This is a genomic window from Streptomyces sp. NPDC039424, from assembly GCF_055639495.1.
On sequence record NZ_JBVKAI010000003.1, the window covers coordinates 56339 to 106821 of the forward strand.

The window sequence follows — 50483 nt, forward strand, 5'->3', positions numbered from 1 at the left end:
GCCGTCCCCATGGCCGTCGTCCAGTTGGCGGGCGCACTGGTAGCGCTGGCCTGCTTCGTGGGAATGTGCCGTCCCTGGAACGCTCGTACGGAACGGGAGGGAGCGGGGAGCTGAGCGCACCGAGACTGCGTGTCGACAGCCCGGAACGGGCCGGGCTCGACGCCACGGAACTCGGCCACCTGGTCCGTGAGGTCCGCGACCTCACCACCGGGGAACGCCCCTGGGCGGCCGGCGTCGTCGTGCTGGCCGGACGCGGGCCGGTGATCGCCGTGCGGGAGGCGGCGGGCTGGGCGGTGCGGTACGCCTCCTACGACCCGCAGACCGACGCGGGCGTCGAACTGCCGCCCGCCGCCCGGGTGCCGATGACCCTCGACACCCCCTTCGACCTGGCCTCCCTCACCAAGTTGTTCACCTCGGTCGCCGCCGTGCAGCAGATCGAGCGCGGCACCCTCGGCATCGACGCCAGGGTCGGCGCCTACCTGCCCGAGTTCCACGCCGCCGCCGGGCACGGCATCACCGTACGGCAGTTGCTCACCCACACCTCCGGGCTGCGCCCCGAGCTGCCGCTGTACGACTGCGCCGACGACACCGAACGGCTGGCGCTGCTGCGGGCCGAGGCGCCGGCCGGGGAGCCCGGCGCGTACCTCTACTCGGACCTGAACATGCTGCTGCTCCAGTTCGTGCTGGAGCGGATCACCGGCCGCCCGCTCGACGTCCTCGTCCACGAGGGCATCACCCGGCCGCTGGGGATGACCGCGACCTGCTTCGGGCCGTGCCGGGGCGCGGCGGCCACCGAGGACCAGCGGCGGCCGTGGGCCAAGGCGGACCGGGGGATGCTGCGGGGCGTGGTCCACGACGAGAACGCCTGGGCGCTGGGCGGGGTGGCCGGCCACGCCGGTCTGTTCGGCACGGCCCAGGACCTCGCGGTGTTCTGCCGCACCCTCCTCGCGGGCGGCGCGTACGGCCCCGCCCGCATTCTCGGCCCCGACTTCGTGGAACTCCTGCTGACCCCGCCCGGCCTCGGCTTCGCCGTCGACCAGCCGTGGTTCATGGGCGAGCTCGCGGGCGGGGGAGCGGCGGGCCATACGGGCTTCACGGGGACGTCCCTGGTGCTGGACCCGGTGACGGACACGTTCCTGGTGCTGCTGGCCAACACCGTCCACCCCCGGCGACGGCCGCCGGACAGCGGGCCCAGGGCGGCGGCGGCGACCAGGGTGGCCCGGGCGGTCCGGGGCACCTGAGAGAATCGCGGGGTGAACGACCCCGTAGCCCCGGCCGACAGACTCCGCGCCGCCCTTTCCGGTCTGCTCGACGGACTCCCGCCCAGGCAGGCCGCCGGGGCCGTGGAACGGCTGATCGCCAACTACCGGGGCGAGACCCCGACCCACGCGCCGATCCTGCGGGACCGCGCGGACGTCGCCGCTTACGCCGCGTACCGGATGCCCGCCACCTTCGAGGCGGTGCGGTCGGCGCTGGCGGCGTTCGCGGACGCCGTGACCGGATGGGTGCCGGGCAGCCATGCCGACGTCGGCGGCGGGACCGGCGCGGCGACCTGGGCGGTCAGCGCCACCTGGGAGGGGACCCGGCCGGTCACCGTGCTGGACTGGGCCGAGCCCGCGCTGGCGCTCGGCAAGGAGCTCGCCGCCGCCCACCCGGCGCTGCGGGACGCCCGCTGGCAGCGCGCCCGGATCGGCGCGGCCCTCACCCTCGACCCCGTCGACCTGGTCACCGTCTCCTACGTCCTCAACGAGCTCTCCGAGGCCGACCGCGCCTCGCTCGTCGACGCCGCCGCGCACGCCGCCCGGGCCGTCGTGATCGTCGAGGCCGGCACCCCCGCCGGGTACGCCCGCGTCATCGAGGCCCGCGACCGCCTCATCGGGGCCGGCTTCCGGGTCGCCGCGCCCTGCCCGCACAGCGCCGCCTGCCCCATCGCCCCCGGCACCGACTGGTGCCACTTCTCGGCGCGGGTCAGCCGCTCCTCCCTGCACCGCCAGGTCAAGGGCGGCTCCCTGGCGTACGAGGACGAGAAGTTCAGCTACGTCGCCGCCACCCGCCTCCCCGCCTCCCCGGCGCCCGCCCGCGTGGTCCGGCGCCCGCAGATCCGCAAGGGCCAGGTGCTCCTGGACCTGTGCGAGACCGATGAGCGACTGCGCCGGACCACGGTGACCAAACGCCACGGCGACCTGTACAAGGCGGCCCGCGACGCGGACTGGGGCGACGCGTGGCCGCCGGCCGAGGAGCAGGGGCCTCTGTAGGTCCCGTCACGACGACCCGTCAGGTCCCGTCACGACGCCCCGTCGGTCGTACGTCCCTCCTGCTGTTTCTCCTGGAGCCTGCGCAGCAGCTCCCGCTTCTGGGCCTGGCGGTCGAGCCCGGTGCCCGTCCGGCCGCCGTGGCCGCCGCCGCGCAGCGCCTTGCGGCCGAGGTTCCGCCGCGCTCCGCCGACGCCCAGCATGTTTCCGGCTCCACCTCGGGTCATGGGGTTCTCCCTTCCCTGCGTACGACGAATACGCCGATATGACGCGACGAGACGGTTCGTCTCGCTCACGGGCTCCACTGTCCAGCGAGACGGTCCGTCTTGTCAACCTGATAAATTCGGCCCCATGGCCGCCGACAAGCCCCCCAAGCCCGCCCCCGACGCCGCCCGCCGCAGCGAGAGGTCCCGCCGCGCGATCTACGCCGCCGCCCTCACCCTCGTCGCGGAGGTCGGGTACCCGAAGACCACCGTGGAGGGCATCGCCGCCCGGGCCGGGGTCGGCAAGCAGACCATCTACCGCTGGTGGCCCTCCAAGGCGGACGTCCTGCTGGAGGCCTTCCTGGACCTGAGCGAACAGGCGGCCCGGCAGGCCGGGCAGGAGACGTACGCCCTCCCGGACACCGGTGACCTCGCCGCCGACCTCAAGGCGGTGCTGCGGGCCACGGTCGACGAACTGCTCGACCCCCGATTCGACGCCCCCGCCCGGGCCCTGGCCGCCGAGGGTGTGGTCAACGAGCAGCTCGGCCGCGAGTTCGTCGGCAAACTCCTCGAACCCCAGCTCCAGTTGTACGTCGACCGGTTGCGTTCCGCGCAGGACGCGGGGCACGTACGAGCCGGGATCGACCCGCGGATCGCCCTCGAACTGTTCGTCTCACCGCTCGCCCAGCGCTGGTTGCAGCGCACCGGGCCGCTCTCCCACGGCTATACCGACACCCTCGTCGACTACGCGCTGTACGGTCTCGCCCCGCGCTGACCGCATGGTCGGCCTTGCCCCGGATGCCCCCCGGAGTACGGGAAGGTGGGACGATAGGGCATGCTGTCCGCACAACAGCGAGGCGAGGGGATAGATGAGCGGGACGTTCGACGGCCGGTCGGGCCGGCAGGGCAGGCTCTCCCAGTGGCTGCGCGGACGCCGCCCGAAGGAGACCGCCGGCGACGGCGGCCGTGAGGACCTGCTGCTGGCCGCCGCGGGGGCGGGACTGCCGCTCGCGCCCGCCGCGCACCCCGCGCCCGGCTACCGCTGCTCCTGCGACCGCGTCGGCTGTCCCACCCCGGCCCGGCACCCGGTGTCCTTCGCCTGGCAGACCCAGTCGACCACCGACCGCGCCCAGATCGAGCGCTGGGCCCGGCACCAGCCGCAGGCCAACTTCGTCACCGCCACCGGCATGGTGCACGACGTCCTCGACGTGCCCCTGGAGGCCGGACGGGCGGCGCTGGAGCGGCTGCTCGGCTCCGGCGTCGAGGTCGGCCCGGTCGCCGAGAGCGACGACGGCCGTCTGCTGTTCTTCACCCTCACCCGGGGCACGCCCGAGGACGAGGACGAGTGGTGGCCCTGTGAACTGGACTGCCACCCCGAGACCATGGACGAGCATCCGGGCCTGCGCTGGCACTGCCGGGGCTCGTACGTGCTCGTCCCGCCGGCCCGGCTGCCCGGCGACGACCGGGCGGTGCGCTGGGTACGCGGCCCCGAACACCCGCTGCCCGACCCGCTGAGCCTGCTGGAGACCCTCACCGACGCCTGCGCCCGCCACGCCGGAGAGGAACCCGGCCACCCGGCGGGCGCCTGGCCCCTGCACCGCTGACCCGGAGCCCGGGACGCTACTCGCCCTGCGCCGCCGTCAGCCCCTGGATCCGGCCCAGCACCGACACCTTGCCGCCCGCCTTCGGGTCCAGGGCCACCTCGTTGGAGATGAACTCCAGCGTCAGTGACTGCTTGACCTCGCCCTTGGTCAGGGCCTGGACGTCCTCGCCCGGGGTGGGGACCGAGGTGCCCGCGGCGGCGGTCCGCTTCTCGTAGTGGTGGGTGGTGAAGAACACCAGCGCCCCGCCGTCCGCGGTGCGCAGGGCCAGCGGAGCGTAGTCGCCGGAGGTCAGCGGTTCGTCGATGTACTGCGTGACCAAGCCCGGCTTCTTGGCTCCCTTCGTGCGGTCCGTACGCCACCCGCTGGTGTGCGTGCCGTCCGCGAACGCCGTCCCGCCGCTCTTCAGATAGGTCGCGTACGCCTTGCTCAACTGCCGTGGCCCGACCGCCAGTCCGGCGGAGTTCACGGGGACGGCCTCGCCCCAGCCGTCCTTGTCCTTCCTGAACTCCGGCACGCTGTCCGGGGCCACCAGCGTCACGTAAGCCGCCTGCCACGGTTCGCTCAGGCCGTCCCGGGTGAAGACGAACAGCCAGCGCGCGGTACCGCCCTTGTTGGCGGCGGCGTCCACCACGAACCAGCGCGGCCAGCCCGCCTTCTTGACGATGGTGTACTTCGCGTCCGACAGCTTCAGCGGCGAGTGCCCCGCGTTGCCGCTCGGGCTGTTCACGTGCCCGGCCTTCAGCCGGGCCCCGTCGATGTCGGCGAACGCGCCGGTGACATGGTCCGCGTCCAGGGAACTGTCGTACGCCTTGTCGGCGTTGTTGTAGGCGTCCGTGAACTGCTTCAGCGCCTTCGCGGCCTCGGCGCGGGTCGTGGCGGGGAGCACCTCGCGCTCCCCGTGCACCACCATGCAGCCGCTCGCCGTCAGCGACAGAGCGGTCAGCGAGGCGGCTATGAGTGCGTTCCGGTCACGGCTGCGGAGCCTGCGAGGGCTGCGATCCCTGGTCATCAGGTACGTTCACCTTCCCCTTCCCGGAGGCGAACCCTACCGGGGAGAGGAACAACGCGAGCGTCGGGACCAGGTACAGCAGCCACACCGTGACCTGGATCACGGTCGGGTCGGGCTGGAAGTTCAGGACGCCCTTCAGCAGAGTGCCGTACCAGCTGTCCGGCGGGATCGTGTCGCTGATGTCGAAGGCCAGGTTCGACAGACCCGGGACGATGTCGGCCTCCTGCAGGTCATGGAAGCCGTACGCCAGCACGCCCGCCGCCACCACGACCAGCATGCCGCCGGTCCAGGTGAAGAACTTGGCGAGGTTGATCTTCAGGGCGCCCCGGTAGAACAGCCAGCCCAGCACGACCGCCGTCGCCAGTCCCAGCGCCACGCCGACCAGCGGGCGCGGGGTGCCGTCGGACGCCGCGTGCACCGAGGCCCACACGAACAGGGCGGTCTCCAGCCCCTCACGGCCCACGGCCAGGAACGCCGTCGCCACCAGCGCGCCCGTGCCCATCGACAGGGCCGCGTCCAGCTTGCCGTGCAGCTCCGACCGCAGATGCCGGGCGGTGCGCCGCATCCAGAAGACCATCCAGGTCACCAGGCCCACCGCGAGGATCGACAGCGAACCGCCGAGCGCCTCCTGCGCCTTGAACGTCAGCTCCTGGGAGCCGTATTCGAGGACACAGCCGAAGCCCATCGCGATGGCCACCGCGATGCCGATGCCGGTCCAGATCGGCTTCAGGGCGTCCCGGCGGCCGGTCTTGACCAGGTAGGCGATCAGGATGCAGACGACGAGGCTGGCTTCCAGGCCCTCGCGAAGACCGATCAGGTAGTTGGAGAACACGGGCTACGCCTCCTCGGAGAACAGCGCCCGGCCCCACCAGTCGTCCTTGTCACGGACGCCGGGCGGGGCCGCGAAGACCGCCGAACCCACGTGCTGGATGTACTCGTTGAGCGCGTCCTTCGCCGCCAGGTTGCGCTGGAGCGGGATGAACCCCTTGCGCACGTCACGCTGGTAGGCCAGGAAGAACAGGCCCGCGTCCAGGCGACCGAGGCCGTCGGTGCCGTCGGTGAAGGAGTAGCCCCGGCGCAGGATGGTGATCCCGTGGTTGGAGTCGGGGTGCGCCAGTCGCACATGCGCGTCCGGCTTCATCGCCTTCAGGAACGGCTTGTCGTGCTCCTTCGCCTTGCCGACCGGGGCACCCTCGCCCTTGTCGCGGCCGAAGACGTCCTCCTGCTCCTGCAGCGAGGTCCGGTCCCAGGTCTCGATGTTCATCCGGATCCGCCGGGCGACGAGGTACGACCCCCCGGTCATCCAGGCCGACTTCCCGTCGACGTCGTCGTCCCCGACCCACACGAACTTCTTCAGCCGGTCGGTCTCCGTCCCCGCGATGTTGCGGGTGCCGTCCTTGAACCCCATGAGGTTGCGCGGGGTCTGGGCGTCCGGGGTGGTCGAGGAGGTCTTGCCGAAGCCGAGCTGCGACCAGCGGATGGCGACCTTGCCGAAGCCGATCCTGGCCAGGTTGCGGATCGCGTGCACGGCGACCTGCGGGTCGTCCGCGCAGGCCTGGATGCACAGGTCGCCGCCGGTGCGGGACTTGTCGAGGTTGTCGCCCGGGAACGCGGGCAGGTCGACCAGCGCCGCCGGCCGCTTGTCCCGCAGGCCGAACTTCTCGAAGAACGACGGCCCGAAGCCGATGGTGAGCGTCAGCCGCGAGGGCTTCAGCCCCAGCGCCTCACCGGTGTCGTCCGGCGGCGCCTCGGCGAGCCCGCCGTACGCGCCCTCACCCACCGCCTTCCCGGCCGTCATCCGGCGCGCGGCGGCCGTCCAGTCCTTCAGCATCTGCACGAACTCGGCGCGGTCGTCGGTCTTCACGTCGAACGCGGCGAAGTGCAGCCGGTCCTGCACCGGCGTGGCGATGCCCGCCTGGTGCGAGCCGTGGAACTCCACCGCCGCGCCCGCCTCGGCCGCCGCCGGCTCCACGTCGTCGCCGGTCCTGGCCATCGCCACCGCGCCGCCGGCCGCGGCGGCCCCCAGTGCGAGTCCGGCACCGCCCCAGCCGATCAGGGCGCGGCGGGAAGGGCTGCTTCCTTGTGTCTCCGTCATGGTCTCCCGCCCCCTACTTCACGACCGCCGCGGCGAGCTTGGACAGCGGCTCGGCGAGCGCGTTCACCGCGTCGGACAGCTCCTTGCGGTCGTCGGCGCCGACCTTGTCGTACGAGACGAAGTCGTACGAGGTCTTGTCCGACCGGTACTTGTCGAGCAGCGTGTCGAGCGCGGCGAACTGCTTGTCCAGCTCCTTGGTGAGCGCCGGGGCGTTCTTCTGCGCGACCGGCTTGAGCAGCTCGTACGACTTCTGCGCGCCCTCGACGTTGGCCTTGAAGTCGACCAGGTCGGTGTGCGAGTAGCGCTCCTCCTCGCCGGTGACCTTGCCGGTGGCGACCTCGTCGAGCAGCTCCTTGGCGCCGTTGCCCATGGACGACGGGCTGATCTCGGCCTTGCCGACCCGCTTCTGCCAGTCCTTCAGGTCGGTCACCAGCTGGTCGGCGAGGGTCTTCTCCTCGGCGCCGATCTTCTTGTCCTTCCAGAGGGCCTTCTCCAGCCGGTGCCAGCCGGTCCACTTCTGGCCGCCCTCCAGGCCGTCCTCGCGGATGTCGACCTTCGGGTCGATGTCACCGAAGGACTCGGCGACCGGCTCGGTGCGCTCCCAGCCGAGACGGGAGGGGGCGTAGGCCTTCTTGGCGGCCTCGACGTCGCCGTCCTTGACCGCCTTCACGAAGGTCTCGACGAGCGGCAGCGTCGCGTCGGCCTGGTCCTGCGAGTACTGGCGGTAGGCGGCGACCGCCTTGTCCAGCCGCGGGTTGCGCTTGGCGGTCGAGCCGCCGGTGACGGTCAGCTTCTGCCGCACGCCGTGGCCCTTCATGCCCGGGCGGCAGGCGATCTCGTACGAGCCGGCCTTCACCTCGGCGGTCAGCGTGTACTTGGTGCCGGGGCCGACGTTCTCCTTCTCGGAGACGATCCGGCCGTCCGGGAACACGATCTCGACCTCGGTGGCCTTGGAGCCCTTGTTCTCGATCTTCAGCGTGACCTGGCCGGCCGGAACCGACTTGGTGGAGGTCTCGCACTTGGAGTCGGCGGCGGTGACCTGTATGGCGTCGTCGCCCTTGGCGTCGCTCTTCGCCGTGCAGGCCGTGAGGGCGGTCAGAGCAGCCGCGGTCGCGGCGGCGGTGACGGTGAGTCGGACGGCTCGCATGCATGCTCCAAGCGGGGACGGTGTGGTGAGGCTGGCCTAACTTACCTGAGGCTTACCTCAGTCATACCCACCCGGTCCGTGATTCAGCTCCCACGGAAAGATCACAGACACGGCTTGATCTCGACGGCTCAAAGTCGACACCAAGGGAAGGTCAAGGAGAGGTCAAGGGATCCGGCGTCCGGGAGACTGTCCGCATGAGGAGGGCGCGCAGGGAGGATTCCACGCACGGGCCACTGGTCCTGGACGTACGCGAGCGGTGCGGGCCGCCGCCGTTGCGCTTCGAGGCGGCGGACGGAGGCCGGATGCTCCTGCGGCAGAGCGGGCGGCCCGTACTCCTGGGGCGGGTGGACGGCCCGAACGAGGGCGTCTTCCTCCGCCACCTCGACGGGTACCGCTCCCCCCTGCCGCCCGTTCGCTCGGCCCTGATGCGCTCGGACGTCGACTGGGTCCACCAGTACGCCCGCCTGCTGGAGGAATCGCCGGACGGCCCGCTGCACGACGCGCGTTGGCTGCTGGCCGAACGGCAGGTCTTCCCGCCCTACGTGTGGAGCGGCGACCTCATGCGCGCGTGGCCGGAGTGCTACCTCGACTGGTGTGCGGGCGGCTGGGAGGGCGTCGTACCACTGCGACCGCTCTCGCCGCCGGACGCCCCCCGGGTGAAGGCCCACCGGAAGCACGCGCGCGACGGCACCCTGGCGCCCGTCCTCCTGTGGTGGGTCACACCGCTGGCCGGCTGGCTGCTGCTGGACGGCCACGACCGGGCGGTCGCGGCGCTGGCCGAGGGGGCGGACCCGGCGTGTGTGGTGCTGACCCGGGTCCGGGACGAGGAGGACTGGCGGCGCGAGGCGGAGAGCTGGATCGCGGAGCACGAGAGGCTGACGGCCCGGCTGCTGGAGCGGTCCGGCACGGAGCGGCAACGGCGCCGCGTGGTCCAGGGGCTCGACGACGCGCTCGCCGGCCTGCCGTACGAGAGCGCCCGTACGCGCTCCTGGCCGCTCCCCGGCGGCGCCCCCGCCTGGGACGGCCTCGCCGACCGGGTGATGTTTCAATTCCCGGGTGACTGACTACGACGTGCTGCGCGTGTTCTGCGCGGCCAACGGCGGATACGGCAACGAGCTCGGCGTCGTCCGCAACGGCTCGGTGATGCCCGAGCGGAGCGAACGGCAGGCGTTCGCGGCGAAGCTCGGCTTCAGCGAGACCGTGTTCGTGGACGACCCGGAGCGCGGGATCATCGACATCTACACGCCCACCCTGCGCCTGCCCTTCGCCGGTCACCCCTGCGTCGGCGCGGCCTGGCTGCTGGACGTGCCCGAACTGGTCACCCCGGCCGGAGTCGTCGGCGCCCGCCTGGACGGCGAGTTCAGCTGGATCGAGGCCCGCCCGGAGTGGGCGCCGCCGCGCACCCTGCGCCAGTACGCCACCGCCGCCGAGGTCGACGCGCTGCCCGTGCCCCCGCCCGGCGAATGGATCTACGCCTGGGCCTGGGAGGACGAGGCCGCCGGCCGGATCCGCGCCCGCGCCTTCCCCGGCCGCGACGACGGCATCGAGGAGGACGAGGCGACCGGCGCGGCGGCCCTGCTGCTCACCGACCGGCTGGGCCGCGCCCTGAACATCACCCAGGGCGCGGGCTCCCAGCTCCTGACGGCCCCCCAGCCGCACGGCTGGGTGGAGGTCGGCGGACGCGTGTATCTGGAACGCCAGCCCGAGCGTTAGGCCGGCCTGGGGCGGAGCGGGCGGAGCTACGGCAGCGTCAGGATCTCCGCCCCGGTCTCGGTCACCACCAGCGTGTGCTCGAACTGGGCCGTCCGCTTGCGGTCCTTGGTCACCACGGTCCAGCCGTCGTCCCACATGTCGTACTCGTGCGTGCCCAGCGTCAGCATCGGCTCGATGGTGAAGGTCATCCCCGGCTGCATGACCGTCGTGGCGTGCGGGCTGTCGTAGTGCGGGATGATCAGGCCGGAGTGGAACGACGAGTTGATGCCGTGGCCGGTGAAGTCCCGGACCACGCCGTATCCGAAGCGCTTGGCGTACGACTCGATGACCCGGCCGATGATGTTGATCTGACGGCCGGGCCTGACCGCCTTGATCGCGCGGTCGAGGGACTCCCGGGTCCGCTCCACCAGCAGCCGCGACTCCTCGTCCACGTCACCCACGAGGTACGTCGCGTTGTTGTCGCCGTGCACCCCGCCGATGTACGCCGTCACGTCCAGGTTGACGATGTCGCCGTCCCTGAGGACGGTCGAGTCCGGGATGCCGTGGCAGATGACCTCGTTGACACTGGTGCACAGGGACTTGGGGAAGCCGCGGTAGCCGAGCGTGGACGGGTAGGCGCCGTGGTCGCACATGTACGCGTGGGCGACCTTGTCCAGCTGGTCCGTGGTCACGCCCGGCGCGATGAGCTTCGCGGCCTCCTCCATGGCCCGCGCGGCGATGCGGCCGGCGATCCGCATCGCCTCCACGGTCTCGGGCGTCTGCACCTCGGGCCCGGTGTACGGCTTCGGCGCGGGCTTGCCGACGTACTCGGGGCGGCGGATGTTTCCGGGGACCGGACGGGTGGGGGACAGCTCCCCTGGTACGAGCAGCGACTGGCCAGACATGCCAGCGAGTCTAACCAGCGGGTGTGGGGGAACATGTCGGTGGCGAGAGGAGCTGGTCATGGCCCTGTTCAAGAAGCGCACGGCCGGGAAGCCCGGAGAGTGGTACTACTGCCTGGAGCACAAGAAGGTCGAGGAGGGCCCCGAGTGCCCCGCCAAGGACCGCTTCGGCCCGTACGCCACCCGCGCGGAGGCCGAACACGCGATGGCGACGGCCCGCGAGCGCAACCTCCAGTGGGAGAACGACCCCCGCTGGCACGACGCCCCGGCGAGCGGCACCGCTGAGGAGGACTGACCGGCCGCGCGACGCCCCGGTGGGTGGGAGTGGTGGCGGTCAGGTTTCCGCCGGGGCGGGGGTTTCGGTCGTGCGCCGTCGCCGCATGCGGACCGCGTGTTCGTTGGTGCGGGCGTCGTAGGTCATCAGGCCCGGCAGGCACAGGGCGAGCAGTCCCACCGCGCCGGCGCAGGCGAGGCCGCCGGACCAGACGGAGGCCCGGACGCCCGCCCATGCGGCGAGGCCGCCCGCCCGGACCTGGCCGAGCTGCGGCCCGACCGAGTACGACAGTAGTTCGATTCCGGCGAGCCGCCCGCGCAGCTCGTCCGGAATCGTCTGGTTCCACATGGCGGCCCGGAAGATCCCGCTGACCATGTCGAAGCCGCCGCCCAGGGTGAGGAACAGCAGCACCAGCCAGACGTTCCCCGAGGCACCGGCGGCGGCCACCGCGAGGCCCCACAGCGCGGCCGACAGCGCCACCATCAGCCCGTGCCGGTTAATCCGGGAGGTCCAGCCGCTGGTCAGGCTCACCAGCAGGGCGCCCGCCGGGACGGAGGCGTACATCAGACCCAGCGACCACTCGGCGTGCAGCTCGTCGGCGAGGAAGGGCAGGACGGCCAGCGGCATGGCCAGGAACATCGCCGCGATGTCCACGATGTACGTGCCGAGGAGCTCCTTGCGGCTCCAGGCGTACCGGGCGCCCTCCAGGACGGCCCGCAGGGACGGCTTGGCGGCCTCGTGGGAGGCGGGGGAGGGGGCGATGCGCACGACGTACGCCAGCGAAACCACGAAGGTCGCGAGGTCGGCCGCGTAGGCCCAGCCGAGCCCCGCGTACGCCACGACCACGCCCGCCACGGCCGGCCCCGCGACACCGCCGACCGTCCAGCGCAGCGAGTTGAGCGAGGCGGCGGCCGGCATGGCGTCGTGGGCGACGATCCGGGGCCACAGCGAGTCGAGGGCGGGCCGCTGCACGGAGACCAGCGAGGAGGAGAGGGCCGCGACGACGTACAGCGGCCAGACGGCGGGCCGCGGCAGCAGCGCGTCGACCAGCAGCACGGCGCTCAGCAGCCCCTGCCCGGCCTCGGTCCACAGGATCAGCTTCCGCTTGTCCAGCGCGTCCGCGAGCGCGCCCCCGTACAGCCCGAACACCACCAGCGGCACCAGCTCGACCGCACCGATCGCCCCGACCGCCGCCGCCGACCCGGTGAGCTCCTTCAGCTGCACCGGCAGCGCCACGAACGTGAGAAAGCTGCCGAAGTTGCTGATCAGCCCCGAGATCCACAGCTTGCGGAAGTCGGCGGAGGCCCGCCAGGGCGCGAGATCCGGGAGCAGGGCGCGCAGGCCCGTCGGGGGGGTGTCGGGGGAGTCGGTCACGAAGGCTCATGGTCGGGCGGGGGGAAGGGGCGCGGCAACCGCTTTTCGTCGGGCCTCACCACGGGGCGGGCGGTGGTGCCGTCAGCGCCTCCGCCAGGCGGGAGAGGCGGTCCCGGAATCCTCGCCGAGCCCGCGGGGAGCCTCCGTTCTCCCCGGCCGCCGCGCTGACGAGGTGCTGGACGCTGTCCAGGTCCAGTTCGGCCCCGTCCGGCACGGCCAGCGTCTCGTGTGCCATCGCCTCCAGCTCGCCCCCGCCGGAGCACAGCGCCAGCACGGTCACCCCGGCCCGCCGGGCACCGTGCACCCGCTCCAGCAGCGGCGCGGGCTCCCCGGGAGCCACGACCAGCAGTGTCTCGCCCCGTCGCGCCGCCTCGATCCGGCCGGGCCCGACGGCCAGGTGGGCCGGATCCGAGGGGCGCGCGTCGTGCCGTACCAGGGTGGGGGCCAGCTCGGGCGTGCCCGACCAGGCGGCCTCGTCCACCAGATGGGCCGCCAGGTGCCAGGGCTCGTACTCCTCGGTGCCCACCAGCAGCAGGCCCCCGCCGTGCGTCACCACCGACCCGCGCAGCACGCCCGCGAACCGCCGGGTGGCCTCCAGCCACTCGGTCCCGGCGAGCACTTCGCGCAGCAGCGCGACCCGTACGGCGTCCATACGGCCGCATACTGCCGCAACCGGTCACTCGTGATGCGGAGTTCACTCCGAATTAGCCCAACTCAGGGACAGTGTCCGGTCACTGGAGGTCCCCGTCCGTCCGAGGAGCCGCCCGATGACCGAAGCCACCGTCCCCTTCCGCGCGGGCCGCGAGGGTCACGCCAGTTACCGGATCCCGGCGGTGGTGGCCACCGGGTCGGGCCGGCTGCTGGCCTTCTGCGAGGGCCGGGTCGACTCCGCGCGGGACCACGGGCACATCCGGATCGTGCTGAAGCGGTCCGCCGACGGCGGGCGCACCTGGGGGCCGCTCCAGACCGTCGCCGACAACGGCGGCGACCTGGCGGGCAACCCGGCCCCCGTCGTCCTCGACACCGGCCGGATCCTGCTGGTCCACGTCCGCTCGGCCGCCACCGCCTCCGAGGACGCCCTCCTGCGCGGCAAGGTCAAGGACGCCGAAGGCCGCAGGGTGTGGGTGCAGCACAGCGACGACGAGGGCGCCACCTGGTCCGCCCCGCGCGAGATCACCCGGTGGGTGAAGCGGGCGGGCTGGCGCTGGTACGCCACCACCCCCGGCCACGCGATCCAGCTGAGCACCGGCCGCGTCGTCGTCCCCGGCAACCACACCCTGCCGCCCACCGGCACCGACACCGGCACGGAGGCGAAGTACAACAGCGGTCACTGTCTGCTCAGTGACGACCGGGGCGAGAGCTGGTACCTCGGCTACGTCGACGAGAACACCGACGGCTACGTCAACGTCAACGAGACCACCGCCGCCGAACTCCCCGACGGCCGCGTCTACTTCAACACCCGCAACGACTCCCCGTCGCCGGGCAACCGCGCCGACGCCCACTCCGAGGACGGCGGGCGGACCCTGCACACCCGCTTCCGCCCGCAGGCCGGACTGGAGGGCCCCGTCTGCCAGGGCAGCGTCCTGCAACTCCGCGACCCGGACGTGCTGCTCTTCTCCGGCCCCGCCTTCCCCGGCGGCCGGGCCCTGATGACCGTCCGCGCCTCCACCGACGGCGGCAAGACCTGGCGGCCCGTGTTCACCGTCGACGGCCTGCCCGCCGCCTACTCCGACCTGGTACGGATCGACGCCCGCACGGTCGGACTGCTCTACGAGACCGGTGACTTCGGCGCCTACCAGCGGATCGTCCTGCGCAGGGTGCCCGTGACGCGGCTCACCTGAACCGGTCGGGCAGCGGCGGCGGACGTAGAGTCGGCCCATGACCTCTACCGACAGCGCACAGAAGGCCCCCGCCAAGGACCCCTGGGACCTGCCCGACGTCTCCGGGCTGGTCGTCGGCGTGCTCGGCGGCACCGGGCCGCAGGGCAAGGGCCTCGCCTACCGGCTCGCCAGGGCCGGCCAGAAGGTGATCATCGGCTCGCGGGCCGCCGACCGCGCGCGGGCCGCCGCCGAGGAGCTCGGGCACGGCGTCGAGGGCGCCGACAACGCCGAGACCGCGCGGCGCAGCGACATCGTGATCGTCGCGGTGCCCTGGGAGGGGCACGGCAAGACCCTGGAGTCGCTGCGCGAGGAGCTGGCGGGCAAGCTCGTCGTGGACTGCGTCAACCCGCTCGGCTTCGACAAGAAGGGCGCCTACGCCCTGAAGCCGGAGGAGGGCAGCGCCGCCGAGCAGGCCGCCGCGCTGCTGCCGGACTCCCGGGTGACCGCCGCCTTCCACCACCTCTCGGCGGTGCTGCTGCAGGACCCGGAGATCGCGGAGATCGACACCGATGTGATGGTCCTCGGCGAGGAGCGGGCCGACGTGGAGATCGTCCAGGCGCTGGCCGGACGCATCCCCGGCATGCGCGGGATCTTCGCGGGGCGGCTGCGCAACGCTCACCAGGTGGAGTCACTGGTCGCGAACCTGATCTCCGTCAACCGCCGGTACAAGGCGCACGCGGGGCTGCGGGTCACGGACGTATGAGCCGATGGGGGACACTGGTGCCGTAGCAGTGTCCCCCGACAGGAGCCGACCGAAATGCCCCGCCTCGCCCTCTGCACCCTCGCCGTCTGCGTCCTCGCCGTGGCCGCGGCCGTCGTCTCCTTCGTCCAGGGCAGCTGGCTGGGCGTCGTATGGGTGCTGCTCGCCGGTCTGTCGTCCAACATGACCTGGTACTACCTGCGGCGGGGCCGGGCCGGCTACGCCCAGAAGCGGTAGAGGCTCCAGCCGTAGGAGGCGTCGTACTCACCGACCCCCAGCCCCCGCAGGGCCGCGTCGACCAGGTCGAAGAACACCTGGTTGACCGCCGGCAGCCACAGCAGCGCGAACACGAACAGCAGGCCGAACGGGGCGAACGGCTCCACCTGCCGCTTGACGTTGTACGACAGCCAGGGCTCGATGACGCCGTAGCCGTCCAGGCCGGGGACCGGCAGGAAGTTCAGGATCGCGGCCGACACCTGGAGCAGCGCGAGGAAGGCCAGCGCGAACCGGAAGTCGGCGGGCACCCCGTCCAGCGCGTCCAGCCAGAACGGGGCCGTGCACACCACCGCGAACAGCACGTTCGTCAGCGGGCCGGCCGCCGAGATCAGACTGTGCCGCCAGCGCCCCCGGATCCGGCCGCGCTCGATGAACACCGCGCCGCCCGGGAGCCCGATCCCGCCCATCATCACGAACACCACCGGCAGCACGACGCTGAGCAGGGCGTGCGTGTACTTCAGCGGGTTCAGCGTCAGATAGCCCTTCTCGCCGACCGATATGTCCCCGCTGTGCAGGGCGGTGCGCGCGTGCGCGTACTCGTGCAGGCACAGGGAGACGATCCAGGCGGCCGTCACGAACAGGAACACGGCGACGCCCGGCTGGTCGGCGAACCCCGTCCAGGTGGCCCATCCGGTGACCGCCGTGACGGCCAGGATCCCGACGAACACGGGACTGATCCGCCGGTCGCTGTGGCGGGTGGTGGCGGTGGTCATGCGGCGGACTCCTGGAGGCTGAGGGCTGGGGCTGGGGCTGGGGCTGCGGTACCGGGCACTGGGGAAAACGCTCGCGGTCGGGTGCCGGTTCCTAGGAGGGTGGGGGGATGGTCGTGAGGCGCGTGCTGTACGAGGGCTGGCAGATGGAGTGCTGCGGTACCCCGTTCTCCGTGGGGGACGAGGTGACCTGGCGAATGATTCCCCTGGAACCCGGGGACATGCGGACATGGGACTGGGACGAGAAGGAGTACGCCGGGCTGCTGCGGGTCGAGCACCACGGCGGCCGGTGGCCCGCGACCACGGGCCGGGTCCGCGCCATCCACCTCGTCCACCAGGTGTACGCGGAGACCGCCCCGGCCTCGAAGAGTTACGTACCGGTCCTCGGGCGGCGGTCGCTCGAGCCCGTCGACAGCTGCCCCAAGTGGTTCGACCGTACCGGACCCACCGGCGGTCCCGGCCCCCGGCACCGTCGCCACACGGACGGCGTCCTCGTCGCCCTCGACGTCCCCGGCGCCCCGCCGTCGGAACCCCGTGACCGGCGGTAGGTTCACCAGGGACAATGAAGCCCGTGCGCTATCGCATCCTCGGCACCACCCAGGCACTCCGCCCCGACGGTACGTCCGTTTCCGTGGGCGGAGCACGGCTGCGCGCGCTGTTGACCGTGCTCGCGCTCAGACCCGGGCGGACCGTGCCGGTGAGTGTGCTGGTCGACGAGGTGTGGGACGCGGACCCGCCGGCCGACGCGACCGGCGCGGTGCAGGCACTGGTCGGACGGCTGCGGCGGGCGCTCGGAGCGGACGCCGTCGGCTCGGCGGAGGGCGGCTACCGGCTCGCCGCCGCGCCCGACGACATCGACCTGCACCGCTTCGAACGCCTGACCGGTGAAGGGCTGCGCGCCCTGGCCGACGGCGACCCGGCCAAGGCGGCCACGCTCCTCGACGACGCCCTCGCGCTGTGGCGCGGCCCCGCCCTCGCCGACCTGCCCGACCGCACCGCCGAGGCCGCCCGCTGCGCCACCCGCCACCTCGACGCCCTGCGCGCCCGGCACACCGCAGCCCTCGCCCTCGGCGACGTGGACCGGGCACTGCCCGAGTTGACCGCCCTGTGCGACACCCACCCCCTGGACGAACCCCTCCAGGCCCTGCGCCTGCGCGCCCTGCGCGACGCGGGCCGCACGGCCGAGGCCCTGGCCGCCTACGAGGACGTACGACAGCTGCTGGCCGACCGGCTCGGCTCCGATCCGGGGCCCGAACTGCGCGCGCTGCACGCTGAGTTGCTCAGCCCTCAGCCGGGGCCTGCCCAGGTGCGCGCGCCCGGGGCGTTGCCGGTCCCGGGCAACCTGCCCGCCCGTCTCACCTCCTTCGTCGGCCGGGAGACCGACATCGAGGCCATCCGCGGGGACCTCGCCGCGGCCCGGCTGGTCACGCTGCTCGGGCCCGGCGGGGCCGGGAAGACCCGGCTGTCGCAGGAGGCCGCCCAAGCGGTACGGGACGCGACCCGGGACGGGGTGTGGCTGGCCGAACTGGCGCCCGTGACCGACCCCGAAGCCGTACCGGAGGCCGTGCTCACCGCGATCGGCGCCCGCGAGACCGTGCTGCACGGCGCCGGCGCCGAGAGCATGCGGGCCGTCGCCGACCGGTACGACGACCCCGTCGAGCGGCTCGTCGAGCACTGCGCCCGGCGCCGGATGCTGCTCGTCCTGGACAACTGCGAGCACGTGGTGGAGGAGGCGGCCCGCCTGGCGGAGCGGCTGCTGGCGCGCTGCCCGGAGGTGACGGTCCTGGCCACCAGCCGGGAACCGCTCGGCGTGCCGGGCGAACTGCTGCGGCCCGTGGAGCCGCTGCCCGAGCCGGTCGCACTGCGGCTGCTCGCCGACCGGGGGGCCGCCGCGCGGCCCGGTTTCCGCGTCGAGGACGATCCGGAGGCGTGCGCCGAGATCTGCCGCCGCCTCGACGGCCTGCCCCTCGCCATCGAACTCGCCGCCGCCCGGCTGCGGATGCTGACGCCCCGCCAGATCGTCGACCGGCTCGACGACCGCTTCCGGCTGCTCACCTCCGGCAGCCGCACCGTGCTGCCCCGCCAGCAGACCCTGCGGGCCGTCGTCGACTGGTCCTGGGACCTGCTCGCCGAGGACGAACGCGAGGTGCTGCGCTGCCTGTCGGTCTTCGCCGGCGGCTGCGACCTGGCCGCCGCCGAGGCCGTGTGCGGACCGGACGCCTTCGACGCGCTGGGCTCCCTGGTCGACAAGTCCCTCGTTGTCGCCGCCCCGGCATCCGACGGCGGGATGCGCTACCGGCTCCTGGAGACCGTCGCCGAGTACGCGGGCGAACGGCTCGACGAGACCGGCCGGCGAGGGGAGGCCGAGCGCGCCCACCTGACCTACTTCCGCGAACTGGCCCGCACCACCGACCCGTTGCTGCGCGGCCCCGAACAGCGCGCCGCCATCGGACGGTTGCAGCTGGAGTACGAGAACCTGCGCACCGCCCTGCGCCGCGCCGTCGCCGGGCAGGAGGAGCAGGAGGCGCTCTGCCTGGTCCTCTCGCTGGTCTGGTACTGGCAGATGCGCGACCTGCGCATCGAGGCCCGCAATCTGTGCCGCGAGGTCATGGCGCTCGGCCCCGACCCGTTCGCCGAGCCCGTCCGCCGTGCCGCACCGGTGTGGCAGCGCTGCACGGACGTCCCGCCCCCGTACACCGGCGAACTGCTCGACGAGGCCCGGCGCGGTGTGCACCTGGCCCATCTCGCCTGCATGGACACCGAGCTGGACGCCTGGCAGACCCTTGAGGCCCAGACGAACCTGCGCGTGATCGCCCAGGTGTACGAACCCGGCATGCCGCAGACCTGCCGTCCCCCGGGCATGCTGTGGTTCTTCGCCGTGCTGCTGACCGGGGGCATGGAGGAACTGCGCACCATCATCGACGCCTGCGTGCGGACCTCCCGGCAGACACCGGGCTTCGAGTGGGAACTGGCCTCCACCCTGCAGATGCGCGCCAACATCCTCGCCAACCGCAGCGAGTGGGCGGGGGACGCCACCCGCGACGCCGACGAGGCACTGGAGATATTCCAGCGCCTCGGCGATGTGTGGGGCGCCGCCGAGGCGCTTTCCGCGCGCGGCGAGTCCCACGAGCGCAAAGGCGCGTACGAGTCGGCCGCCGCCGACTTCCGGGCGGCCATCGAGCACGCCGAGCGCCTCGGCGCCCCCGCCCAGGCGGCGGTGCTCGGCGTCCGGCTGGCCGCCGTGCTCCTGGAGACGGGCGAGTCGGAGCACGGCGAGCGCATGCTGCGCGAGATCATCGCCCGCCAGGACGGCAGCACCAACGAGGCGATGCCCATGGCCCGTCTCTTCCTCTCCGGCTGGCTCTCGCTGACCGGCCGCGTCCCGGAGGCCCGTGAGCAGCTCCGCCTGCTCCGCCAGGAATTCGGGATCTCGCACTTCGTCGTCTTCGACGCCTTCATCCTCGGCCAGGAGGCCTGGGTGGACGCCGTCGACGGCCGCCCCGAGGACGCCCTGGACAAGATCCGGCAGGCGCTGGGCCGTGCCACCGACCCGCTGTCCCAGACCATCGCCCCGCATCTGCAGCCCCTGTACCTGACCATCGCCGCGACGGCCCTCGCCGAGGTCGACGGCGGCGCCCGCGCCCACGACGCCGCCCGCTGCCTGGCCGCCGCCGACGCGCTGCTGCCCTCCGCCCATGTCGCCGCGACCATCGAGCGCGAGGTCCGCGCCCGTACCGAGGCAGCCATCCGGACCGTACTCACCGACGAGGCATACGCCACCACCTACGCCGAGGGCGCCAACCTCTCCCTCGCGGAGGTCACCGCCCTGGTGTGAGGGGCGCGTAGGGGCCGTGCGCGTCGAGGTGCCGTCGTGGCGTCGCATGGCGGAGGGCGGCAACCTCTCCCTCGTGGAGGTCACCGCCCTGGTGTGAGGCGCCCGTATGGTCAGTTCTTGGTGCGGAACTTGTGGATCGCGACCGGCGCCATCAGCGCGGTGAGGCCCACGGACCAGATGACCGTCACCCACAGGTCGTGCGCGACCGGGCCGCCCTCCATCAGGCCGCGCGCGGTGTCGGCCAGCGCGGAGAGCGGGTTGTAGTCGGTGAAGTGCTGCAGCCAGCCCGGCATCGAGGCGGTCGGCGCGAAGATCGACGAGCCGAACTGCAGCGGCATCAGCACCAGGAAGCCCATGGCCTGCACGGACTGCGCGCTCTTCATCGTCACGCCGAGGGTCAGGAACACCCACATCAGGGCCGAGCCGAACATCGCGGACAGCCCCACGGAGGCGAGCATGCCGGTCCAGCGGTGGATGTCGTAGCCGACGAGGACGGCGACCACCATCAGCACCGCGGTCGCGAGCAGCATCCGCATCAGCTCCACCGCGATCTTGGCGAAGAGGACGGAGCCGCGCCCGATCGGCAGGGACCGGAAGCGGTCCATGACACCGGAGTTGAAGTCCTGGTTGAAGCCGGTGCCCACCCCCTGGGCCATGTTCATGCCCATCATGGCCATCAGACCGGGCACGACGTACTGGACGTACTGGTCCTGGCCGCCGCCCATGGACTGGCCGATCGAGCCGCCGAAGACGTACACGAACAGCAGTGTGAAGATCACCGGGAACAGGATGGCGTCGAACATCGACTCCGGGTCCTGCCGGATCCACAGCAGGTTGCGGCGGATGAGCGCACCGGTGTGGCGCAGGTGCGCGCGGGGCGAGATGGGGGTGTCGGCCTTGTGGGCGGCCGTCGTGAGGGTGGCGGCGCTCATACGGCGACCTCCTGGCGGGCGTCGGTGGGCGTGGTGTCCTGCGGGGCACTGGCGCGGTGGCCGGTGAGGGACAGGAACACCTCGTCCAGGCTGGGCAGTTCGGTGCTGATGGAGGTGATCGTGATGCCGCGCGCGGTGACCGCGCCGACCACGGCGGTCAGCTGCTCGTCGCTGAGGATCGGCACCAGCAGGGTGCCGCTGTCGGTGTCCACGGTGGTCGCGGCCAGTCCCGTGATGCCGAGCTCGTCGAGCATGTGGGCGAGCGGGCGCAGCTCCAGCGGGTCGACCGGGCGCACGCGCAGGGTGCGCCCGCCGACCTTGGACTTCAGCTCCTCGATACCGCCCTGGGCGATGACCTTGCCGCGGTCCACCACGGTCAGCTCCGAGGCCAGCTGCTCGGCCTCCTCCATGTACTGCGTGGTGAGCAGGACCGTGACCCCCTCCCCGACCATGGCCTTGACCTCGTCCCACACCTCGTTGCGGGTGCGCGGGTCCAGTCCGGTGGTCGGTTCGTCGAGGTAGAGCACGGCGGGCCGTCCGATCATCGACGCGGCCAGGTCGAGCCGCCGCCGCATACCGCCGGAGTACGTCCCCGCGGGCCTCCGCGAGGCCTCCGTCAGCGAGAACCGCTCCAGCAGCTCGTCGGCCCGGGTGCGGGCCTCCTTGCGGGGCAGGTCGAGCAGCCGTCCGATCAGGTACAGGTTCTCCCAGCCCGGGAGCTTCTCGTCCACCGAGGCGTACTGCCCGGTGAGCCCGATCACCCGGCGCAGCTGCCGGGGCTGCCGTACGACGTCGTAGCCGGCGACGGTCGCCTGTCCGGCGTCGGGGGTCAGCAGGGTGGACAGGATCCGTACGAGGGTGGTCTTCCCGGCCCCGTTCGGCCCGAGCACCCCCATCACGGAGCCCTCCCGCACGTCCAGGTCCACCCCGTCCAGTGCCTTGGTCTCGCCGTAGTGCTTGACCAGCCCCCGCACGGTGACGGCGTGGCCCGCGCCGGTGGGGTTGTTGTCGATTCGCGTCATGCCGATGACGGTGTCAGGCCCCACCGACAAACCACCTACAGCCCACCGACAGCCGTCGACAGCCCACCGACAGCCGCGACAGCGTGCCGACACCATCGAAGATCTCCCGACGAGCACCGCAACCATCAATCGAGGAACCACGACGGCGAGCGACCACCTCCGCGAGAGCGGCGCCGGTTTAGGCGCAAAAAAGGGGACGGCCCTGCTGACTGGGGGAAGATCAGCAGGGCCGTCCGTGGTGGTGCGGCAGTGGTCTAGTGCACGGAGTGCTCCTCCAGCGGGAACGTTCCGCCGACGACGTCCTCGGCGAAGGCCTTGGCCGCGTCGCCCATGACCTCACGCAGGTCGGCGTACTTCTTCACGAACTTCGGCACGCGACCGGAGGTCAGCCCGAGCATGTCGGTCCACACCAGCACCTGCGCGTCCGTCTCCGGGCCCGCGCCGATGCCGACGGTCGGGATGTGCAGCACGCGGGTCACCTCGGCGGCGAGCTCCGCGGGCACGAGCTCCAGCACCACCGCGAACGCCCCCGCGTCCTGCACGGCCTTGGCGTCGCGCAGCAGCTGCTGGGCCGCCTCCTCGCCGCGTCCCTGCACGCGGTAGCCCATGGCGTTGACGGACTGCGGGGTCAGGCCGATGTGGGCCATGACCGGGATGCCGGACTCCACCAGCAGCCGGATCTGCTCGTGCGAACGCTCGCCGCCCTCCAGCTTCACGGCACCGACGCCCGCCTCCTTCACCAGCCGGGTCGCCGAGCGCAGCGCCTGCACCGGGCCCTCCTGGTAGGAACCGAAGGGCAGGTCGCCGACGATCAGGGAGCGGTTCGTACCCCGTACGACGGCCGCCGACAGCATGGTCATCTCGTCGAGGGTGACGGGCACGGTCGACTCGTACCCCAGATGGCAGTTGCCCGCCGAGTCGCCGACCAGGATGACCGGGATGCCGGCCTCGTCGAAGACGGACGCGGTCATCGCGTCGTAGGCGGTGAGCATGGGCCACTTCTCGCCGCGTTCCTTGGCGAGAGTGATGTCGCGGACGGTGATGCGGCGGGTGCCCTTGCCCCCGTACAGCGCCTTGCTGCCGTCGGAGGGCTTCGTCTGGGCAGCCGAAAGCTGCGTCATTGCAACGGCTCCTTCAGTCATCTCGAGGCGCCCTGACGGCGTCCCCGGATCTCCTCCATGGTGGCACCTCGTGCCAGTCAGGGCCAGAGGGGACCCCCGTGATCCCTCGCGCACGGCTTGCGTCCATCTGAGCAAGGCCATCGGCAAGGGCCATCGGTAAGACCTTCGTAAAGGAATTCAGATACGAGACGGTGCCGTATTGGAATTGTCCTAGGCTCGGCCGCATGACTACTCCTGCCGTCCCCGCGCCCCGGATACCGGAAGAGGTCCACCGGCGCCGCTGGGCGATCCTCGGCGTGCTGATGCTGAGCCTGCTCATCGTGGTACTGGACAACTCGATCCTGAACGTCGCCGTCAAGACGATCTCCACCCCGGCGCCGACCGGCCTCGGCGCCACCCAGAGCGAGATCGAGTGGGCGATCAACTCCTACACCCTCGTCTTCGCGGGGCTGCTGTTCACCGCCGGTCTCATCGGCGACCGGCTCGGCCGCAAGAAGGTCCTGCTCGGCGGGCTCGTGGTGTTCGGCATCGGCTCGGCCCTGGCCGCCGAGTCCGGCTCGCCGGGCCAGCTCATCGCCTACCGCGCCCTGATGGCCCTCGGCGCCGCCTTCGTCATGCCCGCCACCCTCGCCGTACTGATGAACGTCTTCGAGCGCGAGGAGCAGCCCAAGGCCATCGGCATCTGGGCGGGCGGCGTCGGTCTCGCCATCGCCATCGGGCCGATCACCGGAGGCGCGCTGCTCGACCACTTCTGGTGGGGCTCGGTCTTCCTCATCAACGTGCCCATCGTGATCCTGGCGCTCGCGCTGATGGTGTGGCTGGTGCCCGACTCCCGCGACCCGCGCCCCGGCCGCCTGGACCCCATCGGCGTCGTGCTGTCCGTGGTCGGCCTGGTCCTGCTCGTCTACGGCATCATCAAGGGCGGCGAGCTGGCCGACTTCACGGACCCGACCGTGCTCGCCACCATCGCCGCGGGCCTCGTCGTCCTCGCCGCGTTCGTGGTCTTCGAGAAGCGCAGCGACCACCCGTCCCTGGACGTCACCTACTTCAGGAACAAGGTCTTCTCGGCCGCCATGAGCGCCATCGCGCTGGTGTTCTTCGCGCTGATGGGCGTGACGTTCTTCGGCGTCTTCTACACCCAGAGCGTGCGCGGCTACTCGCCGCTGGAGTCCGGCGTGCTGATGCTGCCGCTGGCCGCCGCGCAGATGGTCTTCGCGCCGCGCGCCCGGCTGGTGGTCGACCGGTTCGGCAACAAGGCCACCACCACCGCCGGTCTGCTGCTGATCGCCGTGACGCTGGCCGTCTTCGCCGTCTTCGAGGCGGACACGCCGATCTGGCTGCTGGAGGTCAACTTCTTCCTCATGGGCGCCGGTATGGCGCACATCATGACGCCGACGTCCGTCGTCATCATGCAGGCGCTGCCGCGCGAGAAGGCCGGCTCCGCCTCCGCCCTCAGCAACACCTTCCGCCAGGTCGGCGGCGCCCTCGGTATCGCCGTCCTCGGCTCGGTCCTGTCCACCTCCTATCGCAACGGCATCGAGGGCAAGCTCGGCCCGGTGCCTCCCGGTCTCAGGGACACCGCGGCCGAGTCCATCGAGGCGACCCTCGGTGTCGCCGCCAAGCTCGGCCCCCAGGGCAAGGTCCTCGTCGACCCTGCCAACGACGCCTTCCTGCACGCCATGCACGTCACCGCGCTGTGCGGCACCGGGGTCGCGCTCATCGGCGCGGTCGTCGTGGCCGTCTTCCTGCCGGGCAAGCCGCCGGCGCCGCAGGAGGGCAAGGAGGAACCCCAGTTGGTGGCGGCCGGAGAGTAACCGGCGGGGGACCGACAGGGAGTCGACAGGGGACCCATGGGGTCCGACGGGGATCGACGGGGGAGGTTCGAACAGCGGGGGAGCAGGCAGCTGCGCGACAATCGGCGCAGCAGGTGAAAGGACGGAATGACGTGAGCCTTGCCGACAGCCGGCCCCGGCCGTGTGCCCCCACCAGGGGCCGCCCCCGCAGCGAGGCCGTGGAACAGGCCATCATCGAGGGTGTGATGAGGCTGCTGGAGGAGGGCGTTTCACTGGCCGAACTCTCCATCGAGCGCATCGCCCGCACCGCCGGCGTCGGCAAGGCGACCATCTACCGGCGCTGGAGCGGCAAGGAGGAGCTGTTCGTCGACGTGATGCGGGCCGCCGAACCCCCCGACCCCGTCCTCCCCGGCACCTCGATGCGCGACGACCTCGTGGTGCTGCTGGAGTCGTTGCGGCAACGCGGCCTGGTCAGCCGTTCGTCGGCGATCCTGCACAACGTGTACGCCCAGATGAAGAGCAGCCCGAAGGTCTGGGCGGCGTACCACGCCGGCGTCATAACTCCCCGGCGCAACCTCGGCATGGAGGTCCTGCGCCGGGGGCAGCTCAACGGCGAACTCCGCACGGACATCGACCTCGAACTGGCCAACGACATGTTCGCCGGCCCCATGCTCACCCGTTCCCTCATGCGCCCCGACGCCGATCTGCCCGAGGGACTCTCGGAGCAGATCGTCGACACGGTCCTCGAAGGCCTACGGCCCGTCAGCTCCACGGAGGCGTAAGCGGAATGTGCGTGTTTCGTCACAGTCCGGGCCTGTCACCCGGGTAACCGGAACTCCCGGCGCCGACTTGTTCGTCCTCGTGCCCGTACGGCCGCCATGGGACGGCGGGAACGAGGCCGATCATCCCCTAGGGTCGGATAGCACGGGGGACGACGGTGTGCACGGCAGGCAGTGAGGCAGACGGTATGGCGCAGCAGGCGTACATGACGGAGACGGACAACGGAGGCTCGGGCCCCGAGCGCCGGGGACCCCGGCTTCGGCGCCTGGTGAAGCGGTTTCTGGACGACTGGCGCGGCGACCCACGCGTCTGGCGCCGGGGCGTCGTCCTCGCCGTGCTCGCGCTGCTGCTCGCGCTGGTGATGCTGGTCCACTCGCACATCCCCAACCGGGTGGGCAACCTGGGCAGCCTCACGGAGACCTTCCTGCCCTGGCTGGGGCTGGCCATCCCGGTACTGGTGGTCCTGGGGCTGGTACGGAAGTCGGCGACCGCGCTGATCGCGGTGCTGCTGCCCGCGATCGTGTGGCTGAACCTCTTCGGCGGGCTGCTCACCGACAAGTCGGGCGGCGGCGGTGACCTGGTGGTGGCCACGCACAACGTCAACGCCGACAACCCGGACCCGTCCGGCACCGCCCGGGACGTGGCCTCCTCCGGCGCGGACGTGCTGGCGCTGGAGGAGCTGAAGGCGTCCGCCGTCCCGGTGTACGAGAAGGCGCTGGCGCCGACGTACAAGTACCACTCGGTGCAGGGCACCGTCGGGCTGTGGAGCAAGTACCCGCTGGGCGGCGCCCGGGCCGTCGACATCAAGCTGGGCTGGACGCGGGCGATGCGCGCCACCGTGACCACGCCGCACGGTCCGGTCGCGGTGTACGTCGCCCACCTGCCCTCCGTGCGGGTGAAGATGGAGGCCGGGTTCACCGCCCGGCAGCGTGACAAGAGCGCCGACGCGCTGGGCGAGGCGATCGCCGACGAGACGCTGAAGCAGGTCGTGCTGCTCGGCGACCTGAACGGCACCATGAACGACCGCGCCCTGAACGCCGTCACCTCGCAGATGCGCTCCACACAGGGCGCGGCGGGCAGCGGCTTCGGCTTCAGCTGGCCGGCCTCGTTCCCGATGGCCCGGATCGACCAGATCATGGTGAAGGGCATCGAGCCGGACAGTTCCTGGACCCTGCCGAAGACCGGCAGCGACCACCTGCCGGTGGCGGCGCGTGTGAACGTCACCACATCGGCAACGGGCCCCTGACTCCCTGGAATACCGACCCCGAGAGCCTTTGTTCCGTACTTGAACATACTGAGAGAATCAGCAACTGTACGGAACCACCGCTCTGAAAGGTCCCTCCCTCATGCCCCTGGCCCTACTCGCCCTTGCCGTGGGCGCCTTCGGCATCGGTACGACCGAGTTCGTGATGATGGGCCTGCTGCCCGATGTCGCGGACGACCTGCACATCTCGATCCCCACCGCCGGACACCTCGTCTCGGCGTACGCGCTGGGCGTCGTCATCGGCGCCCCGCTGCTGGCCGCGCTCACCGCGCGGATGTCCCGGCGCACGGTTCTGATCGGCCTGATGGCCCTGTTCGTCGTGGGCAACGCGCTCTCCGCCTTCGCCCCCGGCTACGAGTCGCTGCTGGGCGCGCGCTTCCTGAGCGGTCTGCCGCACGGCGCCTTCTTCGGCGTCGGCGCGGTGGTCGCGACGACCATGGTGGCGCCGGAGCGCAAGGCCCGCTCCGTCTCCCTGATGTTCCTGGGCCTCACCGTCGCCAACGTCGCCGGCGTCCCGGTCGCCACCCTCATGGGCCAGCACCTGGGCTGGCGGGCCACGTTCCTCGGCGTCAGCGCGATCGGCCTGGCGGCGATAGCGTCCCTCTTCCTGCTCATCCCGCACGACCACACGCACGCCTCCTCCCCGACCGGCCTGCGCGGCGAACTGGCCGCCCTGCGCTCCCTGCCGGTCTGGCTGGCCCTCGGCACCACCGTGGCGGGCTTCGGCGCCCTCTTCTCGGCGTACAGCTACGTCACCCCGATGCTGACGGACTCCGCCGGATTCGCCGAGACCAACGTGACGCTGCTGCTCGCCCTGTTCGGCGTCGGCGCCACCGCCGGCAACCTGCTCGGCGGCCGTCTCGCCGACCACTCGCTGCGCGGCACCCTGTTCGGGGGCCTGAGCTCCCTGGCGGCGGTACTGCTGCTGTTCCCCGTCCTCATGCGCGCGGAGTGGAGCGCGGCGCTGGCGGTGGCTCTGCTCGGCATGGCCGCCTTCGTCACCGGCTCCCTCCTCCAGCTCATGGTCATGGAGAAGGCCTCGTCCGCCCCCTCCCTCGCCTCCTCCGCCAACCAGGCCGCCTTCAACCTGGCCAACGCCGGCGGCGCCTGGATCGGCGGCCTCGCCCTAGCGGCGGGCTTCGGCGCGACGTCTCCGGCGGTCGCGGGGTCGGCACTGGCGGTGCTCGGCCTGGGCGTGGCCGGCCTGGCGTACGTCGTGGACCGCCGCCAGGCCCCCGCGGGCGGACGGGAACGGCTGGTCGCCTCGCACGTCCCGCAGGACATGGAGGCGCTGCACCACTGACGTTCACCCGGGGTCCCTCTTCGGACGCGATGCGTGGGCGCCGAGGAGGAACGCTCCGCGGACGGCGACCAGGACCCGACCCGGACGGCACGCTAGTGCGATGCCCGCCGGGCTGGCGGTCGTGACCAGGCCACCGGCGATGGCGAAGCCGAAGCCGGTGCCGAGTCGGCGTGCGGTGGAGGTGATCGCTCCGGCCAAGCCGGCCCGGGCGGGAGGCGGTCGCCTCACCGCGCGCTCCGGCCAAGCCGGCCCGGGCGGGAGGCAGTCGCTCACCGCGCGCTCCGCTCAAGCCGGCCCGGGCGGGCAGCAGTCCGCTCTCCGCGGTGCCGATGAGCAGGTGGGCCGGCAGAAGCAGCGGCACGCTTGATCCTGCTGGACCGGCCGTTCTCACCCGGGGTCCCGCTTCGGCCGCGATGCGTGGGCGACGAGGAAGAGGGACATTCCGCAGGCGGCGACCAGGAGCCAGCCGGGACGGGACGCTTGTGCGATGCCCGCCGGGCCGGCGGTCGTGACCAGGCCGCCGGCGATGGCGATGCCGAGGGCGGAGCCGAGCTGGCGGGCGGTGGAGGTGATCGCTCCGGCCACGCCGGCCCGGGCGGGCGGCAGTCCGCTCACCGCGGTGTTGGTGATCGGGGCGTTGGCGAAGCCGAAGCCGGTGCCGATGAGCAGGTAGGCCAGCAGCAGCAGCGGCACGCTCGTGTGCTGGTCGAGCCCGGTGAGGCAGAGCCCGCCGGCCGTGATGAAGCCGCCGGCCAGGGCGAGCGGCAGCCGTGGCCCGAGGCGACCGACCAGATGCCCGGACAGGGGTGCGCAGACGATCGCCCCCACAGCCATGGGCAGGGTCGCCGTCCCGGCGGCCAGCGGCGTCCATCCCCGGGTGTGCTGCAGATAGAGGGTGTTGAGCAGCAGCGTCACGTTCAGTGCGACGAACACCGCCACGGCACCCAGCACCGCACCGCTGAACACCGGACGCCGGAAGAGCCGAGGATCCATCAGCGGCTCGCGTCGGCGTGACTCGACCCAGACGAACGCGGCCGTCGCCACGACGGCGACCCCGTACAGGGCCAGCGCCGAGGCCGATGTCCAGCCGATGCGCGGCCCTTCGATGAGGGTGCCGACCACGACCCCGATGACCACGGTCAGCAGGGCCTGACCCGGGAAGTCGAGCCGCCGCCCGCGCAGTCCTCGGGACTCCGGCACGAACACGGCGCTGAGCACGAGGGCGGCCACGACGACCGGCGCGTTGATCCAGAACACCGACCGCCAGCCGAACACGGCGACGAGGGCGCCGCCCGTGACGGGACCGGCGGCCATGCTGAGCCCGAAGACCGACGCCCAGACCCCGATGGCCTGCGCGCGCTCCTTCGGGTCGGGCATCGCGTTCACCACGATCGCGAGGGCCACGGGACTGAGCATCGAGGCACCGATTCCCTGCACCGCACGGGCCGCGATGAGCGCGCCCGCCGAAGGGGCGAGCGCGCAGACCAGCGAGGCCGCGCCGAACACGACCAGCCCCGACTGGAACACCCGTCTACGTCCGAACCGGTCCGCCAGCGCGCCGGAGGAGATCAGGAGACTGGCCAGCACGAGGGTGTACGCGTCGACGGTCCATTCGAGACCGCGCGTCCCGGCCCCCAGGCCGTGCCCGATGGCGGGCAGACCCACATTGACGATGGTGGTGTCCAGGCCCACCAGGAACATGCTCAGACAGCAGACGGCCAGCACCGTCCAGCGCCTGCGCACGCCCGAAGTGGGCTGCACAGGATGGGTCGTCGTGGTCATGGCCCGCCTCTCACGTCCGGAAGTAGCTGCCCGGCAAGACTCCGGCCGGACGACGACCGCCGCCCAGCACTTTTGCGGAGGCCGCAAAATGGGCTCCGTGGACGTGGAACTGGAACAGATACTCGAAGACATCGGGCCACGGCTGCGCACGCTGCGCCGGGACCGCGGACTCACGCTGGAGGCGCTCGCGGCCGCGACCGGGATCTCCGTGAGCACGCTGTCCCGTCTCGAATCAGGCAAACGGCGCCCGACGCTGGACCTGCTCATCCCCCTCGCGCGGGCGCACCGCGTCGCACTCGACCAGCTGGTGGCCGCGCCGGCCAGCGGTGACCCCCGGGTGCATCTCAAGCCCCTGAGCAGGGGGCACGGCAGCGTCCTCGTGCCCCTGACGCAGTATCCGGGCCGGGTGCAGGTGTTCAAGCAGGTGCTGGCACCTCGTGAGCCGAAGCTGGTGACCCACGACGGATACGAGTGGCTCTACGTCCTCGCGGGCGAGCTGCGCCTCATCCTCGGGGAGAACGAACTCACACTCCGCCCCGGTGAAGTGGCCGAGTTCGACACGGGCGAACCCCACTGGTTCGGCCCGGCCGGTACGACCGCCGTGGAGATCCTGCACCTGTTCGGACCACGCGGCGCCCAGGCGGTCGTCCGCGCGGGTCCGTCCGCGACGGTACAGGGGGCCTTCGGGGATGTCCCGGGGGACTGCTCGGGGTGATCACTGATGGCACCTGCTGTGGCCGTCATCGACGCCGCCTCAGCCTCCCGCCTCCGGGACGTCCAAGCGGGCGAGGTCTCGCAGCCAGGCCCGTGCCGAGCTGTCGGACGGTGCGCGCCAGTCACCGCGCGGCGAGAGCGAACCGCCGGCCGAGACCTTCGGCCCGTTCGGCATTGCCGAGCGCTTGAACTGCGCGAACGCGAAGAAGCGACGGCAGAAGACCTCCAGCCAGTGCCGGATCTCCGCCAGGTCGTACGCCACCCGCTTGGCCTCCGGGAAGTTCGGCGGCCAGGCTCCGGCGTCCGGGTCGTGCCAGGCGTGCCAGGCCAGGAAGGCGATCTTCGACGGCCGGAAGCCGTAGCGCAGCACATGGAAGAGCGTGAAGTCGTGCAGCGCGTACGGGCCGATCTTGGACTCGGTGGACTGCATCTCCTCGCCCGGTACGAGCTCCGGGCTGATCTCCGTGTCGAGGATCGCCGCGAGGGTCTTGCCGGTCTCCTCGTCGAACTGGTCGCTGCTGATGACCCAGCGGATCAGATGCTGGATCAGTGTCTTCGGCACGCCCGAGTTGACGTTGTAGTGGCTCATCTGGTCGCCCACGCCGTACGTGGACCAGCCGAGCGCCAGCTCCGACAGGTCACCGGTGCCCAGCACGATGCCCCCGCGCTGGTTGGCCAGCCGGAACAGGTAGTCGGTGCGCAGTCCGGCCTGCACGTTCTCGAAGGTGACGTCGTACACCGGCTCGCCGGACGCGAACGGGTGGCCCATCTCCTTCAGCATCAGCCGCGCGGTGGGGGTGATGTCCAGCTCGGCCGCGGTGACGCCGAGCGAGTTCATCAGCTTGTGGGCGTTGTCCTTGGTGTGGTCGCTGGTGGCGAAGCCGGGCAGCGTGAAGGCCAGGATGTCGCTGCGCGGGCGGCCCGCGCGGTCCATCGCGCGGGCGGCGACGATCAGCGCGTGCGTGGAGTCGAGGCCGCCGGACACCCCGATGACCACCTTCGGGCCGCCGATCGCCGCCAGTCGCTGCTGAAGGCCCGCGACCTGGATGTTGTACGCCTCGTAGCAGTCCAGGGCGAGGCGCTCGGCGTCGGCCGGCACGAACGGGAAGCGCTCCAGGCGACGGCGCAGCCCCAGGTCGGTGGGCGGCGGATCGAGCTCGAACGTGACCGTCCGGAAGTCACCGGTCCGCGCGCGGTGCGTACGGCGGTTGTCGTCGAACGTGCCCATCCGCTGCCGCTCCTGCCGCAGCAGGTCGAGGTCCACGTCGGCCACCGCGTGACTGTCGCCGAGCGGGAACCGCTCGGTCTCCGCCAGCAGCACGCCGTTCTCGTAGACCATGGCCTGGCCGTCCCAGGACAGGTCGGTGGTCGACTCGCCGAGGCCGGCCGCGGCGTAGACGTACGCGGCGAGGCAGCGGGAGGACGCCGAACGGCACAGCAGCTTGCGGTCCTCGGCCCGCCCGACCGTGATCGGGCTGCCCGAGAGATTGACCAGGACGGTCGCACCGGCGAGGGCCGCCTCGGCGCTCGGCGGCACCGGCACCCACATGTCCTCGCAGATCTCCGCGTGCAGCACGAGACCGGGGACGTCCCCGGCCTCGAACAGCAGATCGACGCCGAACGGCACGGTCTCGCCGCCGACGCGGATCGTGCCGCCGCGCTCGTCGGCGCCGTCGCCGATCTGCCGGCGCTCGTAGAACTCCCGGTAGTTCGGGGGGTACGACTTGGGCACGACACCGAGGACACGGCCGCGGTGCACGATCACCGCGCAGTTGTAGACCCGGTTGCGGTGGCGCAGCGGGGCACCGACGACCAGTACCGGCAGCAGCTGGGCCGACCCGGCCACCACCTCCTGCAGCGCCTCCTCGACCTGGTCGAGCAGCGCGTCCTGCAGCAGCAGGTCCTCGATCGAGTAGCCGCACAGCCCCATCTCCGAGAAGACGGCGACGGCCACCCCCTCCCCGTCGCACCGGCGCGCGTGGCGCAGGACCGCTTCGGCGTTGGCGTGCGGGTCCGCGATGACGGTGTGACCCGTACACGCGGCGACGCGTGCGAAGCCATGCTGATAGATCGACCAGAAGTTCAACTCAGGCACGGGCCCAGTGTAATCGTCAAAGCGACGCGATGGGTGGTGCGGGGTGTGCGCCGCCCCACGCGCGGCGAAGGGGCGCGGGGTGGACCCACCCCGCGCCCCCTCAGGGTGCCGTTGCCGGCGGTGCCTCAGTGGCGCTTGTACGACTCCACGTAGCCGCTCGCGGGCGTGCCCACGCCGGTCACGTCGTCGTAGCCCTTCACCGCGGACAGCGAGCTGTCCTTGCCCAGGCTGCGGACCGAGGTCAGCAGGCCGTCGGCGGCGTCGTAGCCGTTGGCGAAGTCCACGCGGGCGACCGCCAGACCCTTGCCGGTCGGGTTGTCGGTGACGTCGTGGTACGCCTTCGACCCGTACTTGGCGTAGATCGCCGGGTTGGCGAAGCCGAGCGCCTTGCCGCCGCGCGCCTCCTGGGCCAGGGCCTGGACGGCCGCGATCACCGGCGCGGCGAGCGAGGTGCCGCCGATGCGGTACTCGCTGTACTGCTGCGACCCGTCCGGGAAGGTCTGGGTCTGGCCGACCAGGAAGCCGGTGTTCGGGTCGGCGATCGCCGAGATGTCCGGGACGACGCGGTTGCCGGTGGCGCTGTTGGCCTTGGCGAGCGAGTCCGGGACGACGCCCTTCTGGTAGGCGGGCTCGGCCACGGTCTTGCTGGTGCCGCCGCCCGCACCCGAGGTGAAGGCGCCGGGGAAGCCGGTCCAGCTCTTGCCATCAGCCGACAGCGAGGCCTTCTCGGTGCCCCAGCCGGTCTCCCACAGGTACTTGTCGCCCTTGCCGACCGCCAGCGAGGTACCGCCGACCGCCGTCACCCAGGCCGAGTTGGCCGGGGTGTCGACCTGCTTCGTGCCGGTGTTGGCGACCTCGTCGCCGTTGTCGCCGGAGGAGAAGTAGAAGCCGATGCCCTCGACCGCGCCGAACTGGAAGACCTGGTCGTAGGCGGCGGCCAGGTCCGGCGTCTGGTTGGCCTCGATGTCGCCCCAGGAGTTGGAGACGATGTCGGCCAGGTGGTTGTCGACGATCTTGCTGAGCGAGTCGAGCAGGTCGTCGTCGTAGCAGGAGGCGCCGCCCACGTACGTGACGTCGGCGTCCGGCGCGACCGCGTGCACGGCCTCGACGTCGAGGGTCTCCTCGCCGTACCAGCCGGCCGCCCCGCACTCCTCGGTCTTCGTGTAGTTCTTCGGCAGCACCTGGTGCAGCTGGCCGGTCTTCCACGCCGCGTCACCGTGCTTCTTCGCATAGCTCTGCGCGTCGAAGGCGATGGTCGGCGAGGCGTAGGCGTCGGTGATGGCGATCCGGACACCCTTGCCGGTGTACGTGCCGGCACCGTAGGCGGCGCGCAGCTGCTTGCCGGTGTAGCCCTTGACGGCGTACGGGATCTTCGAGCCGTACGCGTCCGGCAGCGTGCTCGCGACGTTCGAGCCGTAGTACGAGGAGAACGGCCCGGAGTTCTTGAACACGGCGTCCGGCGGCGGCAGCTGGTCCTTGTGGCTCGCCTTGTGCGGCGCGTTGTCCAGGCCGGTGACGGTCAGGACGGCGCCGTTCAGGGCCTCCGGCACCGAGGCCGCCTTCGAGGGCGCGTGGTAGGTCTTGGCGCCCTTGGCGTAGTTGTGCAGCTGGGTGCCGAACGCCTTCTCGGCGGCGGCCACGTCACCGGTGACGGTGAGGTAGTGCCGCGTGGCGCCGGTGACCTTCAGCCCGGCCGACTTCAGCCAGGACGTGACGGCGGCCACCTGGGCCTTGGTGGCACCGAAGCGGGCCTGCGCCTTCTTGGCGCTCAGGAACTTGCCGTACTGCGGCGAGTTCGGGTCGGACACCGCCTTGGCGTAGGCCGCGAGGCCGGAGGCGTTCCGGCCGGCCAGGTAGACCCGGGCGGAGACCTGGGCGCTGTCCGAGGTGGCGCCCTGGTCCGCCTTGGCCGTGGCCCAGGCGGGCTTGGTGCCCGCCAGCGTGTCCCGGCCCGGGTTGTCCGCGGCGTGCGCCGCGGGCGTGCCGAGCGCCAGCGCGCCGGCGAGCATGGGCAGTGTCGCTGCCAGGCTCGCGGCGCGCAGGTTGGCGCGGTTGGATCTCATGTAACCCCCTGCGATGCGCCTCGCGATGGGAGGCGCATGTAGGCATGTGTGGTTGGTCACCGGTGATCCGCGCCGGGCCCGCGGCGGTTCGGCCCGTGGATCACAGGATGGGGGTCACTCTTTCGATGAACCGTTCATGCCAGGGGAACGCGAGAGTCAAGAGAAGCTCAAGGAACCCTCGGTCAGGGCGATTTGAGGCTTTCATCCTTGCGGGCGTATTAAGAACGCGCTTGCGCCCCACGCTCCTTGAGCATGTCCGCCATCAGCCGGATCTCCGACTGCTGCGCGTCGACCATGCCCTGAGCGAGCTTCTTCTCCACGCCGACGGTGCACTTCGCCACGCACCCCTCGGCCATGTGGATGCCGCCCTTGTGATGGGCCGTCATCAGCTGGAGGTAGAGGACCTCGGCCCGCCTGCCGCTGAGGCCCTCCAGCTTCTTCAGCTCCGTGTTGGTCGCCATGCCCGGCATCAGCGCGCCGTCCTTGCCGGAGGGCATGTCACCCATGCCCATCCAGGTCATCGGCGGCTCGGCCGACACCTTGGGCAGCCCCCACAGGTCGAGCCAGCCCAGCAGCATGCCCCGCTGGTTGGCCTGCGTCTGCGCGATGTCGTACGCGAGCCGCCGGACTTCCTCGTTCTTGGTGCGGTCGCGCACGATGTACGACATCTCGACGGCCTGCTGGTGATGGACCGCCATGTCCCGCGCGAAGCCGGCGTCCGCCGACTCCGCGCCCGGCGCCGGCGCCCCCGCGTCCCCGTCCTCCTGGGCCACCGCGTAGGTGATCGCGCCGCCCGCGACGAGCACCGCCGCCGCGGCCCCCGCGACCAGGCCGACGAGCCGCGTCACTTCATCGTCCCGCCGGTGCACGAGGCGCCCGGCTCGGGCGTCTGCTCGCCCTGGACGTACGTGGCGAAGAACTTGTCCACCTCCGGGTCGGAGGCGCTCTTCACGGCCACCTGGTGGCCCCACGCCGACAGCACCAGCGGCGCCGCCTGGTTCTCGTACGGGCTCATCAGCGTGTACGGCGTCTTCTTCACCTTGGCCGCGAGCGCGTCCACGTCCGCCTTCGCGGCCTTGGCGGTGTACGTCACCCAGACCGCGCCGTGCTCCAGCGAGTGCACGGCGTTCTCGTCCTTCACGGGCGAGGTGTAGACGTTGCCGTTGCAGTTCAGCCACACCGGGTTGTGGTTGCCGCCCACGGGCGGGTGCATCGGGTACTTCACGGGGGCGGTGACGTGGATCCGGGCCAGCTTGCCGGACCAGGTCCGCACGCCGTCCTTGCCCGTGGTGAAGTGGCCCGAGTCCCCGGAGCTCTTCGACGCCCCGCTCGCCGTGTCCTTGCCGTCCGAACCGTCCGACTGGGAGCGCACGAGCACGACGCCGCCGACCACGAGACCGGCGACGACCACCGCGCTCGCGGCGACGATGAGCACCCGCCTGCGCCGTTCGCGGGCCTGCTCGGCTCGCCGCAACTCCTCTATGCGCGCCTTGCGCGCCGCGCTGCCGCTGTTCTTGGCGGAACCCATGGGCGGTGTCCTTCTGGGGGAAAGGGAAGGGACGGGTGGGGCTCGCTGATCGTAGTGGGGGAAAGGTTTCCTCCCGTAGGGAGGGCGCCGGAACGGGCCGGCGGACGATAATTTGAACGCGGTATGCAAATTACCTACGCTGCCGGTATGCGGCTGTTGCGATCCACCGACCTGGCGCTGCGGGTGCTCATGCGGCTCGCCGTCGCGGGCGGGACCAGCCCCACGACCCGTGAGGTCGCGGGCGACATGGACGTGCCGTACACCCACACGGCGAAGGTCGTCGCCGAGCTCCAGCACATGGGCCTGGTCGACGCCCGCCGCGGCCGGGGCGGCGGGCTGGCGCTCAGCGAGAAGGGCCGTACGGCCTCGGTGGGCGCCGTGGTGCGGGCCTTCGAGGGCGACGGCGACGTGGTCGACTGCGAGGGACCCACGCCCTGCCCCCTGAACTCCGCCTGCCGCCTGCGCGGCGCCCTGCGGCGGGCCCAGGAGGCGTTCTACGCCACGCTGGACCCGCTCACGCTGGCGGACATGGTCACCGACCCGACCGGGCCGCTGCTGCTGGAGATCTCCAGGCCCCAGGCCTAGGCCTGGGCCAGCCACAGGTCGGGGCCGAACACCTCGTAGTGGATGTCGGCCGGGGCCACGCCCTTCTCGATCAGCTGGGCGCGCACGGCGCGCATGAAGGGGAGCGGGCCGCACAGATACGCGCGCGTGCCGTCCGCGACGGTGACGCCGCTCAGATCGACCAGCCCGGACCGGGCACCCGCCGGGGCCTGCTCCTCGTACCAGAAGTGCGCCGTCGCCTCCGGCAGCTTCGCCGTGTACGCCTCGTGGTCGGCGCGCAGGGCGTGGTCGGCGGGGGAGCGGTCGCCGTGGACGACGGTGACCGGGGCCCTGTGGCCGGTCCCGGCGAGCTGGGCCAGCATCGCGACCATGGGGGTCACCCCGATGCCGGCGGAGGCGAGCAGCAGGGGCGTGTCCGCGGCGTCGTCCAGGACGAGGTCACCGTACGGCTCGGACAGCTCCAGGACGTCACCTTCGCGCACGTGCGCGTGCAGGCGGTTGGAGACCTCGCCGTCGGGGGTCGCACCGCCGTGCACCCGCTTCACGCTGATCTGCCGCACCGTCGACCCCTGCGCCCCGGAGAGGCTGTACTGGCGGATCTGCCGGGCGCCGTCGGAAAGCCCGACGCGGACGGAGACGTACTGCCCCGCGCGGAAGTCCCGCACCGGCCCGCCGTCCACCGGGCGCAGCCGCAAGCTCACGACGTCGGCGGTCTCGGCGACCCGCTCGACGACCTCCCACTCCCGCCACCCGCGGCTGCCGCTCTCCTCGTACAGCCGCTTCTCGACGGCGATCAGCGCGTTGGCCATCAGCCAGTAGACCTCGTCCCAGGCGGCCGCGACCTCGGGCGTGACGGCCTCGCCGAGGACGTCGACGATGGCGGCGAAGAGGTGCTGGTGGACGACCTCGTACTGCTCGGGCGCGACGCCGAGGGAGGCGTGCTTGTGCGCGATACGGGCCAGCATCGCGTCCGGCCGCTGGTCCGGGTGGTCCACGAGGTGCGTGGCGAAGGCGGCGATGGAACCGGCGAGGGCCTGGCGCTGGGTGCCGGCGGCCTGGTTGCCGCGGTTGAACAGGTCGCGGAGCAGCTCGGGGTGCGCGGCGAAGAGCCCGGCGTAGAAACGCTCGGTGATCTCGCCGATGGCGGCGCCGACGACGGGGAGCGTGGCGCGGACGGTGGCTGCGGACTGCTCGGAGAGCATGGCGGACTCCTGATGGCTCTACGGACCCGGCACGGGCCCGGCACTGGTCAGAACGGTATTTAAAGTTGCATTTAAGATGCAACTTTAAGAAGCGTGGTGTCGCTCACGGAGGAAGCGGACCGGCCATTACGGATATCGGTGCGAGCAGGCAAGATGGGCGAAGAGCGGTACACCTGCCGTACGCGGGCCGTTCAGGTCGAGGACGGCCGGGCGATCAAGGTCCGCAACACGCGTGAAATGGTGTTGTGGTGGGATGCTCAGGTGCCCGACCGCTTCCGGTGTTACCGGAGACAGGCGGCCTGACCAGCAAGGATGGGGAAGCGGAAGATGGACAAGCAGCAGGAGTTCGTGCTCCGGACCTTGGAGGAGCGCGACATCCGGTTCGTACGCCTGTGGTTCACGGACGTGCTGGGCTTCCTCAAGTCCGTGGCCGTGGCCCCGGCCGAGCTTGAACAGGCCTTCGACGAGGGCATCGGCTTCGACGGCTCCGCCATCGAGGGCTTCGCCCGGGTATACGAGTCCGACATGATCGCCAAGCCGGACCCCTCCACCTTCCAGGTCCTGCCCTGGCGCGCCGAGGCCCCCGGCACCGCCCGCATGTTCTGCGACATCCTGATGCCGGACGGCTCCCCGTCCTTCGCCGACCCGCGCTACGTCCTCAAGCGCGCCCTGGCCCGCACCTCCGACCTGGGCTTCACCTTCTACACCCACCCGGAGATCGAGTTCTTCCTGCTGAAGGACCGCCCCCTCGACGGCTCACGCCCGACGCCCGCCGACAACTCCGGCTACTTCGACCACACCCCGCAGAACATCGGCATGGACTTCCGCCGCCAGGCGATCACCATGCTGGAGTCGATGGGCATCTCGGTCGAGTTCTCCCACCACGAGGGCGCCCCCGGCCAGCAGGAGATCGACCTGCGCTACGCCGACGCGCTCTCCACGGCGGACAACATCATGACCTTCCGCCTGGTCATGAAGCAGGTGGCGCTGGAGCAGGGCGTCCAGGCGACCTTCATGCCCAAGCCGTTCTCCGAGCACCCCGGTTCGGGCATGCACACGCACCTGTCCCTCTTCGAAGGTGACCGGAACGCGTTCTACGAGTCCGGCGCGGAGTACCAGCTCTCCAAGGTCGGCCGCTCCTTCATCGCGGGCCTGCTCAAGCACGCGGCGGAGATCTCCGCGGTCACCAACCAGTGGGTCAACTCCTACAAGCGCATCTGGGGCGGCTCCGAGCGCACCGCGGGCGCCGGCGGCGAGGCCCCCTCCTACATCTGCTGGGGCCACAACAACCGCTCCGCCCTGGTCCGCGTCCCGATGTACAAGCCCGGCAAGACCGGCTCCGCCCGCGTCGAGGTCCGCTCCCTCGACTCCGGCGCCAACCCGTACCTCGCCTACGCCCTCCTGCTGGCCTCCGGCCTCAAGGGCATCGAGGAGGGCTACGAACTCCCGCCCGGCGCCGAGGACGACGTCTGGGCCCTCTCCAACGCCGAGCGCCGCGCCATGGGCATCGAGCCCCTCCCGCAGAACCTCGGCGAGGCCCTGACCCTCATGGAGGGCAGCGACCTGGTCGCCGAGACCCTCGGCGAACACGTCTTCGACTTCTTCCTCCGCAACAAGCGCCAGGAGTGGGAGGAGTACCGCTCCGAGGTGACGGCGTTCGAGCTGCGGAAGAACCTGCCGGTGCTGTAGGCGCAGGTCAGCGGGGTTTCTTTCTCGGGTGTGCTCCGGGGTCAGCGGTGATCGACCACTGGCCCCGGAGCCGTATGGCCTCTCCGAGGCCGTCTGTGGCCGCCGCAGGGCCGCGCGGTGCGCAGGTCGCGCTGCCTCCCGCCAGAACCGCGCCTACCTTCGAAGCGGCGTTCTGCTCTCAGCCAAGCAGGTCGCGCCTGCGATGGCGTGGGCGACAGGATCGACAAATGCAGCCGATCTTCGTTCTCGTGCACAGCCCGTCCGTAGGCCCCTCGACCTGGCACCCCGTGGCCGAACACCTGACAGCGGCGGGACACCAGGTGCGGGTCCCCTCGTTGCTGCACATAGGAGCCGGCGCTCCGCCATTTTGGCCCCGCATCGCCGAGGCGGTCCGCGACGACCTCCAGCAGGTCCCGGTCGGCAGCCCTGTCACGTTGGTGGCACACAGCAACGCGGGCTTGTTCCTCCCGACGATCCGCTCGGGCCTCGACCATCCCGTGACCAGCTCGATCTTCGTCGACGCCGCGCTGCCGGCCAGGACCGGACCGACCCCGGTCGCCCCACCCGAGTTGCTGGAATTTCTCCGTCCGATGGCCGTGAACGGCAGACTGCCACGCTGGACCGACTGGTGGGACGAGGCGGACCTCGCCCCCATGTTCTCCGATCCGACAGTGCGGCAGACAGTCATCGAGGAGCAGCCGACGCTGCCGCTGTCCTATTACGAGCAGCGCATCCCGGTCCCCAGCGGCTGGGACGACCACCCCTGTTCCTACCTGCTGTTCGGCCCTCCGTATGACGACCTTGCCGCCGAGGCACGCGAACGCGGCTGGCGTGTGGCACACCTGCCCGGCGCGCACCTGCACCAGATCGTTGAAGCTGCTCGCACGGCCCGCCACCTCGTCGAACTCGCCGACACGGCCTGATCCACTTCCGATACACGCCCTGGCCGTCGTTGGGCCAGCCGTCGAAGGGTGGTGATTACGAGGCCCCGCACCGGCGGTGGCAGGCGCAGCGGCGCGCGAGGAGGATGCCGAGCGAGTGCGGCAGATGCGGCTGGTCCTGGCGCCGTCCACGCCTGAGATCCTGGGCGCCGCGCCGGCCGTACGGGCACGGTACGGATCGCTCGAGCACACCCACTTCCGGATCCTCCCGGACGATCTCTGACCCGGCGCTCCGCCGGGGGCGGTCTCGGGGTCAGTGGGGTGGGCGGGCCGGCTCGGGGGCGCGTCGTTGGGCCGGTGCGGAGGTTCGGCGCTTTGCCGGGGTCGGGGTCTCCTCCGGGCGCAGGCACTCGATCAGGTAGTCGCCGGTGTCCTCGTCGACCGTGACGCCGTGGGTCTCGCTGCGGAAGCCCGGGAAGCGGCGGTCGAAGGATTCCAGGGCGGTGAGGTAGCGCAGGAGCGGGCCGTCGCAGGTGCCGGTGCTCTCGCCGGGCATGAGGACCGGGATGCCCGGTGGGGTGACGGTGACCATGGCGGCGGCGACCCGGTCCGCCGCCTCGGTGAGGCGGACGCGTTCGGTGCCGCCGCGTACCAGGCGCTGGTAACACAGCTGGGGTGGGGCGACGGGCTCCGGCAGCCGCTGGAAGGCGGTGTCCAGCAGCTCCACCAGACGGACCGAGCGCAGATGGTCGTGCATCTCCTGGCACAGTTCGGGCAGGGTCAGGCCGGCGTAGCGCCGGGCGTGCCGGGCGGCGAGGGCGGGCAGTACGCGCTCCAGCGGGGCGGCGCCGTCGTACAGGGCCTTGAAGTCCATCAGGGCGTCCAGCAGGGTGCCCCACTTGCCCTTGGTGATGCCCATGGAGAACAGCAGCAGCGCGGTGTAGCTGTCGGTCTTCTCCACCACGATGTTCCGGGTGGCCAGATAGGCGGTGAGCACCCGGGCCGGGATGCCCCGGTCCGCCATCTCGCCGGTGGCGCTGATCCCCGGGCAGGTCAGGGTGACCTTGATCGGGTCCAGCATGCAGTGGCCCTCGCTCAGCCCGGGGAAGCCGTGCCAGTCGGCGCCCGGCCGGAGGGTCCAGCAGGACGGGTCGGTGCGCAGCAGGTCGGCCGGTGCCTCGTCGAAGGGCAGCGGCTCGCCGCTCGCCGGATCGGTCACCGTCTCGGGCTGCCACACACCGAAGAACCACGGCGGCCGGTCCCCGGCGGCCTCGATGCGCCGCCGGACCCGGACCATCTCCTGACGGAACCGGACCGCCTCGGTCACCGCCTCGTCGACCAGCCAGCGGCCCTGCGGCCCGTCCATCATGGCGGTGGCCACGTCCAGGGAGGCGATCATCGGATAGAGCGGGGACGTGGTGCCGTGCATCATCAGCACCTCGTTGAACCGGTCGTGCTCCACCGGCGCCCGGGGCGCGGGCCGGACGTGCACCATGGCGCTCTGCGAGAGCGCGGCCAGCAGCTTGTGCGTGGACTGGGTCGCGAAGACGGTGGGCCGGTACGACTCCGGGAAGGCGTCCTCGTCCACCGACATGCCGTAACGGCCCGCGTAGAGCGGGTGGAAGCGCGCGTACGCGAACCACGCCTCGTCGAAGTGCAGCCGCGGAGTGCTGGGCGCGAACGCCCTGGCTGTCGCCACCGCGTCGTAACACAGGCCGTCGTAGGTCGAGTTGGTGAAGACGGCGTACTGGGCGTGCGGCGACACGGCGTCCGGGGTGAGCGGGTGCGCGGCGATCCGGGCCGCCACCGCCTGGGCGTCGAGCTCCGCCGGGGGCAGCGGCCCGGCCAGGCCGTAGCCGTTGCGGGTGGGGACCAGATAGACCGGACGGGCACCGGAGACGACCAGACCGTGCAGCACCGACTTGTGGCAGTTGCGGTCCACCAGCGCGATCTCGTCGCGCGTGACGCTGAAGTGGCCGACCAGCCGGTTGCAGGTGGAGTCGCCGTGCAGCACGAAGTAGGTGAGGTCCGCTCCGAAGACCCGGGCCGCGTTCCGCTCGGCCTCGCCGATCGGGCCGGTGTGCTCGAACAGGGAGCCGAGTTCCTCGACCGAGATCGACAGGTCGCTGCGCAGCAGCCGCTCCCCGAAGTAGTCGTGGAAGGCCCGTCCCGCGGGCGACTTGAGGAAGGCGACGCCACCGGAGTGCGCCGGGGTGTGCCAGGAGTACTGGTGCGCGTCGTCGAACCGGCGCAGCGCCCGGAAGAACGGCGGCAGGACCGCCTCCCGGTAGGCGCGGGCGGCGGTGGTGACCCGGCCCGCGATGAAGCCGGGGGTGTCCTCCAGCGGCCAGAGGTAGCCGACCACCGACTCCGACACCCACAGCGGCAGGTCGCGCACGCCCTCCTCCGCCATGACCAGGAACACCGGCAGGTTCTGGAACCGGCGGCCGATCCGGCGCAGGACGGCGGCGCCACCCGCGTCCCCGTTGCCGTTCGCCCTCGCGGTGCCCGGCAGGTCCCAGGCCACCAGCGCCGCGGCCAGACCGGCCTCGGTGCGCAGGATCGCCTCCGCGTCGGCGGCGGTGACCGCCCAGCGGACCCCGAACCCGCCCGACTCGATGGCGTCCCGGATCTTCCGCAACTGCTCGGCGCCCGCCCCCTCGTCCCGGTGGTGCTCCCGTACCGCGACCAGGATCCTGTTCTCGGCCATGCCGCCCCCTTCGGCGGCCCGCGCCGCCTCGCCCCGAGTGTCCGGGCGGCCTGGTGACGGCGACGGCGGACCGGACGGCAAACCACCCCGGCGACGGAAAACCGCCGCCCACGCGTTGACCCGCGTGCGGCTAGCCGGCGGCTCCCGTGTAGGCGGGCGAGACCGCGGCCTCGCTGATCCGCCGGGGCCGTCCCGTGCCGTCCGCCGGGATCTCGTACAGGTCCGCCCCGTAGTCACCGGGCAGCGCGTACACGATCGTGTGGGTGTCCCGCCATACCGCCTGGTCGTCCACGCTGCGGGTCTCGGACAGCGGAGTCTCGCGCATCGTGCGGAGGTTCAGGACGTACAGGCGCCAGGGGGCGTCCTTCGGGAGGCCGGGGACGCGTTTCTTGTACGCGACGCGGGTGCCGTCGGGGGAGAGGGAGGGGCATTCGACGTTGGTGTGGAGGGTGGTGACCGTCCGTGTGCGCAGGTCGCCGCGGACCAGGTAGGTCTTGCCCTTCGTCGCGAGCGTGGCGTAGAAGGTGCGGTCGTCGGCCGCGAACGTCACTCCCCAGAAGTTGACGTCGGCCGCGTGGTAGACGCGTCCGTCCTTGCGGATGCGGAAGGACTCCAGGGTCGGGATCAGCCTGCCCGTGCGGGTGTCCACGATCGCCGCGCGGGTCGAGAAGTCGGTGCCCGCGTAGGAGTCGCCGCCCACGAACGCCGTCCAGGCGGCGAAGTGGCCGGTCGGGGAGACGCGGACGCGGGACGGGATGCCGGGGACGTCGTAGCGGGCCCTCTCGTGGAGGCTCGCGTCCAGGATCAGGGCCCGGTACGTGTCCGAGACCGGGCCGTGCACCGCCTGGAGGCAGACGCCGGTGCCGGCGGCGGCGTAGAAGCGCAGGCACTTGACGCCGGAGGCGGTGCGGGGGCCGGACGGGTCGGAGGCCCGGACCGTGGTCAGCTCGTCGCGGTGGGGGCCCCAGGCCATGTTGCGGAACACCATGCGGTCCGGCCGCGTGAGCGTCACCGTTCCGGAGACGACCTTCGGGCCGCCCGCCTGCGGGTGGTCGCGGCGGTCCGCTCGCGCCGACGCGTGCAGTACGGAGGCCGCGGCGACCCCGGCGAGCACGAACAGGGCCGAGAGGAGCACCAGGATGCGGTTCCGTACCGTCATGCCGTGCCTTTCGGGCGGAGGGTGAGGGAGAACGCCGCGCACACGGCCAGCAACGCCGTCGCCGCCGCCAGCGCCGTACGGTCGCCCCACAGCGTCCAGGCCGCGCCGAAAGCGAGTGAGCAGGCGAAACGGGTCAGCGCCTGCCCCGTCTGGACCAGGGCCAGGCCCGAGGAGCGCAGGGCCTGAGGCACGCTGTCCGAGGCCACCGCCATCAGCACCCCGTCGGTGGCCGCGTAGAAGGCGCCGTGCAGGGTGAGAACGACGTACGGCAGGGCGGTGCCGTGCCAGGAGCCGAGCAGCAGCGCGTACCCGAGGAGCAGCGCGCCGTGGCCCGCCAGGAAGACCGTCCAGCGGCCCACCCGGTCCGCCAGCCGGCCAAGCGGCACGGCCAGCAGCAGGAACGCCGCCGCGGTGCCCAGCGGAAGCAGGGCGAACCAGCGGTCGGGGACGCCGAGTCCGCGCTGCAGCAGCAGGTAGACGAAGGAGTCGCTGACCGTGGCCAGGCCCAGGAGCAGGGCGCACACCGTGACGCGGCGCAGGTCGCGGTGGCGCAGCAGGCCGAGGGCGGCGCGCGGGGTGGGGCGGGTGTCCGGGTCGCCGCGGTGGTCGTCCCGGCGGCTCGGTACGAAGAGCACCAGCACCAGGACGCCGAGCACGGCCACGCAGAAGCTCACCGTGAACACCGCGTCGTAGCCGTCCACCGTCGCCCGCAGGACCAGGAAAGCGGCCAGCGGGCCGAGCAGCGCGCCCGCCGTGTCCATCGCGCGGTGGACGCCGAAGGCCCGGCCCCGGGTCTCCGGCGTGCTGGAGAGGGAGATCAGCGCGTCCCGCGGGGCGGTGCGCAGGCCCTTGCCCGTGCGGTCGGCGGCGAGGACCAGGCCGATGGGGGTGAGGCTGTGGGCCAGCAGCAGCAATGGCTTGCACAGCGCCGAGATGCCGTAGCCGAACCCCGCCACCCACTTGTGGCGGCCCCCGCCCCGGTCGGCCAGGTGGCCCCCGGCCAGCCGGACGAGTGCCGAGAAGCCGTTGTAGACGCCGTCCAGGAGGCCGAAGCCCAGCGGCGACAGGCCGAGGCCCGTCACCAGGTACAGCGGCAGGACCGCCGTGACCATCTCGGACGACACGTCGGTGACCAGGCTGACCGTGCCCAGCGCGAGCACCGTGGGGGCGACCGCGGCACGGCGCCGCCCGGCCGGGGGCCGGACGGCACCGTTCGCGGACGCCGGTGCGCTCGGGGTACTCGCGCGGCTGTCCGCTACGTACACCTCAGGAGGTCCAGATCCCGGTGATGTCCTTGGCGGAGGCCGCGTTGCCCGCGTGCGCGGTCAGGCCCTGGGTGTCCTCCAGGGTGCGCAGCAGGTCGTAGTGGTTGTACGTGGTGGCGGACGACGAACCCGCCGTCACCGGCTGGCCGTACAGGACGGTCGGGATGCGGTTGCCGCTGAGCCGGTTGTCCTCGTCGAAGGTGACGACCAGGAGGCTGTTGTGGGTCTTGGCCCAGGTGGCGTAGGCGCCGAGCTTGTTCTTCAGCCAGGTGTCGCCGGTGGACACCGAGCAGTCGTGCATGTCGCTGCACAGGTTGGGGACGACGAAGGACAGCTGGGGGAGGGTGGAGTAGTCGGTCGGGAACTGGGCGAAGGTCTTGGCCGTCGAGGTCGGTACGTTGCTGAAGCCGAACCAGGGGTTGTGCTTGCGGGCGTAGTTGCCGCTGCTGCAGGTGGTGGAGCCCTGGCTGGGCAGGGTCTCGTTGTAGCTGGCCCAGGTGCGGCCGGCGGCGAGCTGCTCGGAGGCCAGGTTGGCGGCGGAGGAGAAGCCGGGGGTGTAGCAGCTGTCGTCGGTGATGCCCTGGGTGGAGCCGGAGAAGAGGGCGAAGTAGTTCGGCTGGCTGGGGTGGGTCAGGGCGTAGGACTGGGTGAGGTTGGCGCCGCCGGACTTGAGCGAGTTGATGTACGGGGCGCTGGAGGAGCCGATGACCTGGCTGTAGGCGTGGTTCTCGAAGACCACGACGACCACGTGGTCCGGGGTCGGCACGGTGCCCGCGGCGTGCGCGGACTCGCTGCCGAGCCCGGCCCACAGGCCGACCGCGGCAGCGGCGAGGGCCGTCGCGGACGCGACGACGGTGCGGGCACGGCGGTACACGGAACTGCCGGACACATCAACCTCCGGGGGGAAGGGCGGGGCTGGCGGTGCGGACAGAGCATGCGCACGCCAACATTCCCCCGCGTCACGGTGTTGAACCCGGCGGATGAAGAGCGGGTGAACTGCCGCCGCGCCGTTGCCGGGCGTACTGATCCACGGCCGGCGGGGTACTCACGGCGGATGGCGGAGATCCTGGTGGGGACGTGCTCGTGGACGGACCGGGCACTGGTGACGAGCGGGTGGTACCCGCGCGGGCGGCGCGACGCGGAGGGGCGGCTGCGGTACTACGCCGAGCGGTTCCCCGTCGTCGAGGCGGACTCGACCTACTACGCCCTGCCGAGCGCGCGCAACAGCCGGCTGTGGGCGGAGCGCACCCCGGACGGCTTCGTCTTCGACGTCAAGGCGTTCTCCCTGCTGACCGGCCATCCGACGCGCCCGGCGGCGCTGCCCGCCGACTTACGGCGCCCGCCCGGCGCCGACGCGGGGCTGCTCGACGAGGTGTGGGCCCGCTTCGCCGAGGCGCTGGAGCCGCTCAGGGAGGCGGGGCGGCTGGGCACCCTGCTGTTCCAGTTCCCGCCGTCGCTCACTCCCGGCCCCGAGGCCGAGGCGTTCCTGCGCCGGTGCCGGGAGCGGGCCCGCGGATGGCCGTTCGCCGTGGAGTTCCGGCACCCCGGCTGGTGGCGGCCCGACCGCGAGCCGTCGACGGCGGCGCTGCTCACCGACCTCGACGCGAGCGCGGTGGCCGTGGACACGGCGCAGGGCCTGCCCACGTCCATGCCACCCGTCACGCCGGTCACCTCATCCCGGCTCGCCGTCGTCCGCTTCCACGGGCGCAGTCCGCACTGGGGCACCGGGTCCAAGGAGGACCGCTTCCGCCACGCCTACACCGAGCGCGAGCTACGGGAGTGGCTGCCCCGGATCCGCTTCCTGGCCGAACGCACCGGCCGGCTGCACCTCCTGTTCAACAACTGCTGCGCCGACGCGGCGGTCCGCGCCGCGGAGACCCTGCGGGGCCTGCTCACCGAGGCGCGTCTGCCTCATCAGGTGCGGGGGGTGGTCGCACCGGTGGCGGGGGGTGAGGCGGGAGCCTGACGCCACCGGCTGGCTGACCCCTCGGCCGTCATGGGCGGGGTGAAGATGCGGTTCATGTCGGATGTGGCGATATTGGGCCGTACGTAACCCAGGTCCGAGACAGCGCAGCGGGACCGGGCGCGGTGCCGAGCAGGGGACCACGCATGGGGCCGAGCACTCCGAGGAGGATGTCCATGCGTGGAGTAGCGCACGCCCGGTGGGCCGTGAGCGCGGTGGCGGTGGCGGTCGCACTCGCGGCGACGGCCTACGGTGGCGGGCGGGACGGCACCGGCGGCAGCGAAGGCTCCGGAATCCTCAGCGCCTCGTGGGGCGACCCGCAGAAACCGCTCGAGCCGGCGAACACCGGCGAGACGCTGGGTGGCACGGTCCTGGACCTGATCTTCCGCAACCTGAAGCGGTACGACGCGAAGACCGGCGAGGTCGAGAACATGCTCGCCGAGAAGATCGAGACCGCCGACTCGCAGCAGTTCACGATCACCGTCAAGGACGGCTGGACGTTCAGCAACGGCGAGAAGGTCACCGCGAAGTCCTTCGTGGACGCCTGGAACTACGGCGCAAGCCTGAAGAACAACCAGCGGAACGCGTATTTCTTCGGCTATGTCGAGGGCTACGAGAGGGTGCACCCGACGTCCGGCCGCCAGACCGCCGATGCGCTGTCCGGGCTGAAGGTCGTCGACGACAGGACCTTCACCGTCCGGCTCAACCAGAAATTCTCGGCGTTCCCCGAAACGCTCGGCTACGCGACCTTCGCCCCGCTTCCCCGGGCGTTCTTCGACGACCACGACGCCTGGCTGAAGAAGCCGGTCGGAAACGGCCCGTACACCGTCGAGTCGTACACCCGCGGCTCGGGGATGTCCCTGCGCGGATGGGACGGATATCCGGGAGACGACAAGGCGCGGAACGGCGGAGTGGACCTGAAGGTCTACACCGACAGCACCACCGCCTACACCGATCTCCTGGCGGGAAACCTCGACCTCGTCACCGCGGTGCCGCTCTCTCAGCTCAGAAACGTGCGGGCCGACCTCGGCGGCCGGTACATCAACACCCCGGCCGGTGGCATCGAGACCCTCGCCTTCCCCTTCTATGACAAGGCATGGTCCAAGCCGGGCACGGAGAAGGTCCGCAAGGGCCTGTCCATGGCCATCGACCGGAACCAGATCATCGACACGATCTTCCAGAAGAACCGCACCCCGGCGAGCGACTGGACGTCGCCGGTCCTCGGTGCGGGGGGCGGCTTCAAGGCGGGCCTGTGCGGTGAGGCCTGCGAGTACCACCCGGACGAGGCGAAGAAGCTGGTCCAGGAGGGCGGCGGCCTCCCCGGTGGACAGGTGAAGATCTCGTACAACGCGGACGCCTCCATCAAGGAGTGGGTGGACGCGGCCTGCAACTCCATCAACAACGTGCTCGGCAACGACAGGGCCTGTGTCGGAAATCCGATCGGCACCTTCGCGGACTTCCGCAACCAGGTCACCCAGTCCAAGATGACGGGTCCTTTCCGGTCCGGCTGGCAGATGGACTATCCGCTGATCCAGAACTTCCTGCAGCCGCTTTACTACACGGACGCCTCTTCGAACGACGAACATTGGTCGAACAAGAAATTCGACGACCTGGTGGACAGGGCCAACACCGAGGCGGACAGGGCGAAGGCCATCGGTATCTTCCAGCAGTCCGAGGAGGTGGTCCGGGACGACATGGCCAGCATTCCCCTCTGGTACGTGCACGGCACCGTCGGCTATTCGGAGAGGCTCTCCAGTGTGGCGCTGAACCAGTTCGGCGTTCCGGTGTACGAAGAAATCAAGGTCGACTGACCGAGGCTCCGCCGGGTACGAGAGGCCGCAGGTTGTCCGCCTGCGGCATTTTTCCGCCGTTCCTTACCCGCCGTTCACGGATCCGTCAAGCCCCGAGCCTTCGGAACGTGACCACGCTTTACGATTCGCGCCTACTGGAAGTGCAGCCATCGGGAATACCGAGATTCCGAGACTGTTCCGAACAATCCATCGTTCACCGGTAGGAGAGAAATCATGATACGTGTTCACGCTAATAGCAGCGATCGTCCCAAGCGCCGGGGCTTCCGTCTCGCGACAGCTGTCGCTTCGGCGGCGATAGCCGGGGGCGTCATATTTCCGGCTTCCAGTGCCATGGCGGCTCCGATGCACGCTTCGTCGGTCGCGACTCACGTCGACGCCCACGAGAAGCACCATGGCCATGGCAAGGGCAAGGGCAAGAGCAAGAGCAACGGCAAGAGCAAGAGCTCCGGATCCAAGGGCGCTGGCATCACCATCGTGGTCCAGGGCGGTGCCGGCGGCAACGGCGGTGCTGGAGGCGTCCAGGGCGGTGCCGGCGGCAACGGCGGTGCTGGAGGCGTCCAGGGCGGTGCCGGCGGCAACGGCGGTGCTGGAGGCGTCCAGGGTGGTGCCGGTGGTGCTGGTGGTGCCGGTGGTGTTGTCGGCGGTGACGGCGGTGCTGGTGGTGCTGGCGGTGTCGTCGGCGGTGACGGCGGTGCTGGTGGTGCTGGCGGTGTCGTCGGCGGTGACGGCGGTGACGGCGGTGCCGGTGGAGTTGTCGGCGGTGACGGCGGTGACGGCGGTGGCGGTGGTGTCGTCGGCGGTGACGGCGGTGGCGGTGGTGTCGTCGGCGGTGACGGCGGTGACGGCGGTGGCGGTGGTGTCGTCGGCGGTGACGGCGGTGACGGCGGTG

At 71.6% G+C, this 50483-nt stretch carries 46 protein-coding genes and 1 pseudogene (1 of these 47 cut by a window edge); 24 read left to right on the forward strand and 23 right to left on the reverse strand.

Going from position 1 to position 50483, the window contains the following annotated elements; translation table 11 throughout:
• The 3 genes in view from ACZ7L0_RS08485 to ACZ7L0_RS08495 are tightly spaced (at most 12 nt apart) and all read left to right on the forward strand, a layout consistent with a single transcriptional unit that may run on beyond the window.
• Positions 1-114: the end of a multidrug effflux MFS transporter gene (locus ACZ7L0_RS08485; RefSeq protein WP_471241662.1), read on the forward strand. 1188 nt of this gene lie to the left of the window's left edge; 114 of the gene's 1302 nt are visible here — the last part of the coding sequence; its start codon lies beyond the left edge, outside the window; it ends in the stop codon at positions 112-114.
• A complete protein-coding gene (locus ACZ7L0_RS08490) occupies positions 66-1241 on the forward strand; it encodes a serine hydrolase domain-containing protein (RefSeq protein WP_471241663.1) in 1176 nt (391 codons plus the stop codon). Before ACZ7L0_RS08485 ends, ACZ7L0_RS08490 begins: the two co-directional genes overlap by 49 nt.
• A gap of 12 nt (positions 1242-1253) precedes the next feature.
• Complete coding sequence (locus tag ACZ7L0_RS08495) at positions 1254-2255, forward strand: small ribosomal subunit Rsm22 family protein (protein ID WP_471241664.1); 1002 nt, start codon at positions 1254-1256, stop codon at positions 2253-2255.
• Positions 2256-2284: 29 nt separating this feature from the next.
• Here ACZ7L0_RS08495 and ACZ7L0_RS08500 read toward each other — a convergent pair whose 3' ends face one another.
• The gene (locus ACZ7L0_RS08500) at positions 2285-2479 is read right to left on the reverse strand and encodes a DUF6243 family protein (protein ID WP_471241665.1); all 195 of its coding nucleotides are present in this window, start codon (positions 2477-2479) and stop codon (positions 2285-2287) included.
• A 124-nt stretch (positions 2480-2603) separates the two neighbouring features.
• On the opposite strand from ACZ7L0_RS08500, the gene ACZ7L0_RS08505 reads away from it, so the two are divergent.
• On the forward strand, positions 2604-3230 hold the full coding sequence (locus ACZ7L0_RS08505) for a TetR/AcrR family transcriptional regulator (RefSeq protein ID WP_471241666.1): 627 nt from the start codon (positions 2604-2606) through the stop codon (positions 3228-3230).
• 94 nt (positions 3231-3324) lie between these two features.
• Positions 3325-4059, forward strand: a complete 735-nt coding sequence (locus tag ACZ7L0_RS08510) for a bifunctional DNA primase/polymerase (RefSeq protein ID WP_471241667.1) — start codon at positions 3325-3327, stop codon at positions 4057-4059.
• Positions 4060-4075: 16 nt separating this feature from the next.
• Here ACZ7L0_RS08510 and ACZ7L0_RS08515 read toward each other — a convergent pair whose 3' ends face one another.
• Genes ACZ7L0_RS08515 through efeO form a run of 4 tightly spaced genes read right to left on the reverse strand, consistent with a single transcriptional unit; the run spans position 4076 to position 8310 of the window.
• Complete coding sequence (locus ACZ7L0_RS08515; RefSeq protein ID WP_471241668.1) at positions 4076-5068, reverse strand: SCO2278 family lipoprotein; 993 nt, start codon at positions 5066-5068, stop codon at positions 4076-4078.
• The gene (gene efeU, locus ACZ7L0_RS08520; RefSeq protein WP_471241669.1) at positions 5028-5900 is read right to left on the reverse strand and encodes an iron uptake transporter permease EfeU; all 873 of its coding nucleotides are present in this window, start codon (positions 5898-5900) and stop codon (positions 5028-5030) included. Before efeU ends, ACZ7L0_RS08515 begins: the two co-directional genes overlap by 41 nt.
• 3 nt (positions 5901-5903) lie before the next feature.
• Complete coding sequence (gene efeB / locus ACZ7L0_RS08525) at positions 5904-7163, reverse strand: iron uptake transporter deferrochelatase/peroxidase subunit (protein ID WP_471241670.1); 1260 nt, start codon at positions 7161-7163, stop codon at positions 5904-5906.
• A gap of 13 nt (positions 7164-7176) precedes the next feature.
• Positions 7177-8310 (reverse strand): iron uptake system protein EfeO, encoded by a 1134-nt coding sequence (gene efeO, locus ACZ7L0_RS08530; RefSeq protein WP_471241671.1) that lies wholly within the window; start codon positions 8308-8310, stop codon positions 7177-7179.
• Between the two features lie 194 nt (positions 8311-8504).
• On the opposite strand from efeO, the gene ACZ7L0_RS08535 reads away from it, so the two are divergent.
• Both ACZ7L0_RS08535 and ACZ7L0_RS08540 read left to right on the forward strand, forming a co-directional pair.
• Positions 8505-9374 (forward strand): hypothetical protein, encoded by an 870-nt coding sequence (locus ACZ7L0_RS08535; RefSeq protein ID WP_471241672.1) that lies wholly within the window; start codon positions 8505-8507, stop codon positions 9372-9374.
• The gene (locus ACZ7L0_RS08540; protein ID WP_471241673.1) at positions 9367-10023 is read left to right on the forward strand and encodes a PhzF family phenazine biosynthesis protein; all 657 of its coding nucleotides are present in this window, start codon (positions 9367-9369) and stop codon (positions 10021-10023) included. The genes ACZ7L0_RS08535 and ACZ7L0_RS08540 overlap by 8 nt, the downstream gene beginning before the upstream one ends.
• Before the next feature lie 26 nt (positions 10024-10049).
• Here the strand turns inward: ACZ7L0_RS08540 and map are convergent, their stop codons facing one another.
• Complete coding sequence (gene map, locus ACZ7L0_RS08545) at positions 10050-10907, reverse strand: type I methionyl aminopeptidase (RefSeq protein ID WP_471241674.1); 858 nt, start codon at positions 10905-10907, stop codon at positions 10050-10052.
• A 58-nt stretch (positions 10908-10965) separates the two neighbouring features.
• Between map and ACZ7L0_RS08550 the strand changes: the two genes are divergently transcribed.
• Positions 10966-11199 carry a hypothetical protein gene (locus tag ACZ7L0_RS08550; RefSeq protein ID WP_471241675.1) on the forward strand — a complete coding sequence of 78 codons (234 nt, stop codon included), beginning with the start codon at positions 10966-10968 and terminating at the stop codon, positions 11197-11199.
• A 39-nt stretch (positions 11200-11238) separates the two neighbouring features.
• On the opposite strand, the gene ACZ7L0_RS08555 is transcribed toward ACZ7L0_RS08550, so the two are convergent.
• Together ACZ7L0_RS08555 and ACZ7L0_RS08560 are read right to left on the reverse strand one after the other, a co-directional pair.
• Complete coding sequence (locus ACZ7L0_RS08555) at positions 11239-12552, reverse strand: MFS transporter (protein WP_471241676.1); 1314 nt, start codon at positions 12550-12552, stop codon at positions 11239-11241.
• Between the two features lie 55 nt (positions 12553-12607).
• The gene (locus ACZ7L0_RS08560; RefSeq protein WP_471241677.1) at positions 12608-13204 is read right to left on the reverse strand and encodes a hypothetical protein; all 597 of its coding nucleotides are present in this window, start codon (positions 13202-13204) and stop codon (positions 12608-12610) included.
• Positions 13205-13319: 115 nt separating this feature from the next.
• Here ACZ7L0_RS08560 and ACZ7L0_RS08565 point away from each other — a divergent pair, with 115 nt between their 5' ends.
• Genes ACZ7L0_RS08565 through ACZ7L0_RS08575 form a run of 3 tightly spaced genes read left to right on the forward strand, consistent with a single transcriptional unit; the run spans position 13320 to position 15369 of the window.
• Entirely contained in the window at positions 13320-14393 is a 1074-nt protein-coding gene (locus ACZ7L0_RS08565; protein ID WP_471241678.1) for a sialidase family protein, read from the forward strand.
• Between the two features lie 37 nt (positions 14394-14430).
• Positions 14431-15135 carry an NADPH-dependent F420 reductase gene (npdG, locus tag ACZ7L0_RS08570; protein WP_471241679.1) on the forward strand — a complete coding sequence of 235 codons (705 nt, stop codon included), beginning with the start codon at positions 14431-14433 and terminating at the stop codon, positions 15133-15135.
• A gap of 54 nt (positions 15136-15189) precedes the next feature.
• A complete protein-coding gene (locus tag ACZ7L0_RS08575) occupies positions 15190-15369 on the forward strand; it encodes a hypothetical protein (protein WP_471241680.1) in 180 nt (59 codons plus the stop codon).
• Here the strand turns inward: ACZ7L0_RS08575 and ACZ7L0_RS08580 are convergent.
• On the reverse strand, positions 15351-16121 hold the full coding sequence (locus tag ACZ7L0_RS08580; RefSeq protein ID WP_471241681.1) for a site-2 protease family protein: 771 nt from the start codon (positions 16119-16121) through the stop codon (positions 15351-15353). The two genes, ACZ7L0_RS08575 and ACZ7L0_RS08580, sit on opposite strands and share 19 nt — an antisense overlap.
• 107 nt (positions 16122-16228) lie before the next feature.
• Between ACZ7L0_RS08580 and ACZ7L0_RS08585 the strand changes: the two genes are divergently transcribed.
• Together ACZ7L0_RS08585 and ACZ7L0_RS08590 are read left to right on the forward strand one after the other, a co-directional pair.
• Positions 16229-16666: a DUF6578 domain-containing protein gene (locus ACZ7L0_RS08585; protein ID WP_471241682.1), complete on the forward strand. Its 438-nt coding sequence runs from the start codon at positions 16229-16231 to the stop codon at positions 16664-16666.
• Between the two features lie 14 nt (positions 16667-16680).
• Positions 16681-19953, forward strand: a complete 3273-nt coding sequence (locus ACZ7L0_RS08590) for an AfsR/SARP family transcriptional regulator (RefSeq protein ID WP_471241683.1) — start codon at positions 16681-16683, stop codon at positions 19951-19953.
• A gap of 110 nt (positions 19954-20063) precedes the next feature.
• Here ACZ7L0_RS08590 and ACZ7L0_RS08595 read toward each other — a convergent pair whose 3' ends face one another.
• The 3 genes from ACZ7L0_RS08595 to panB all read right to left on the reverse strand — a co-directional run bounded on the left by ACZ7L0_RS08595 (position 20064) and on the right by panB (position 23028).
• Positions 20064-20885: an ABC transporter permease gene (locus ACZ7L0_RS08595; protein WP_471241684.1), complete on the reverse strand. Its 822-nt coding sequence runs from the start codon at positions 20883-20885 to the stop codon at positions 20064-20066.
• Entirely contained in the window at positions 20882-21907 is a 1026-nt protein-coding gene (locus tag ACZ7L0_RS08600; RefSeq protein WP_471241685.1) for an ATP-binding cassette domain-containing protein, read from the reverse strand. Before ACZ7L0_RS08600 ends, ACZ7L0_RS08595 begins: the two co-directional genes overlap by 4 nt.
• Positions 21908-22161: 254 nt before the next feature.
• Positions 22162-23028 (reverse strand): 3-methyl-2-oxobutanoate hydroxymethyltransferase, encoded by an 867-nt coding sequence (panB, locus tag ACZ7L0_RS08605; RefSeq protein ID WP_471241686.1) that lies wholly within the window; start codon positions 23026-23028, stop codon positions 22162-22164.
• Between the two features lie 224 nt (positions 23029-23252).
• Here panB and ACZ7L0_RS08610 point away from each other — a divergent pair, with 224 nt between their 5' ends.
• From ACZ7L0_RS08610 to ACZ7L0_RS08625, 4 genes are all read left to right on the forward strand, one after another.
• Positions 23253-24842, forward strand: a complete 1590-nt coding sequence (locus ACZ7L0_RS08610) for an MFS transporter (protein WP_471241687.1) — start codon at positions 23253-23255, stop codon at positions 24840-24842.
• A gap of 131 nt (positions 24843-24973) precedes the next feature.
• Positions 24974-25603, forward strand: coding sequence for a TetR/AcrR family transcriptional regulator (locus ACZ7L0_RS08615; protein WP_471241688.1), 630 nt, complete (start codon positions 24974-24976; stop codon positions 25601-25603).
• Positions 25604-25788: 185 nt separating this feature from the next.
• The gene (locus ACZ7L0_RS08620; RefSeq protein ID WP_471241689.1) at positions 25789-26847 is read left to right on the forward strand and encodes an endonuclease/exonuclease/phosphatase family protein; all 1059 of its coding nucleotides are present in this window, start codon (positions 25789-25791) and stop codon (positions 26845-26847) included.
• A 100-nt stretch (positions 26848-26947) separates the two neighbouring features.
• Complete coding sequence (locus tag ACZ7L0_RS08625) at positions 26948-28168, forward strand: MFS transporter (protein ID WP_471241690.1); 1221 nt, start codon at positions 26948-26950, stop codon at positions 28166-28168.
• Positions 28169-28555: 387 nt separating this feature from the next.
• On the opposite strand, the gene ACZ7L0_RS08630 is transcribed toward ACZ7L0_RS08625, so the two are convergent.
• Complete coding sequence (locus ACZ7L0_RS08630; RefSeq protein ID WP_471241691.1) at positions 28556-29950, reverse strand: MFS transporter; 1395 nt, start codon at positions 29948-29950, stop codon at positions 28556-28558.
• A gap of 88 nt (positions 29951-30038) precedes the next feature.
• Here ACZ7L0_RS08630 and ACZ7L0_RS08635 point away from each other — a divergent pair, with 88 nt between their 5' ends.
• On the forward strand, positions 30039-30665 hold the full coding sequence (locus ACZ7L0_RS08635; protein WP_471241692.1) for a helix-turn-helix domain-containing protein: 627 nt from the start codon (positions 30039-30041) through the stop codon (positions 30663-30665).
• A 39-nt stretch (positions 30666-30704) separates the two neighbouring features.
• Here the strand turns inward: ACZ7L0_RS08635 and ACZ7L0_RS08640 are convergent, their stop codons facing one another.
• The 4 genes from ACZ7L0_RS08640 to ACZ7L0_RS08655 form a co-directional block, all read right to left on the reverse strand.
• The gene (locus ACZ7L0_RS08640) at positions 30705-32759 is read right to left on the reverse strand and encodes an NAD(+) synthase (protein WP_471241693.1); all 2055 of its coding nucleotides are present in this window, start codon (positions 32757-32759) and stop codon (positions 30705-30707) included.
• A gap of 125 nt (positions 32760-32884) precedes the next feature.
• Positions 32885-34822: a S53 family peptidase gene (locus tag ACZ7L0_RS08645; RefSeq protein ID WP_471241694.1), complete on the reverse strand. Its 1938-nt coding sequence runs from the start codon at positions 34820-34822 to the stop codon at positions 32885-32887.
• A 218-nt stretch (positions 34823-35040) separates the two neighbouring features.
• Positions 35041-35670: a DUF305 domain-containing protein gene (locus ACZ7L0_RS08650; RefSeq protein WP_471241695.1), complete on the reverse strand. Its 630-nt coding sequence runs from the start codon at positions 35668-35670 to the stop codon at positions 35041-35043.
• A complete protein-coding gene (locus tag ACZ7L0_RS08655) occupies positions 35667-36350 on the reverse strand; it encodes a DUF3105 domain-containing protein (protein ID WP_471241696.1) in 684 nt (227 codons plus the stop codon). Before ACZ7L0_RS08655 ends, ACZ7L0_RS08650 begins: the two co-directional genes overlap by 4 nt.
• A gap of 147 nt (positions 36351-36497) precedes the next feature.
• On the opposite strand from ACZ7L0_RS08655, the gene ACZ7L0_RS08660 reads away from it, so the two are divergent.
• Positions 36498-36935 (forward strand): RrF2 family transcriptional regulator, encoded by a 438-nt coding sequence (locus ACZ7L0_RS08660; RefSeq protein ID WP_471241697.1) that lies wholly within the window; start codon positions 36498-36500, stop codon positions 36933-36935.
• Here the strand turns inward: ACZ7L0_RS08660 and ACZ7L0_RS08665 are convergent.
• Complete coding sequence (locus ACZ7L0_RS08665) at positions 36932-38116, reverse strand: globin domain-containing protein (protein WP_471241698.1); 1185 nt, start codon at positions 38114-38116, stop codon at positions 36932-36934. The genes ACZ7L0_RS08660 and ACZ7L0_RS08665 overlap by 4 nt on opposite strands.
• A 327-nt stretch (positions 38117-38443) precedes the next feature.
• Between ACZ7L0_RS08665 and glnA the strand changes: the two genes are divergently transcribed.
• The 3 genes from glnA to ACZ7L0_RS08680 all read left to right on the forward strand — a co-directional run bounded on the left by glnA (position 38444) and on the right by ACZ7L0_RS08680 (position 40969).
• Positions 38444-39805 carry a type I glutamate--ammonia ligase gene (gene glnA / locus ACZ7L0_RS08670; protein WP_471241699.1) on the forward strand — a complete coding sequence of 454 codons (1362 nt, stop codon included), beginning with the start codon at positions 38444-38446 and terminating at the stop codon, positions 39803-39805.
• A 227-nt stretch (positions 39806-40032) separates the two neighbouring features.
• Positions 40033-40728, forward strand: a complete 696-nt coding sequence (locus ACZ7L0_RS08675; protein WP_471241700.1) for an alpha/beta fold hydrolase — start codon at positions 40033-40035, stop codon at positions 40726-40728.
• A 76-nt stretch (positions 40729-40804) separates the two neighbouring features.
• Positions 40805-40969, forward strand: coding sequence for a hypothetical protein (locus ACZ7L0_RS08680; protein ID WP_471241701.1), 165 nt, complete (start codon positions 40805-40807; stop codon positions 40967-40969).
• Between the two features lie 30 nt (positions 40970-40999).
• Here ACZ7L0_RS08680 and ACZ7L0_RS08685 read toward each other — a convergent pair whose 3' ends face one another.
• From ACZ7L0_RS08685 to ACZ7L0_RS08700, 4 genes are all read right to left on the reverse strand, one after another.
• Positions 41000-43396, reverse strand: a complete 2397-nt coding sequence (locus ACZ7L0_RS08685; protein WP_471241702.1) for an Orn/Lys/Arg family decarboxylase — start codon at positions 43394-43396, stop codon at positions 41000-41002.
• 130 nt (positions 43397-43526) lie between these two features.
• Entirely contained in the window at positions 43527-44555 is a 1029-nt protein-coding gene (locus tag ACZ7L0_RS08690) for a TolB family protein (RefSeq protein ID WP_471241703.1), read from the reverse strand.
• Positions 44552-45820, reverse strand: coding sequence for an MFS transporter (locus ACZ7L0_RS08695; protein WP_471241704.1), 1269 nt, complete (start codon positions 45818-45820; stop codon positions 44552-44554). Before ACZ7L0_RS08695 ends, ACZ7L0_RS08690 begins: the two co-directional genes overlap by 4 nt.
• 1 nt (position 45821) lies before the next feature.
• On the reverse strand, positions 45822-46709 hold the full coding sequence (locus ACZ7L0_RS08700) for an alkaline phosphatase family protein (protein WP_471241705.1): 888 nt from the start codon (positions 46707-46709) through the stop codon (positions 45822-45824).
• A 165-nt stretch (positions 46710-46874) separates the two neighbouring features.
• On the opposite strand from ACZ7L0_RS08700, the gene ACZ7L0_RS08705 reads away from it, so the two are divergent.
• The gene (locus ACZ7L0_RS08705; RefSeq protein WP_471241706.1) at positions 46875-47786 is read left to right on the forward strand and encodes a DUF72 domain-containing protein; all 912 of its coding nucleotides are present in this window, start codon (positions 46875-46877) and stop codon (positions 47784-47786) included.
• A gap of 173 nt (positions 47787-47959) precedes the next feature.
• Positions 47960-49594: a peptide ABC transporter substrate-binding protein gene (locus ACZ7L0_RS08710; protein ID WP_471241707.1), complete on the forward strand. Its 1635-nt coding sequence runs from the start codon at positions 47960-47962 to the stop codon at positions 49592-49594.
• Positions 49595-49657: 63 nt separating this feature from the next.
• On the opposite strand, the pseudogene ACZ7L0_RS08715 reads toward ACZ7L0_RS08710, so the two are convergent.
• A pseudogene (locus ACZ7L0_RS08715) lies at positions 49658-50483 on the reverse strand (hypothetical protein); the annotation flags it as partial.

Coding starts and splice junctions, on each gene's coding strand:
- ACZ7L0_RS08500 (WP_471241665.1), bottom strand. CDS start 2,479: ATGACCCGAGGTGGAGCCGGAAACATGCTGGGCGTCGGCGGAGCGCGG.
- ACZ7L0_RS08505 (WP_471241666.1), top strand. CDS start 2,604: ATGGCCGCCGACAAGCCCCCCAAGCCCGCCCCCGACGCCGCCCGCCGC.
- ACZ7L0_RS08510 (WP_471241667.1), top strand. CDS start 3,325: ATGAGCGGGACGTTCGACGGCCGGTCGGGCCGGCAGGGCAGGCTCTCC.
- ACZ7L0_RS08515 (WP_471241668.1), bottom strand. CDS start 5,068: ATGACCAGGGATCGCAGCCCTCGCAGGCTCCGCAGCCGTGACCGGAAC.
- efeB (WP_471241670.1), bottom strand. CDS start 7,163: ATGACGGAGACACAAGGAAGCAGCCCTTCCCGCCGCGCCCTGATCGGC.
- efeO (WP_471241671.1), bottom strand. CDS start 8,310: ATGCGAGCCGTCCGACTCACCGTCACCGCCGCCGCGACCGCGGCTGCT.
- ACZ7L0_RS08535 (WP_471241672.1), top strand. CDS start 8,505: ATGAGGAGGGCGCGCAGGGAGGATTCCACGCACGGGCCACTGGTCCTG.
- map (WP_471241674.1), bottom strand. CDS start 10,907: ATGTCTGGCCAGTCGCTGCTCGTACCAGGGGAGCTGTCCCCCACCCGT.
- ACZ7L0_RS08550 (WP_471241675.1), top strand. CDS start 10,966: ATGGCCCTGTTCAAGAAGCGCACGGCCGGGAAGCCCGGAGAGTGGTAC.
- ACZ7L0_RS08560 (WP_471241677.1), bottom strand. CDS start 13,204: ATGGACGCCGTACGGGTCGCGCTGCTGCGCGAAGTGCTCGCCGGGACC.
- ACZ7L0_RS08565 (WP_471241678.1), top strand. CDS start 13,320: ATGACCGAAGCCACCGTCCCCTTCCGCGCGGGCCGCGAGGGTCACGCC.
- npdG (WP_471241679.1), top strand. CDS start 14,431: ATGACCTCTACCGACAGCGCACAGAAGGCCCCCGCCAAGGACCCCTGG.
- ACZ7L0_RS08575 (WP_471241680.1), top strand. CDS start 15,190: ATGCCCCGCCTCGCCCTCTGCACCCTCGCCGTCTGCGTCCTCGCCGTG.
- ACZ7L0_RS08580 (WP_471241681.1), bottom strand. CDS start 16,121: ATGACCACCGCCACCACCCGCCACAGCGACCGGCGGATCAGTCCCGTG.
- ACZ7L0_RS08585 (WP_471241682.1), top strand. CDS start 16,229: ATGGTCGTGAGGCGCGTGCTGTACGAGGGCTGGCAGATGGAGTGCTGC.
- ACZ7L0_RS08590 (WP_471241683.1), top strand. CDS start 16,681: ATGAAGCCCGTGCGCTATCGCATCCTCGGCACCACCCAGGCACTCCGC.
- ACZ7L0_RS08595 (WP_471241684.1), bottom strand. CDS start 20,885: ATGAGCGCCGCCACCCTCACGACGGCCGCCCACAAGGCCGACACCCCC.
- ACZ7L0_RS08600 (WP_471241685.1), bottom strand. CDS start 21,907: ATGACGCGAATCGACAACAACCCCACCGGCGCGGGCCACGCCGTCACC.
- panB (WP_471241686.1), bottom strand. CDS start 23,028: ATGACGCAGCTTTCGGCTGCCCAGACGAAGCCCTCCGACGGCAGCAAG.
- ACZ7L0_RS08610 (WP_471241687.1), top strand. CDS start 23,253: ATGACTACTCCTGCCGTCCCCGCGCCCCGGATACCGGAAGAGGTCCAC.
- ACZ7L0_RS08620 (WP_471241689.1), top strand. CDS start 25,789: ATGGCGCAGCAGGCGTACATGACGGAGACGGACAACGGAGGCTCGGGC.
- ACZ7L0_RS08625 (WP_471241690.1), top strand. CDS start 26,948: ATGCCCCTGGCCCTACTCGCCCTTGCCGTGGGCGCCTTCGGCATCGGT.
- ACZ7L0_RS08630 (WP_471241691.1), bottom strand. CDS start 29,950: ATGACCACGACGACCCATCCTGTGCAGCCCACTTCGGGCGTGCGCAGG.
- ACZ7L0_RS08635 (WP_471241692.1), top strand. CDS start 30,039: ATGGGCTCCGTGGACGTGGAACTGGAACAGATACTCGAAGACATCGGG.
- ACZ7L0_RS08645 (WP_471241694.1), bottom strand. CDS start 34,822: ATGAGATCCAACCGCGCCAACCTGCGCGCCGCGAGCCTGGCAGCGACA.
- ACZ7L0_RS08655 (WP_471241696.1), bottom strand. CDS start 36,350: ATGGGTTCCGCCAAGAACAGCGGCAGCGCGGCGCGCAAGGCGCGCATA.
- ACZ7L0_RS08660 (WP_471241697.1), top strand. CDS start 36,498: ATGCGGCTGTTGCGATCCACCGACCTGGCGCTGCGGGTGCTCATGCGG.
- ACZ7L0_RS08665 (WP_471241698.1), bottom strand. CDS start 38,116: ATGCTCTCCGAGCAGTCCGCAGCCACCGTCCGCGCCACGCTCCCCGTC.
- glnA (WP_471241699.1), top strand. CDS start 38,444: ATGGACAAGCAGCAGGAGTTCGTGCTCCGGACCTTGGAGGAGCGCGAC.
- ACZ7L0_RS08675 (WP_471241700.1), top strand. CDS start 40,033: ATGCAGCCGATCTTCGTTCTCGTGCACAGCCCGTCCGTAGGCCCCTCG.
- ACZ7L0_RS08685 (WP_471241702.1), bottom strand. CDS start 43,396: ATGGCCGAGAACAGGATCCTGGTCGCGGTACGGGAGCACCACCGGGAC.
- ACZ7L0_RS08690 (WP_471241703.1), bottom strand. CDS start 44,555: ATGACGGTACGGAACCGCATCCTGGTGCTCCTCTCGGCCCTGTTCGTG.
- ACZ7L0_RS08705 (WP_471241706.1), top strand. CDS start 46,875: ATGGCGGAGATCCTGGTGGGGACGTGCTCGTGGACGGACCGGGCACTG.
- ACZ7L0_RS08710 (WP_471241707.1), top strand. CDS start 47,960: ATGCGTGGAGTAGCGCACGCCCGGTGGGCCGTGAGCGCGGTGGCGGTG.